General features: G+C 41.2%; 48 protein-coding genes and 5 tRNA genes (1 of these 53 running past the window's edge). 35 read left to right on the top strand and 18 right to left on the bottom strand.

Annotated features, from left to right (window positions below; all coding sequences use genetic code 11):
• On the top strand, nt 1–107 hold the final stretch of the coding sequence (locus tag H5203_RS09160; protein WP_259401929.1) for a catalase family peroxidase. It extends 970 nt beyond the left edge of the window; 107 of the gene's 1,077 nt are visible here — the last part of the coding sequence; its start codon lies off the left edge, out of view; its stop codon occupies nt 105–107.
• A complete protein-coding gene (locus tag H5203_RS09155) occupies nt 107–643 on the top strand; it encodes a cytochrome b (RefSeq protein ID WP_145240782.1) in 537 nt (178 codons plus the stop codon). Before H5203_RS09160 ends, H5203_RS09155 begins: the two co-directional genes overlap by 1 nt.
• A gap of 71 nt (nt 644–714) precedes the next feature.
• On the opposite strand, the gene H5203_RS09150 is transcribed toward H5203_RS09155, so the two are convergent.
• The 5 genes from H5203_RS09150 to H5203_RS09130 form a co-directional block, all read right to left on the bottom strand.
• Nucleotides 715–1,494 (bottom strand): DUF2189 domain-containing protein, encoded by a 780-nt coding sequence (locus tag H5203_RS09150; protein WP_145240784.1) that lies wholly within the window; start codon nt 1,492–1,494, stop codon nt 715–717.
• A gap of 117 nt (nt 1,495–1,611) precedes the next feature.
• Entirely contained in the window at nt 1,612–3,765 is a 2,154-nt protein-coding gene (locus H5203_RS09145; protein WP_182819625.1) for an exonuclease domain-containing protein, read from the bottom strand.
• A 53-nt stretch (nt 3,766–3,818) separates the two neighbouring features.
• Nucleotides 3,819–4,187: a TM2 domain-containing protein gene (locus H5203_RS09140; RefSeq protein ID WP_145240800.1), complete on the bottom strand. Its 369-nt coding sequence runs from the start codon at nt 4,185–4,187 to the stop codon at nt 3,819–3,821.
• Between the two features lie 14 nt (nt 4,188–4,201).
• Nucleotides 4,202–4,414 (bottom strand): membrane protein insertion efficiency factor YidD, encoded by a 213-nt coding sequence (yidD, locus tag H5203_RS09135; protein WP_220491300.1) that lies wholly within the window; start codon nt 4,412–4,414, stop codon nt 4,202–4,204.
• Between the two features lie 4 nt (nt 4,415–4,418).
• Nucleotides 4,419–4,643 (bottom strand): DUF4177 domain-containing protein, encoded by a 225-nt coding sequence (locus H5203_RS09130; protein WP_145240804.1) that lies wholly within the window; start codon nt 4,641–4,643, stop codon nt 4,419–4,421.
• Nucleotides 4,644–4,941: 298 nt separating this feature from the next.
• Here H5203_RS09130 and betI point away from each other — a divergent pair, with 298 nt between their 5' ends.
• From betI to H5203_RS09105, 5 genes are all read left to right on the top strand, one after another.
• Nucleotides 4,942–5,532, top strand: a complete 591-nt coding sequence (gene betI / locus H5203_RS09125) for a transcriptional regulator BetI (protein ID WP_145240806.1) — start codon at nt 4,942–4,944, stop codon at nt 5,530–5,532.
• 1 nt (nt 5,533) lies between these two features.
• Nucleotides 5,534–6,997: a betaine-aldehyde dehydrogenase gene (betB, locus tag H5203_RS09120; protein ID WP_145240808.1), complete on the top strand. Its 1,464-nt coding sequence runs from the start codon at nt 5,534–5,536 to the stop codon at nt 6,995–6,997.
• Nucleotides 6,997–8,667 (top strand): choline dehydrogenase, encoded by a 1,671-nt coding sequence (gene betA / locus H5203_RS09115; RefSeq protein WP_145240810.1) that lies wholly within the window; start codon nt 6,997–6,999, stop codon nt 8,665–8,667. The genes betB and betA overlap by 1 nt, the downstream gene beginning before the upstream one ends.
• Before the next feature lie 135 nt (nt 8,668–8,802).
• Entirely contained in the window at nt 8,803–10,020 is a 1,218-nt protein-coding gene (locus H5203_RS09110) for a BCCT family transporter (protein ID WP_182819624.1), read from the top strand.
• 32 nt (nt 10,021–10,052) lie between these two features.
• Nucleotides 10,053–10,760: a TorF family putative porin gene (locus tag H5203_RS09105; RefSeq protein WP_145240814.1), complete on the top strand. Its 708-nt coding sequence runs from the start codon at nt 10,053–10,055 to the stop codon at nt 10,758–10,760.
• Between the two features lie 57 nt (nt 10,761–10,817).
• Here H5203_RS09105 and H5203_RS09100 read toward each other — a convergent pair whose 3' ends face one another.
• The 6 genes from H5203_RS09100 to H5203_RS09075 all read right to left on the bottom strand — a co-directional run bounded on the left by H5203_RS09100 (nt 10,818) and on the right by H5203_RS09075 (nt 15,114).
• Nucleotides 10,818–11,033, bottom strand: coding sequence for a helix-turn-helix transcriptional regulator (locus tag H5203_RS09100; RefSeq protein WP_145240816.1), 216 nt, complete (start codon nt 11,031–11,033; stop codon nt 10,818–10,820).
• Complete coding sequence (locus H5203_RS09095) at nt 11,033–11,587, bottom strand: DUF2975 domain-containing protein (RefSeq protein WP_145240818.1); 555 nt, start codon at nt 11,585–11,587, stop codon at nt 11,033–11,035. Before H5203_RS09095 ends, H5203_RS09100 begins: the two co-directional genes overlap by 1 nt.
• Nucleotides 11,588–11,589: 2 nt before the next feature.
• Nucleotides 11,590–12,444, bottom strand: coding sequence for an alpha/beta hydrolase (locus H5203_RS09090; RefSeq protein ID WP_145240820.1), 855 nt, complete (start codon nt 12,442–12,444; stop codon nt 11,590–11,592).
• 215 nt (nt 12,445–12,659) lie between these two features.
• Complete coding sequence (locus H5203_RS09085; RefSeq protein WP_145240822.1) at nt 12,660–13,904, bottom strand: hypothetical protein; 1,245 nt, start codon at nt 13,902–13,904, stop codon at nt 12,660–12,662.
• Complete coding sequence (locus H5203_RS09080; RefSeq protein WP_145240824.1) at nt 13,901–14,737, bottom strand: ABC transporter ATP-binding protein; 837 nt, start codon at nt 14,735–14,737, stop codon at nt 13,901–13,903. Before H5203_RS09080 ends, H5203_RS09085 begins: the two co-directional genes overlap by 4 nt.
• Nucleotides 14,738–14,739: 2 nt before the next feature.
• Nucleotides 14,740–15,114, bottom strand: coding sequence for a GntR family transcriptional regulator (locus H5203_RS09075; RefSeq protein WP_145240826.1), 375 nt, complete (start codon nt 15,112–15,114; stop codon nt 14,740–14,742).
• Nucleotides 15,115–15,207: 93 nt separating this feature from the next.
• Here H5203_RS09075 and H5203_RS09070 point away from each other — a divergent pair, with 93 nt between their 5' ends.
• From H5203_RS09070 to H5203_RS09060, 3 genes are read left to right on the top strand one after another with little or no spacing between them, the layout of a single operon-like run.
• Complete coding sequence (locus H5203_RS09070; protein ID WP_182731149.1) at nt 15,208–16,728, top strand: alpha/beta hydrolase; 1,521 nt, start codon at nt 15,208–15,210, stop codon at nt 16,726–16,728.
• A 3-nt stretch (nt 16,729–16,731) separates the two neighbouring features.
• Nucleotides 16,732–17,466, top strand: a complete 735-nt coding sequence (locus tag H5203_RS09065; protein WP_145240830.1) for an ATP-binding cassette domain-containing protein — start codon at nt 16,732–16,734, stop codon at nt 17,464–17,466.
• Nucleotides 17,463–18,602: an ABC transporter permease gene (locus H5203_RS09060; protein WP_182757967.1), complete on the top strand. Its 1,140-nt coding sequence runs from the start codon at nt 17,463–17,465 to the stop codon at nt 18,600–18,602. The genes H5203_RS09065 and H5203_RS09060 overlap by 4 nt, the downstream gene beginning before the upstream one ends.
• 279 nt (nt 18,603–18,881) lie before the next feature.
• Here H5203_RS09060 and fldB read toward each other — a convergent pair whose 3' ends face one another.
• Nucleotides 18,882–19,403 carry a flavodoxin FldB gene (fldB, locus tag H5203_RS09055; RefSeq protein WP_145240943.1) on the bottom strand — a complete coding sequence of 174 codons (522 nt, stop codon included), beginning with the start codon at nt 19,401–19,403 and terminating at the stop codon, nt 18,882–18,884.
• 80 nt (nt 19,404–19,483) lie between these two features.
• Between fldB and xerD the strand changes: the two genes are divergently transcribed.
• The 12 genes from xerD (at nt 19,484) to H5203_RS08995 (ending at nt 29,086) form a co-directional block, all read left to right on the top strand.
• On the top strand, nt 19,484–20,437 hold the full coding sequence (gene xerD / locus H5203_RS09050; protein ID WP_220491296.1) for a site-specific tyrosine recombinase XerD: 954 nt from the start codon (nt 19,484–19,486) through the stop codon (nt 20,435–20,437).
• Nucleotides 20,438–20,501: 64 nt separating this feature from the next.
• Complete coding sequence (gene dsbC / locus H5203_RS09045) at nt 20,502–21,230, top strand: bifunctional protein-disulfide isomerase/oxidoreductase DsbC (RefSeq protein ID WP_145240834.1); 729 nt, start codon at nt 20,502–20,504, stop codon at nt 21,228–21,230.
• 74 nt (nt 21,231–21,304) lie between these two features.
• Nucleotides 21,305–23,026 (top strand): single-stranded-DNA-specific exonuclease RecJ, encoded by a 1,722-nt coding sequence (gene recJ / locus H5203_RS09040; RefSeq protein WP_182784557.1) that lies wholly within the window; start codon nt 21,305–21,307, stop codon nt 23,024–23,026.
• 154 nt (nt 23,027–23,180) lie between these two features.
• Nucleotides 23,181–24,279 (top strand): peptide chain release factor 2 gene (gene prfB, locus H5203_RS09035; RefSeq protein ID WP_145240838.1). Its coding sequence is split into 2 segments (ribosomal slippage): nt 23,181–23,255 and nt 23,257–24,279, totalling 1,098 coding nucleotides; the frame shifts between segments, so codons are not numbered across the junction.
• A 26-nt stretch (nt 24,280–24,305) separates the two neighbouring features.
• Entirely contained in the window at nt 24,306–25,841 is a 1,536-nt protein-coding gene (lysS, locus tag H5203_RS09030) for a lysine--tRNA ligase (protein WP_182718004.1), read from the top strand.
• A gap of 274 nt (nt 25,842–26,115) precedes the next feature.
• Nucleotides 26,116–26,298 (top strand): hypothetical protein, encoded by a 183-nt coding sequence (locus H5203_RS09025; protein ID WP_145240843.1) that lies wholly within the window; start codon nt 26,116–26,118, stop codon nt 26,296–26,298.
• A 129-nt stretch (nt 26,299–26,427) separates the two neighbouring features.
• Nucleotides 26,428–26,520: transfer RNA gene (locus tag H5203_RS09020), tRNA-Ser, on the top strand.
• 37 nt (nt 26,521–26,557) lie between these two features.
• Nucleotides 26,558–26,634: transfer RNA gene (locus tag H5203_RS09015), tRNA-Arg, on the top strand.
• A 152-nt stretch (nt 26,635–26,786) separates the two neighbouring features.
• A tRNA-Arg gene (locus tag H5203_RS09010) sits at nt 26,787–26,863 on the top strand.
• An 80-nt stretch (nt 26,864–26,943) separates the two neighbouring features.
• Nucleotides 26,944–27,020 (top strand) — tRNA-Arg (locus tag H5203_RS09005).
• Nucleotides 27,021–27,154: 134 nt separating this feature from the next.
• Nucleotides 27,155–27,231, top strand: a tRNA-Arg gene (locus tag H5203_RS09000).
• 487 nt (nt 27,232–27,718) lie between these two features.
• Nucleotides 27,719–29,086, top strand: coding sequence for an alkaline phosphatase PhoX (locus H5203_RS08995; RefSeq protein ID WP_149981742.1), 1,368 nt, complete (start codon nt 27,719–27,721; stop codon nt 29,084–29,086).
• Nucleotides 29,087–29,244: 158 nt separating this feature from the next.
• Here H5203_RS08995 and H5203_RS08990 read toward each other — a convergent pair whose 3' ends face one another.
• Entirely contained in the window at nt 29,245–31,260 is a 2,016-nt protein-coding gene (locus H5203_RS08990) for a TonB-dependent receptor (RefSeq protein WP_182819623.1), read from the bottom strand.
• A gap of 148 nt (nt 31,261–31,408) precedes the next feature.
• Between H5203_RS08990 and H5203_RS08985 the strand changes: the two genes are divergently transcribed.
• The 9 genes from H5203_RS08985 to H5203_RS08945 all read left to right on the top strand — a co-directional run bounded on the left by H5203_RS08985 (nt 31,409) and on the right by H5203_RS08945 (nt 41,432).
• Entirely contained in the window at nt 31,409–32,746 is a 1,338-nt protein-coding gene (locus H5203_RS08985; RefSeq protein WP_182819622.1) for a hypothetical protein, read from the top strand.
• 53 nt (nt 32,747–32,799) lie between these two features.
• A complete protein-coding gene (locus tag H5203_RS08980; protein WP_182757970.1) occupies nt 32,800–34,182 on the top strand; it encodes an NlpC/P60 family protein in 1,383 nt (460 codons plus the stop codon).
• A gap of 9 nt (nt 34,183–34,191) precedes the next feature.
• Nucleotides 34,192–35,304 carry a dipeptide epimerase gene (locus tag H5203_RS08975; protein WP_149981738.1) on the top strand — a complete coding sequence of 371 codons (1,113 nt, stop codon included), beginning with the start codon at nt 34,192–34,194 and terminating at the stop codon, nt 35,302–35,304.
• Nucleotides 35,301–36,065: a L,D-transpeptidase gene (locus tag H5203_RS08970; protein ID WP_182735265.1), complete on the top strand. Its 765-nt coding sequence runs from the start codon at nt 35,301–35,303 to the stop codon at nt 36,063–36,065. Before H5203_RS08975 ends, H5203_RS08970 begins: the two co-directional genes overlap by 4 nt.
• 116 nt (nt 36,066–36,181) lie before the next feature.
• Nucleotides 36,182–37,768, top strand: coding sequence for a sodium:solute symporter (locus tag H5203_RS08965; RefSeq protein WP_145240857.1), 1,587 nt, complete (start codon nt 36,182–36,184; stop codon nt 37,766–37,768).
• Nucleotides 37,769–37,770: 2 nt separating this feature from the next.
• A complete protein-coding gene (locus H5203_RS08960) occupies nt 37,771–38,676 on the top strand; it encodes a BadF/BadG/BcrA/BcrD ATPase family protein (protein WP_182819621.1) in 906 nt (301 codons plus the stop codon).
• Nucleotides 38,673–39,608, top strand: a complete 936-nt coding sequence (gene murQ / locus H5203_RS08955; RefSeq protein WP_145240861.1) for an N-acetylmuramic acid 6-phosphate etherase — start codon at nt 38,673–38,675, stop codon at nt 39,606–39,608. The genes H5203_RS08960 and murQ overlap by 4 nt, the downstream gene beginning before the upstream one ends.
• Nucleotides 39,609–40,799 (top strand): exo-beta-N-acetylmuramidase NamZ domain-containing protein, encoded by a 1,191-nt coding sequence (locus tag H5203_RS08950; RefSeq protein WP_182819620.1) that lies wholly within the window; start codon nt 39,609–39,611, stop codon nt 40,797–40,799.
• Between the two features lie 108 nt (nt 40,800–40,907).
• On the top strand, nt 40,908–41,432 hold the full coding sequence (locus H5203_RS08945; protein ID WP_182819619.1) for a hypothetical protein: 525 nt from the start codon (nt 40,908–40,910) through the stop codon (nt 41,430–41,432).
• A 94-nt stretch (nt 41,433–41,526) separates the two neighbouring features.
• On the opposite strand, the gene H5203_RS08940 is transcribed toward H5203_RS08945, so the two are convergent.
• Together H5203_RS08940 and H5203_RS08935 are read right to left on the bottom strand one after the other, a co-directional pair.
• A complete protein-coding gene (locus H5203_RS08940) occupies nt 41,527–44,550 on the bottom strand; it encodes a carboxypeptidase regulatory-like domain-containing protein (RefSeq protein WP_182819618.1) in 3,024 nt (1,007 codons plus the stop codon).
• A 511-nt stretch (nt 44,551–45,061) separates the two neighbouring features.
• A complete protein-coding gene (locus H5203_RS08935; RefSeq protein WP_145240869.1) occupies nt 45,062–45,907 on the bottom strand; it encodes a MurR/RpiR family transcriptional regulator in 846 nt (281 codons plus the stop codon).
• Nucleotides 45,908–46,393: 486 nt separating this feature from the next.
• Here H5203_RS08935 and pbp4b point away from each other — a divergent pair, with 486 nt between their 5' ends.
• Together pbp4b and H5203_RS08925 are read left to right on the top strand one after the other, a co-directional pair.
• Complete coding sequence (gene pbp4b, locus H5203_RS08930; protein ID WP_182819617.1) at nt 46,394–48,841, top strand: penicillin binding protein PBP4B; 2,448 nt, start codon at nt 46,394–46,396, stop codon at nt 48,839–48,841.
• A gap of 150 nt (nt 48,842–48,991) precedes the next feature.
• A complete protein-coding gene (locus H5203_RS08925) occupies nt 48,992–50,368 on the top strand; it encodes a Na+/H+ antiporter NhaC family protein (protein ID WP_145240873.1) in 1,377 nt (458 codons plus the stop codon).
• Between the two features lie 82 nt (nt 50,369–50,450).
• On the opposite strand, the gene H5203_RS23125 is transcribed toward H5203_RS08925, so the two are convergent.
• Together H5203_RS23125 and H5203_RS08915 are read right to left on the bottom strand one after the other, a co-directional pair.
• A complete protein-coding gene (locus H5203_RS23125) occupies nt 50,451–50,618 on the bottom strand; it encodes a helix-turn-helix domain-containing protein (RefSeq protein WP_310736550.1) in 168 nt (55 codons plus the stop codon).
• A 509-nt stretch (nt 50,619–51,127) separates the two neighbouring features.
• Complete coding sequence (locus H5203_RS08915; RefSeq protein ID WP_182819616.1) at nt 51,128–51,577, bottom strand: carboxymuconolactone decarboxylase family protein; 450 nt, start codon at nt 51,575–51,577, stop codon at nt 51,128–51,130.
• A gap of 404 nt (nt 51,578–51,981) precedes the next feature.
• On the opposite strand from H5203_RS08915, the gene H5203_RS08910 reads away from it, so the two are divergent.
• On the top strand, nt 51,982–53,571 hold the full coding sequence (locus H5203_RS08910) for an RICIN domain-containing protein (protein WP_259401928.1): 1,590 nt from the start codon (nt 51,982–51,984) through the stop codon (nt 53,569–53,571).
• Nucleotides 53,572–53,642: 71 nt separating this feature from the next.
• Here H5203_RS08910 and H5203_RS08905 read toward each other — a convergent pair whose 3' ends face one another.
• On the bottom strand, nt 53,643–54,788 hold the full coding sequence (locus H5203_RS08905; RefSeq protein WP_182819614.1) for a PQQ-dependent sugar dehydrogenase: 1,146 nt from the start codon (nt 54,786–54,788) through the stop codon (nt 53,643–53,645).
• Nucleotides 54,789–55,010: 222 nt separating this feature from the next.
• On the opposite strand from H5203_RS08905, the gene H5203_RS08900 reads away from it, so the two are divergent.
• Nucleotides 55,011–56,093, top strand: a complete 1,083-nt coding sequence (locus H5203_RS08900) for a hypothetical protein (protein ID WP_182819613.1) — start codon at nt 55,011–55,013, stop codon at nt 56,091–56,093.
• The last annotated feature ends 1,578 nt before the right edge of the window (nt 56,094–57,671 follow it).

Here is a 57,671-nt window from a genome sequence, read left to right as displayed (position 1 = left end):
ATCCGATTTTACGTGCGCGTGGTGCCGCGTATGCGCAGTCCTATCGTCGTCGTGCAAAAGAAACATTGTTAGGTGCTAAAGTTAGCGCAACAAACGGAGGTGAATAATGTCAGCAAATAAGGGCTACTCAGCAGGCAGTCGGTTATTACATTGGGTGATGGCGCTGATGTTAATATCGATGCTATTTTTAGGGTTATCAATGGTACAAAGCTTGGCCGTTTGGCAGGTTGAGGCTGTCACCTTACATAAATCTACCGGTATTTTAGCGCTCATTTTAGTTGTGCTGAGATTAATAAATAAAGTGTACAGCTGCACGCCTACTTTACCCACTGAGTTACCTAGGTTGCAGCGGTTTGCAGCTCATATCACTCACTTTGGGCTTTATTGCGCGATGATACTGATGCCGCTATCTGGCTGGTTAATGCAAAATGCGGACGGGCGCGTAGTGCAGTTTTTTGGGTTATTTCAGTTACCTAATTTGCTTGACGCTGATATTAAATACTTTGCATTTTTCCGAGAAATGCATGGCATTGTAGCTTGGTTGTTTTTAGCAATGATTTTTATGCACATCAGTGCCGCGCTTTATCATGGTTTAATCAAACGTGATGGCGTTATGAGCGCAATGCTGACAGGCAAAAAGTAGCTGTAATAAAGCTCACTTAGGTATTCATTCCAAGAAAAAGGCCAGTTTTACTGGCCTTTATGCATTTTTGTTTATTCATAGCTGCGGGCTTTTTTGGTTTTAATTACGGCAATATAGCCGTGCCAGCTGGCATAGCTAAGTAGTGGCATAATAACTATAAAACCAGTAGCACCAGTGACAAAACCAAGGGCTACGAGTATAAAAATACATGCAGACCAAACAATCATCGCTGAAAAGTTGGTTTTAACGGCATTCATTGATGACATAACCGCGGTCATTATATCGACCCGTCTTTCCATCATAATTTGTGGAGTAAATGCTGAAATAGCAAATACAGTAACCAGCAAAATTCCGCCGATAATGGTACCTAAAGTTAAAAAAGCGGAGAGTTCTTCAAATGTAGGATTAGCATGACTGGGGTAAAGTGCATGAACTATCGCTGCCAGACGCATCCATATAATCATTATTACCATCAGTAAAATTGCAAATCCCCATTCACCGACCGGGTTTCTGAACATTGATTTTAGAGAATGGCTAAGTGTTGGTGTGTGGCCTTTTTCTAGCTCCCAAGCAACATCATAGAGACCGACCGCAAATACCGGGCCGATCAGAGCAAATGCGACACTGGCTGGTAAAACAACTAAGTAGCTGTCAGTGAACACCGCGAAATAGACAATTGCCAGCGGGATCAGAGTGAAAACAATCCCATAAATCAAGCTTAAAATAGGGGCTCTGGCCATATCTTTAAAGGCCAGTGCCAGCCAATGAAATGCTGCAAAAGTGCTGACCTTATTGCACTCTAAACAGCGCGCAAATTCGGAGTGTTTATCTATTGTGTTTGTTGACGGCATAAGGAGCTTCCTCTAAAGGCTACTCTTAAGGTTTAGAACATTTGGCCGCTATTTACAAATTTTCAATTAAGCTTTTTATGCCTCATAAGTGGGGGGAGTATCCTATTTAATGGGATATCAATTTTGACTTTGTTGAATGAGTAAAAGTAATTCTGCGGTTGCGCTGGCATCAGCGAGTGCTCGGTGATGGCTTATTAGGTTTAAGTCAAAATGCGCACTGAGGTTACCTAAAGAGTATGATTTTAAACCAGGAAACGCTTTGCGAGATTCAACCACAGTACATAACTTGGGCATTTTAAAGTGGATACCTGCCATTTCACATTCTTTACGAATAAAGCCGTAATCAAAGTTTACATTGTGAGCCACAAAAATAGTGCCTTTTAGTTTATTAAGTAAAGTCTCAGCTATTTCAGTAAAGCGTGGTGCAGTTGCTACCATTGCGTCATTAGTACCGGTTAAAGACACTATAAACTTAGGGATGCGCATTTGCGGGTTGATAAGTGTTGACCAAGTATCAATTACTTTGCCGTGTTGCATTTTGACTATGCCAATTTCGGTGATCCGATTGCCGCCTTTTAAACTACCAGTGGTTTCAATGTCGACCACGCTGTAAATACGATTGGGATCATTAACCCATTTTACGGCCGCAATGTGTACATTGAATCCATTATTTTTGAGGCAATCAATCGTTGTTAGCTGATTACGTCTTAATTTATCACCTGGGGCTTTTACTTCTTCAAAATGGAGTTTATTACCATTTAGCACCATCAAATCAGGGTAACCATCTTTAAGCTGCATAAAGCGCATGGTCATATTCTTTAAGTGACTTTTTAGCGCTGCTAATGAGCTATTTAAAATCAGCACTTCTAATGGTCGTAATAGCTCGCTATGCCAGCGAAACAGCCCATTAGCTTGCTCAAAATAACGGGCGGCACTTTTACAAACGTGTTTTAGTAAATCATCCGGTGTTTGCCAGTTTGCTAGTAGTGCTTCAATTTGTTGGTGTTGGGTATGATAAAAGCAGTCGGTTCTCAATGATTGTGGAAACATATCAAACTCATTGCAAGGTGGGGTGGGAGTATCTATATAAAGCTCGCGCCAAAAAACTAAACCAAAAAGGCTCTGCCAAAGCGTATTTTCGGTATAAAAAACGGTTAACCCTTGTTGAGTGTACTGTTCTGTAACACCTTGCTCTACATCGTTTCGATAAACTTCGTCAATTTCAATAACACATTGCGTATCGGCGAGCATTGCACTTAAGCGAGAGCGAGTTTGCTTGTTAAATTTACGCATTAAAAAGTCATCAGCAAAATACAGTAAATCATCAGTGAGCGGATCTTCGATGATGGTTTCAAGCTGGATTTTTACCCACTCTTTATTACCTTGGCGGTATTGCTCGCGTATTTGTAATTCAGTTGCTTCAGCGCTATTTTCACAGGCATTTAAAAGTGTAAAACACAGCTCAATATTATATTTTTTTAGTTGTTGGTGAAGTCGTAAAAGGAGCTTGTTTTTAAGGTTGACTGCTAATGTACCTTCGGCCGGTTGATTAATAAGCTCAATAGCTAAAGCTTGATATTCGTCATCACTTTGCGCGCTTTTAAATGCCATGCGATAACGATTTAGCGCGTAGTTAGATTGCGCCTCTTCACGTGTATCAAAGCGAGCTAAACTTACTGTATGGTTTTCTCGTGTGGTTCTTAGGCCCAAATCACGCAGTACAAAGCTATTTTGATGGTTAATATCACCAGTGCTTAAGCGGCCTATGTATAGAAATTCAAAGTATTCATACACAGCAAAGCGGTTATTAATAACAAACTGGTTATAAAGGCAGGTTAAATGTTCCGGCTTAGTAGCAAAAAAATCGCAAGTCTGTGCTACCAGTTGTGCTTTAGTGACGCTTTTTTTAATACTAGGTTGGATATCGAAAGGCGCGAGTAGTGCTAGCAATACGGGTTTAGTTAGATGTGCGAGTACGTGTTGATAGTCGGTGTAATTTGGATGACTAATGAGCTGTGCTGTTTTTAGCTCTTCGAGTGCCAGTGCCGGGCTGTCTATTTCATTATAATTAAGCGTGGTGATTGCTACGAGTAAAGGTTTACGAGAATAAATGCGTGCCAGCATGCACTGGCCTTGCTCAGTAAGTCGGTTTACTTTATTAATGAAATCGACGTGTTTTTGCTCTAATAAGTGTCTGCATTGAGTGTCGATAAATGTTATTAGCTCTTTAAAGTGGGCTAAATAATATTTTTCGGGTAATTCTTTTTTCATAACACACACCGTAACTGTATAAAAAAACAGTATCTAGCATTTGCTTTAAGTAATCAAGAGTCGGTTAGTTGTTTTAGAATATCAGCCATAACTTGATTGTTATATTGATGGACGATGCGTTGACTCTTAAAAAGCTGTGGTAATTCAATTAACAAAACGACGATGATTAAAAATACGCCAAAGCTATAAATAGTGAGTATGCCAATTAGCATAAGCGTTAAATTCACCGCACCACGTTGAAATTTACCTAAGTAAAAGTGGTGTAAACCTGCGGCAAAAAACCAATTCAGTACCGCATAAGTATCAGGGTCTTTAACGAGACGCTTTTCTTGCTGGTAAAATAGTTTACGCTGTTCAGGGGACAATGCATTTACTTCTGAACGAAGCTGCTCTTCTTGAGCATTTAGTTGTTCTGATGTCATGGCATTAATAAGCCTCAAGGAAGTGGATCGGATTTTACGGTTACACAGTCGGGGTTATTGCAACGCCGTATTCTTTTTACGCCAATAAACAGACCTTTCACTAGCCCATATTTAGTAATTGCTTGATGAGTAAACTCTGAGCAGGAAGGACTGAAATTACAACTAATATTAAAATGTGCCTTAGCGCCGCCATTTTTTTGATAGCGGCGAATTGCACTAAGCGTCATTGCTTTAAGCACGGTTTCTGCCTAACGTTAAGATCACAGCTTCGCGTGACCAAAATAGCAAAAAACGTTTGCTTTCGATAACCTGAAATACCAGTTGCCAGCCATTTTGTGCTTCATCATTAAGTGTTGCTTCTAGCCTTTTAAGTGGTAACCCGCTCGAACCTAGCAGCAATGTGCCACAGCCACCCTCAACAACATGCAATACTTTATATTCATTAAAATTAGACATCGAGTTTCCTGTAGTTTGTTTTTTTGATAGATAATTCTGTGATTTTAAAAGTGATACCTGAGACTAACCAGATATGATTTTCAACCTAATATAGCTGATTTTTTTCGCATTTACTTAAAAAGCAGCTGTTTTTCGATTTTTTTCGCAACTTTTTTCTAAGCCGATTTATCAACGCTAGGACAGTTACTTAGGGTCACTTAGCTCTCTTCATTTTAGCCTATTCACAGTTTGTCAACCTTGAATTATCAGTTCCATTACTTTAACCTTTATTTTTATTGAACGTTCAATTAATAAAAATATGCCTAAAGTTGGAATGGAACCTGTCCGTCGTCAGCAGTTAATTGACGCTACTATTAGTTCGGTTGCTGAATTTGGCTTACAAGCAACAACCATTAATAGTATCAGTAAAAAAGCAGGATTATCGTCGGGCATTATTAGTCATTATTTTGGTGGTAAGCAGGGCTTGATAGAAGCCACTGTGCGTTATTTATTAACCAATCTAAAACACGAGCTGATCAAACAAGTAACGCCAACAACGACCCCTGAGCAAAGGTTAATGCTGATAATAGAAGCTAACTTTGCCAGATTACAACAGCGCAGCGATACCACTAAAACTTGGTTAAGCTTTTGGGCGCAATCGATGCACGATGTTCAGTTGCATCGCTTACAGAACGTAAATAGCCGACGACTTCTTAGTAATTTAGTCAGCTCATTTAAACAATTGATGGGTGATGATGAAGCCAAACTTGCAGCGCAATTATGTGCGGCAATGATCGATGGCTTATGGTTAAGAGCGGTACTAAGTAAGTCTGATCAAGATCAATTTGCACATTGTGAACAGCTAGCAAAAAACTTTGTATGTTCACTTATCAAACAGTATGGAGCTTAATGTGACAACACCTGTTTATCAAAACTTTATCAATGGTCACTTTTTAAAAAATCAAAGTGGCGAAACATTTGCAGTTAAAAACCCAGCAACAGATGACGTAATTTATTATGTAGAAGTGGCAGATGCGTTTATTCAAAATGCGGCTATTCAAAGTGCTAAACAAGGATTTGCTGCATGGTCAACTATGAGTCCGATTGAACGTAGTCGTATCTTACTAAAAGCGGTTGCATTATTGCGCGAGCGTAATGATTTACTTGCAAAAATAGAAGTGCTAGATACCGGTAAACCATGGCAAGAAGCCGAGTGTGTTGATGTGCAAACTGGCGCTGATGTAATCGAGTATTTTGCAGGGCTAGCACCTGCCCAAGTTGGCCAGCAGCAAATGGTTGGCGAAGATTTTTATTATACCCGTAAAGAGCCATTAGGGATTTGTGCCGGAATCGGTGCGTGGAACTACCCGCTGCAAATCGCTTGTTGGAAATCCGGCCCAGCTTTGGCTGCCGGAAATGCATTTATTTTTAAACCTTCTGAAGAAACGCCACTTGGCGCAATTAAGCTTGCCGAAATATTCATCGAAGCGGGTGTACCAGCGGGTGTGTTTAACGTGGTGCAAGGTGCAGCAGAAGTCGGCCAGTGGTTAACACAATCAGCTGATATTGAGAAAGTATCGTTTACCGGCGAAGTAGGCACAGGTAAAAAAGTAGTTGCTAGTGCTGCGGGTTCATTAAAAGATGTCACCATGGAACTTGGTGGTAAATCACCACTGCTAGTATTTGATGATGCCGATATTTCACAGGCAGTAAGTGCTGCAATGTTAGGTAATTTTTATACGCAAGGTGAAATTTGCACTAACTGCACCCGTATTTATGTACACAAAAATGTTTATCAGCAATTTATTGATGAGCTTAAAACACGCACTGAAGAAAATATTATAGCGGGCGATCCACTCGATCCTAACGTTAACTTTGGCGCATTAATTTCCAAAAAGCATCAACAATTAGTGATGAGCTATATCGATAAAGGCATCAGCGAAGGTGCAACGTTATTAACAGGTGGTAAAACGCTTAGCCCAGCCTCTGCACCAAACGGTTACTTTGTTGCACCAACGGTATTTATTGATTGCACTGATGATATGACGATCGTCAAAGAAGAAATCTTTGGTCCCGTAATGAGCGTATTAACGTTTGATGACGAAGATGATGTAATTCACCGTGCTAACGATACTCACTTAGGCCTTGCTGCAGGCGTGTTTACCAAAGATATTAAGCGCGCACACCGTGTTATTCATCAGCTGCAAGCAGGCATTTGTTGGATCAACAGCTACGGCAATTCGCCAGCAGAAATGCCTGTGGGCGGTTATAAGCAGTCAGGTATCGGTCGTGAAAATGGTATTGAAACACTTGATCATTACACCCAAACTAAATCGATTTATGTCGGTATGACTAATATAGAGAGCCCATTTTAATGACTGCACTAACGTATGATTACATCATAGTGGGTGCAGGGTCGGCGGGCTGTGTACTGGCTAATCGTTTATCCGAAGATAGCAGCAACCGCGTTTTATTATTAGAGACTGGCGGCAGCGATAAAAGCATTTTTATTAAAATGCCTACCGCGCTATCAATTCCGATGAATTCAGATAAATACGCGTGGCAGTTTCATAGTGAAGCTGAACCGTATCTAGATGATCGTCAAATGCACTGCCCGCGTGGCAAAGTGTTAGGTGGCTCATCATCTATCAATGGCATGGTGTATGTACGTGGCCATGCTAAAGACTTTGATGAATGGCAACAACATGGTGCACAAGGGTGGGATTATCAATCCTGTTTACCGTATTTTCAAAAAGCAGAATCATTCTATTTAGGTAAAAACGACTATCGTGGTGATAGCGGCCCTTTGGGTGTGAACAACGGTAATGAAATGGCGAACCCGCTTTATAAAGCCTTTATCAAAGCGGGCCAGCAAGCCGGATATGCAGCTACTGACGATTATAACGCAGCGCAGCAAGAGGGTTTTGGTCCAATGCACATGACCGTTAAAGACGGTGTGCGCAGCTCTGCAAGTCGTGAATATTTAGACCCAGTGAAGTCACGTAGAAACTTAGTTATTGTTACTGGTGCGTTGGCTGAAAAGGTGTTGCTTGAAGGCAAAAAAGCCGTTGGTGTGCAGTACAAAGTTAATGGCGATATTGTTAAAGCAAAGGCCAGTAAAGACGTTATTTTAAGTGCCGGTCCGATTGGTTCACCGCATTTATTGCAACTTTCTGGTATTGGCGACAGCGAAATACTTAAAGCAGCGGGTATCGAGGTTAAGCACCATTTACCCGGGGTTGGGCAAAATCTGCAAGATCACTTGGAGTTTTATTTCCAGTATAAGTGTAAGCAGCCAATTACCTTAAACGGCAAGCTTGGCCTTATTTCAAAGGGCCTTATTGGCGCGCGTTGGTTATTAAACCGCAGCGGTCTTGGGGCGACTAATCATTTTGAATCTTGTGCATTTATTCGCTCAAAACCGGGGGTTGAGTGGCCTGATATTCAATATCACTTTTTACCTGCGGCAATTCGTTATGACGGTAAAAGTGCTTTTGATGGCCATGGTTTTCAGGTCCATGTAGGGCATAACAAGCCTAAAAGCCGCGGTGCAGTAACAATTAAATCGGCTGATCCAACGGTTGCACCTAAGATCCAATTTAACTATTTACAGCATCAAGATGATATTGAAGGGTTTAGAGCCTGTGTGCGTTTAACGCGTGAAATCATTGAGCAAAGTGCGTTTGATGATTACCGCGATGGCGAAATCCAACCAGGTAAAGAGATTCAAACCGATGAACAAATAGATGCTTTTGTACGTCAGGCAGTTGAGAGTGCTTACCATCCTTCATGTTCATGCAAAATGGGTGAAGATGAACTGGCAGTAGTAAACTCAAACACTCAAGTACATGGCATTGAGGGACTGCATGTGGTGGATTCATCAATCTTCCCAACGGTTCCTAACGGAAATTTAAATGCGCCAACCATTATGGTGGCAGAAAAAGCGGCTGATCTAATTTTAGGTAGGCCACCACTTAGTAAATCGCAAGCAAAGGTTGCTGTTGAATCTCAATGGCAAACTGTGCAGCGTAGTTCGGAGATCTAATAAAGTCACCTGCAGCATACTTTGTGCTGTGGGGCTTGCAGTGGCGCGCATCATAAGTTGTTTGTGGTGCGTTAATGCGAGACTAAAAACACGGAGACATAATGATGTATTTTCATTTATTTTGGGGAGGGAATTATGACCTTATGGCTTAGTGCAGGCATTATTTTCACCCTACTAGCAATTGTTGCAATTTTAGTAAAATGGGGCAATGTAAAGTGTGTTGGCGTCACACCGGTAAGAACATTTACCTTTATCGCCATCTTATTTACATCAGGCTTAGATGTTGGCTTGATCATGTTTCCACTCACTGAGTTTGCAGGTTATGCAGACATAAAAGCAAGCCCAGAGTACGCGTTTGCCAATCCACTAGCTATCGAGTTTGGTTATTGGGGCTTTCTGATCTGGGGATTCTATTTCCTTACGTGCTTTTATTTCTGTGTAATAGAACCTAAAGTGAAATTTTTCGAAGTTCCTTGGGTTAAATTAATCAATAACGTAGTTATTATTGGTACTTGTGCCTTCACCGCTTTCTTATTGCTCTCTAACCTACCTTGGTATTTACCTAGTCTTGGTGATGGTGAGTCGATTATTCCGTCATTTTATTTAATTGTATTCGCAGCTATTTGCTTTGCGGTGTATTCAAGCACCGATATTAAATATGTACGTTTTCTAAGTATTTCAACTACCTGGTTATTTATAGCGCTAATTGGTTTTATGTGGTTTGGCGCATTTATGGGCGAAAATGGCCAAGTGTCAGATTTTACAAATAATTTAACGTTAATTGGTAGTTACTTTGGCAATATTAATCAGTTTGTACTGCCACTCAATGATTACCATGAGTTTTATTTATTTTGGTGGTTTGCGTGGAGTATTATGATCGGTCAATTCACATCGCGTTTTGTCGGTGGATTAAAAACCTATCAAGTATTGGGGGCAATGTTAATTTTCCCTTCAATCCCAATCGCAATTTGGTTTGGCGTGCTTTATCAGTATCACGAAGCAGGCATTGATACACAAGGGATCAAAAATATAGCAATGGTATTTGTTGGCGTAGTGTTTGTGATCAACTCGCTTGATTCACTGATCCGTTTATACACCGACAATATGGGTATGACGGTTAAACGTTTAGGTAAATTTAAATATATTGCGCTAAATGTTGTCGCTCTTTCATTATTAACCCTATTATTTAAGCAGAACTTTCTACAAATCCAGTGGGTCGGAGTGTTAGTGATTGGTTTGTTCTTTGCGTGTGCAGCCTATATTGCCTATAGCAAAGTTAAAACTGTGAGTAACATTGATAGTTCGCCGAAAGACAACAAAATTGACTACACAAAAATTGAATCAGCTAGCTAGATATTAGCTTATACAGTAGCGAAGGAATTAACATGACAACACAAAAAACATTATTAGCAGTCGCATTACCGTTTGCACTTTTTTCAACCTCAGTATTGGCTGATTGGTCAGCAACCGTAACCGGCGCATCAGATTATACCTTTAATGGTGTGAGCCAAACGCAAAACGACCCAGCGCTACAAGGTAGCCTTGATTATTCATTTGGCGAGTCAGGCATGTATGCTGGCACGTGGGCGTCAAACGTTGACTTTGGTGACGACACAAATATTGAATGGGATGCTTACTTCGGTCGCTATGCGCAGTTAAATGAAGCGCTCAGTATTGATTACGGCCTTGCGTATTACAGTTACCATGGGCAAAGCAACTCAAGCGATGGTAACTACTTTGAAGCTTACACTAAATTTGGTTACGCAAGTGAGTTAGGGCAAACAGAGCTTAACTTCTGGTATAGCTGGGATTATTTTGGTACCGGCGCAGGTCATGTGATTTCTATGGTTGCACACACCATTGAACTTGCACCTAATCACGCACTGCGTGCCAGCTTTGATATTTCAAATTCACTCGATGGCGATAAGTTCGCATGGGATACCGATGGTAAATCGTATAACCACTATCGTCTTGCTTATCAAACAAGTTTAGCGGGTTTTGATATTGAGGTAGCGGGCGAGAACACCAGCCTAGATATTGATACTGCAGATGAGCGTATTGTATTGTCGATAGGCCGTACATTCTCATTATAAGTGTTTTAAATTATTTTATTTAAACAGCAAAACGGCCATTAAAAAAATGGCCGTTTTTTATTCGTTATCCTCTTCAATATACCTAAGTATATCGCCTGGTTGACACTCTAGATGCTTACATATGGCATCAAGGGTACTAAAGCGCACAGCCTTCGCTCTGCCAGCTTTTAATACTGATAAATTCTGTGGTGTAATACCAATGGCTTCAGCCAGCTCGCTTGATTTCATTTTACGTGTTGCTAGCATGACATCTAAATCTATTATTATCGGCATTAAATCACAAGCTCTTGTTCTTGTTGTAATTGGTGTGCTTGTTTCATTACCCATGCTATTACGTAAATTATAAGCCCAGCGAGTAACCCTATAATGTCGGTATCGCTGATGAATATAATACGGGTAAGCTCGTCGCTCGTTATAGTATTGATTAAGGTCACAAGCAAAGCAGGATAAATGGCAGTAATCACAAATTGTAGAAGTAACACACCACCGAGCCATGTGAAGCAACGAATGTTTTTAGCGCTAAAAAACAGTCCCTTGCGATAAAGCGAAAACAAACGAAGTAAAATAATATTTATTATGATAAATGGCAGGACTTGGATTAAACCGAGCCAAACTAAAGCATTATAGTGATTTTCTGTTAATTGTTTAGCTGCGTTGCTCCATGAGCCATTGACTTCAAGACCTATCCACATATGAGCGCTACCTTCGACGCCTAAATTTAGCTCTGAGCTAGTGAATAACACCATACTTAGGGTGATCAATATAGTGAATAAGCTGAGTAATAGTAAGGTTAAAATGATATTGCTCATCCAAATTATTTTCTTCATTGTTATAAGCTGCTTGACGTTAATTGAGTTAATAATACCTCATAATGAGGCTTTAATTCAGTTCCATTTAGCGTATCGCCATGGTGTTTTCCAGATGCGATATATAATTGCTTTTGACTGGATGCAGCATGTTTGAATAAAGACTTTGCCAATGATATTGGTGTTTGTGTATCATTTTCACCCGTTATAATTAGCAGCGGTGATTTATATTGTTTTACAATTTTAAGGTTATCAAACTCAAGTAAGCCATCAGAGTAGTTAATAGTGATAAAAGGTTTTGCGTACCAAGGAACTCTAGTGTCGGTCATTTCTTGAATATTAGTAATACTGCCTTCGAGTACTAAGCCATCAATGTTTCTTTTCGTTGTGACATAGCCTGCTATTACGCTTCCTAAAGAGTGTCCATGCAAAATAATTGGTTTGTTGTTAATGCGAGGATTCTGTTTTACGTAATCAAATATACTAAGTGCATCTTGCTTTAGGTTACTAACGGTAGGTGAGCCATCACTTTTTCCATAGCCACGATGATCAAACATCACTATATTTGTTTGTAGTGGCAATAGTGCCTCTAAGGGTTGTTTTGCAGCAATATCAACTCTGAACTGATTTCCCCCAAAGTAGACTATAGTGGCTTTAGCGTTTGCGACGGTTATAAGAGTTCCGCGAAGTTTAATGCCATCAAACGCTGTAATCTCAATAGGGTTTAAATTTGCTGTATTATTAATATTCTGGAGTGTGGTTAGATCAATCCCCTGATCTGGTTTAATAAAGTGTGACTCCTTAACTTCTATTGTTGTACATGCCGTTAGGATCAACAGGGTCATCGATAGCACGAGGTTTAAACAGAGAGCTTTCATTTTAGTTCCTTTAAGTTAAAAAACTAAGATGCCATTAAAATGAACTTTAAACAATAAAAAATTATCGTTTTTCGATAATTCAAAGTGCTGTTTATGAGTTTATTCTTCAACTGCTAGAGCTACCATGGGCAAATACTTTTAAATGGGCTGGGCGCCAATCACATGCGCTAAACTTTATTAACGACGAAGTTCAATTCAATGATTGGCCTTAATTATTATAAGTACCTAGCGGTTAAGTGATTTGCTCCCGCCATAGCTGTCGCATAGAGACTCATTAATACAAGCAGAGTTAAGCTATCACCGTGGTCAAACATATAGTTTGCTAGGCCCATATTTAATCCAAACGTTAAGCATAAAATTACACTTAGTAAGTTTATGTTTTTGCAAATATTACCGATCGCAAAGCTAAGTAGTAAACCAGCAGCACAGGCTAACGAGTAACTTAAAGCATTAATTAGTAACAACTCTTGGTTAGCAAGAGTAAGCGCAGCTGCTGTGCTAAAACACAGTAAAGCTACGAGTGCTGCTAATTTTAAAACACTGTAACTAAGTGCGACTTTTGCGCTGTAGCTAGTGTTGTAAATTGGTAGGGTAAATAACAGCTCCCATGAGTTTTGCTTTTGTACTTTGCTCCATAAACTTAATGTAACAATCGCGAATAAATTCAGCGTTAAAACAAAAATGGCCTGCTCAGTGATATTATAAAATAGATTCGCCACTACACCGAAAAAACATAAAAGTGTAATTAAAATAAGGTATTGAGAGAGTCCAGAGCCAACAAAGTAGCTAAGAGGGAATAACCCTTTATTAATTGAGCTGCCGTAATTTGATAAAAAACCACTGGGAACTGGCGACCAACCAGATTGCAGACCATTACGATAATTTAGTAATGAATCGGGGCGCCATTTGTACGCAGATGTAAAGCTTTTATGAAATAACACGATAGCAATAAAAGCAACGACGTTAACGGGTATTAGCCAAACTGGCAGTTGCTCAATAAGCACACACACTAACGTAGCTATAAAGAAGCTGAAATAGCAAACAGAGGTAAATAAATGGCTGAATGAGCGATTTAAAAACCAGATAATAATGCCAACAAGATTGGCCATCGTGAGCGTTGCTAATAGATTGATATTGCCCGCAATTATGATACTCAAGATAGAAATTAAGTTACTCAATATAATGAATACTTTACCTTGAAACATCACATGTTTACGGTAACCAACAACTAAACTCTGCCATTCAGTGGCTTGCAAGCGAATACTTTGCCAAGCTATCGCGCTGTACATACAAATAATTGAAAACATGATCATTAGTCCGATCAGATCTTCAATACCTGTAGCTATAAGGCATAGTAATGTCGTTATAATTGCAGCGATGAAATAACTGGCACAGCCGACGTCTTTTAACCAAAAACTGACAGCACCTTGATACCATGGACATTTACTGGCTTGCATCATCCATGTAACTCCACAAACAGCTGTTCAAGAGACAGTGTATTGATTGCTAGAGCACCAACAACAGTTTCACCTGTATAGCCATAAATAATGGCACAATTTTGCTGTCTGTTAAGTACCTTGTATGCACTGAGATCAATCGTCGACTCTTTAAAGCTGACTTTTCTAACGGTGTCGCGAATGACATCTAATTCGTCGAGTAAAAGTAACTCGCCTTGTTTTATAAGTGCAATGTGGCTGGCGACGCGCTCTATGTCAGAGGTGATATGTGATGAAAATAAAATTCCGGAGCCCGAATCTATTGCTAAATCGAAAAGATCACTCATAAATTCGCGTCTAGCAATTGGGTCTAAGCTCGCCACCGGCTCGTCTAAAATAAGTAGCTGGGGTCTGTAGGCCATGGCCATAATAAGGGCCAAAGTTTGACGCTGGCCGATTGAGAGATCATTAATCGCATCCTTGCTATTCAATTCAAAGCGCGCGAGCCATTTTGCTTCTAATTGCATATCCCAATTTGGGTAAAAACTGCGATGTAATGCCAAAGCGTCAGCAATTTTAAAACCTTCATAACCAAACGTTTGCTGGGCGACATAACCAATTTTTTGTTTACTGCTGGCACTTAATTGATGACTTAATTCACCTAATGCTTGTACTTCACCCTCATCAGGCTTTACTAAACCCAGCGCGCTACGTAATAAAGTTGTTTTACCTGCACCATTTTTACCTAATAAACCAATCACCATGCCAGGCTCAACATTAAGGGTGATGTTGTTTAATATCAGACGTTGGTTGTAATGTTTAGAGACATTTTTATAGCTAAGAAGTGGTTGTGTCATTGTTATAATTCCCACCGTTTTTTTATTAGTTCGGTTAAAGTCGGTTGTGGCACATCGAGTTGTTTGGCTTGCTGAATAAGTTGATCGATAGCTTTAAAAAGTAAGCTCTCTTGTTGATCGGTTTGTTGTGCTGTTTTTTGTGCGACACGGGTTGCTTGGCCACGGCGTCGTTCTAACCAACCTTGATCCACTAATTGACCAATCGCTCTGGAAACTGTCATAGGATTAACAGCAAAGTGATCCGCTATTTTTCTCACGGACGGAAGCTCTTCACCTGCAGCTATTTGCTCACCTACAATTAAACGCACAATTTGTTCATGTAATTGCTTATAAATGGGATCGCCACTATTGGGGTTGACATTAATAAATTCTAGCATTACTCTTTCTCTACTGTATTAATACATTAATACACCGATACACTAAGTAATAAGTTATCACATTAAGTGTAAAATGCAAACAAGGGAAAAGTGATGAAAAGCATATCAAATTGTTTTAATAGACTGATAATTAAAGTGATGATGCCAATTTTAATGGTTGCATCAACTGCGTCATACGCAGAAAATAATCAAAATAACCAACCAAAACTGACGCCATGCTATATGGAAGGGCTGTCTGATCGATTGATGTGTGGCAGTATTGCTCAACCATTGTCAGATGATCCAAGCGAAGGGGAGATTGATATCCACTTTGCAGTTATACCTGCAATCAAGCCCAGTCATCCTGATGAAGCGGTACTTGGTTTTGCCGGTGGCCCGGGACAAGGGGCTATAGATTTAGCGAGAATATTTGACCATAACTTACGTTTTGCTCGCGAAACTCGTGACATAGTCTTGGTTGACCAGCGTGGCACGGGTTATTCACATCAATTGCAATGTGAAAGTGATGACCTAAAAACCCAGTTTGCTTTTAATGATGTGATTGCCGATCTTCAAGCCATGGGAGCAGAAGATACGCAAAAATGTAAAGCAAAGCTCAATATTGATTTGAGCAATTTTACTACGCCTGTTGCGGCAAAGGATTTTGAAGCTGTGCGTGTTGCTCTTGGTTATAAAGGCTTTCATTTATATGGGGTGTCATACGGCACACGTATAGCGCAAGAATACATGCGCCAATTTCCTAATGCTGTTTTAACGAGTACCTTAGATGGCGTTGTGCCAATGCAGCAAAGTCTGGCTGCCATAGGCGGAGCGGTTGATGGTTCACTGGCTGCATTATTCAAGCGCTGCGAAACTGATGCTTTATGCGCAGCCCAATACCCTAACTTAGCAAATAACTTTAATTCATTGCTTACGAGGCTTGAACAACAGCCTGTACAAACACAGGTTAGACACCCACGCACCAATGACCTTATTGATTTTACAATCACTAAAATGAAGCTTTACAGTGCGATACGATTTGCGCTTTACGGCCATGCACAACGTGCGATTGTACCAATGGTTATTGAAAAAGCACTAAGGGGTGACTATTCACCATTGGCTGGCATGATGGCGAATGTTGATTTAACACAATCTTTAGCAATGGGTATGCATAACGCCATCGTTTGTGGTGAAGATTGGCCACGCTTAACAACGCAAACCCGCGCTCAGTACAGTAAAACTTATATGGGCAAAGCAATGATTGCGGGGTTGGATATAGCGTGCCCAATTCTGAATGTAAAAGCCGTTGACGAAACATTTTATCAGCCGCTAAAAACCAGTACGCCAACGTTACTTCTTTCTGGTGGACGCGATCCTGCTACACCTGCAAGTTGGGCCGAGCTTGCGATGGTTGAGATGACAAATGCCACCCACTTAGTTGCACCGACTGCCACCCATGGCATTGGCTCACAAACCTGTGCGCCGAAAATCATTGCCAAGTTTATCGACCAGCAAAGTATGCAAGACATTGACAAAACCTGTATTAATGATGCAAATGACAAACCGTTTTTTATGAATATTAACGGCGTAGCCGTTGCCAATAGCCACCCAGCTGATGCAGCTAACAAGGAGTAAGTGATGATTAAAGTAACCAACCTAAATAAGAAGATTGGCGATGTTAATGCGCTAAATGGTTTAAGTTTTACTGCACAGGACGGCAAGATAACTGGCCTCCTAGGGCCAAATGGCGCAGGTAAAACCACTTGTTTACGCACCGTATTTGGATTGTTAAAGGCTGATAGCGGAAATGCTGAAATTGACGGCATTGATGTTGCCAAAGAGCCGATGGTAGCAAAGCAAAAACTAGGATTATTTCCTGATCCGTGCGGCTTGTATGAGCGATTAACACCAAGGGAATACATTACTTTTTTTGCCCAGCTCAGTGGTCTCAATGCCAGTGATGCAAAACAAGCGACAATAGATGTGATAAATAAATTAGCTATGAATGATATTGCCGATCGCCGTTGCCAAGGCTTTTCGCAAGGCCAACGGATGAAAACCGCCTTAGCACAAGCCGTGGTTCATAACCCATCAAACATTATTTTAGATGAACCAACCCGTGGGCTTGATGTAATGAGTACCCGCATATTAAGAGAGCTGTTGCTGTTATTAAAGGCGCAAGGGCACTGCGTGTTATTTTCATCGCATGTTATGCAAGAAGTTGCAGCGTTATGTGATCACGTGGTGATCATGGCCAATGGTCAAGTGATTGCACAAGGTTCAGTGGCTGAGCTGTGTGAACATGCAGGTAAAGAGACATTAGAAGAAGCATTTGTCGCCTTAATTGGTAGTGATGAGGGGATTGCAGCATGATTAATTTATTAACAGTGTTATTTAAAAAAGAAGTGATGGATGCCAGCCGTGATAAACGCTCGATAATGGCGGGGCTGTATTATGCGATAGGTGCACCAATTGGTGTGTGCTTATTAATGAGTGTTTTGCTACAGCAATTAGCATCGCCTGAAGCACTAAAAATTAATATTGAAAATAGCGATAGTGCACCAGGACTTATTGCTCACCTTAATAGTCGTGATATTTTTGCCAGTACTGATGCTAATGAGCGTAAAGATATTACTTTATCAATCAGTGATGACTATCAACAAAAAATGAGCGAAGGGCGCCCAGCTACGGTAACGCTAATTGCAGATAAATCTGATGATAAGTTGCGTAAACATATCAACCAAGTTGAAAAAGCAATAGCATTGTACAGCTCTGAAATAGCGAGCCTGAGATTAGTCTCTCGTGGTGTGGATCCGAGTTTGATGCGTGCAATCGCGATTGAAGTACATGATCAAGCTACACCTGATTCAAAAGGTGGCATGATTTTGGGTATTGTCGTATTAACACTTATTTTAGCTTTATTTTACGCGGCGATGAATTTGGCAATTGATACCAGTGCGGGTGAGCGAGAGCGTAATTCTTTATCGTTATTGTTGAGTCATCCATTACATAGTTTACATATTGTGCTTGCTAAAATAGGCGCTATCACCACGTTTTCGATGTTAGGTTTAGTGGTAATTTTAGTTGTCTCTAAGTTTTCGTATGCAATGGTGCCGTGGCAGCAAATGGGCTTTAGCATCACTATTACCCCTGCGTTTATGTTATTTAGTATCGCAATATGCCTACCTATCGCGTTGATGTCGGCAAGCTTACAAGTGTTTGTGTCTTTTATGGCTAAGTCATTTAAAGAAGCGCAATCTTACGTCACTATGGTGTTATTTATCCCAATGGCGTTAAGCATGATAACTACTTATGATATTGCGACAGATAAGGTGCAGTGGTTGCCGATAGCAGCACAGCAGTTTGCATTAATGGAATTTATTAAAGGTAATCCCATTCCTATCCCGCAGTTACTGCTATCAACAGTGATCACACTGGTATTATGTGCAGCCTTTAGTTTTTTAAGCGCGCGTATGCTGAAAAGTGAAAAAGTGGTATTTGGCTTGTAAGCTATTGAGTTGGAAATGAATCAGCGACCTAAAAGGCCGCTGATTTATTTTTGAGGGATAACTGAGCTGTTTAGAAGCAGAGTAAGTTATTAATAGCATTTTAAACAAGCAGCTTGGATAAAGTTTATAGCGTACCGTTGGATATAAACTTAGTAATTAGTTGTTGTTTCTTAAATAGAATTGCCACTGTTGCAAAGCAACACCTTGATATTAAGCCCTTATGAAACCGTAAGCTCTGCATTTTGAGGCGGTTTGGGTATCAGTGTTACGCAGCGAGATTTATAATGTCTGGCTGTACTCAGTCATGATCTGTTCAACCCAGTTAGCGATACGCTCATCACTGTGTTCGTATTGGCTGTCTTCATCAAGGGCTAAACCAACGAAGTGTTTGCCATCTTCGGTGAGTGCCTTAGAGGCTTCAAACTCATACGTGCTGTCGTTCGGCCACAATCCTAATAAAGTATATTGTTGGCTACTTATTTCATCATGTAACATACCAAGTGCATCTTGAAACCATTGACCATAACCTTGTTGATCGCCCATACCAAATAAAGCGATGGTTTTGCCATTGAGATCAACATCTTTAATGTCGTCCCAAATCGACTCCCAATCTTCTTGTAACTCGCCAAAATCCCATGTGGAGATACCAAAGATGATAAAGTCGTAATTTTCTGCATTTTTTAATGGTTCATCTTTGATGTTATGCAGGCTGACAATGTCTTGACCGATAATATCGCGAATTTTTTCTGCTGCTATTTCTGTATAGCATGTGGTAGAACCATAAAATAAACCAATTTGCATCGTATTTATCACTGTGTATTTGCCTGATATGATAGGCTGAAGTTTACCGTAAGGTATTATTAATTGATACCTTGATAACTATGAGAATAACTGTGACCACGTTACCTGATCATGAGTCATTAGACTCAGCCATTACAGATCACGACGAACTACTCGGTAATAGTGATTATCTTGAATCTTTTTTAGATAACCTCTATTTAGAACAACACGTAAGCGATAACACTTTATCTGCGTATCGCAGCGACTTGGATAAATTTTGCCACTTTTTAAAAGGTCAAGATTTGCTCACCGTGAGTGGCCAAGATATTGAAAGCTATTTAGCGCATCGTGTTGATTTAGGTTTAAAGCCTCGCAGTACGGCGCGCAGTATTAGCGCGTTAAAGCGCTTTTACCAATACTTTGTGCGTGAAAAACACATTACTGATTCGCCAATGGTAAATATTGCTCAGCCTAAAGCGGGCCTATCATTGCCGAAAACGTTGTCAGAAAATGAAGTAGAAGCACTTTTGGCGGCGCCTAATGTTGAAGAGCCGATGGGCTTGCGCGACAAAGCTATGTTAGAGCTATTATATGCAACGGGTTTACGGGTTAGCGAGTTAGTTGGGTTGCGTATTGAACAAATTAATTTGCGCCAAGCGGTGGTGTTTGTTAAAGGTAAAGGTAATAAAGAGCGTTTGGTGCCGCTTGGCGAAGAGGCTATGTATTGGCTCGAGCAATTTTTAAAAGTGGGGCGCGCGCAAATGATCAAACATGCCACCGATTTTGTGTTTCCGTCAAAGCGTGGAGTCGGTATGACTCGACAAACTTTTTGGCATCGTATTAAACACTATGCTATTTTGGCAGCAGTTGAATCGCCTTTATCGCCCCATACGTTGCGCCATGCGTTCGCAACACACTTACTAAATCATGGTGCTGACCTAAGGGTTGTACAGATGATGTTAGGGCATAGTGATTTATCAACCACACAAATTTATACCCATGTAGCTAATGAACGGTTAAAATTGGTACATCAGCAACATCATCCGCGCGCTTAGTGAGAATTTTTTCGTACTTCGGCGGTCTGAGTAGTTAAGAATTATCAGGATATAAGAGAACATTATGAAAAAGTTAGTATTAGCCGGTGCGATATTAGGCACCAGTATAAGTGCGTTTGCCAATGGCGTTGCAGCCATTCCTGATGCCAACGATCCAATCGTGACTAAGTTTGCAGAGCTAGGTGTTACTGTTAAGCAAATTAGCCCAAGCCCAGTGGCCGGTTTAAAAGAGTTGATCACTGATAAAGGCGTGCTGTATGCAAGCGCAGATGGTCAATACTTAATGCAAGGCACCTTGATTGATTTAAATAACCGTAACAATCTAACCGAGCAAGCGCTTAATGGCGTTCGTAAAGAAGGCCTAGCGCAATACGAAGACTCAATGATTGTTTACAAAGCTAAAAATGAGAAACATAGCATAACTGTGTTTACTGATATTAGCTGTGGTTATTGCCGTAAGTTACACCGCGAGCTTGATGATTTACTTGAAGCGGGTATTACCGTTAAGTATTTAGCGTTTCCACGTGGTGGTTTACAAGGCTCAGGTTATGCAGATCTAATGAATGTTTGGTGTGCTAAAGATCAACAAGAAGCAATGACAGCAGCAAAATCGGGCGCTGATACAAAAGTAATGGCCGGTTGTCATGCCCCAGTTGCAGAACATTATCAGCTTGGCCAAAGTTTTGGCATTAGCGGTACACCAGCAATTATTTTAGAAGATGGTACGATGATCCCAGGTTATCAGCCTGCGGCCGCATTAGCTGCTGCGTTAGACGCTAATAAATCGTCATAGTATTATGCTTTTTATAAAAAGGCCGTTAGGCCTTTTTTTGTCTTTATTCCTTAATCTAAAAGTACCGCGCCTGCATGAAAAAATTAATTGTTGCTCGTGATCATCATGATGATTCACACCTGCCAAGCCATTTGCACCCTGTTATTAAACAAATTTATGCCAGCCGCCAAGTTAATCATGCCGATGAGCTAAATAATAGCGCAGCCACTTTACATGACTTCAAATTATTTAAAGACATAGATAAAGCCACCGCTTTACTTCAACATGCTCTGCGAGCGCAAAGTAAAGTGCTGATCGTGGGTGACTTTGATGCCGATGGCGCAACCAGCACCGCTACCTTAATGCAAGGCTTAGCGATGTTTGGTTTTGCTCATTTAGACTATTTAGTGCCAGACAGATTCAGCTTAGGCTATGGTTTAAGTCCCGCGTTGGCCGAGCAAATAGTCACTATGGCACCAGATCTAGTGATTACTGTTGATAATGGTATTTCCTGTATTGCTGGCATCGCAATTGTAAAAGCCGCGGGCATTAAAGTGCTGGTTACCGATCACCACTTGCAAGGCGAACAACTACCCAATGCTGACGCTATCGTTAACCCTAATCGCCATGATTGTGAGTTTCCATCAAAATCAATCGCAGGAGTCGGGGTTGCATTTTATTTATTGATTGCGCTTAGAAGTGCATTGCGTGATGTTGGTCATTTTGCGCAGCAACCACCGCCTAACTTAGCCGATCTGCTTGATATTGTAGCGCTAGGTACGGTTGCTGATGTGGTGGCACTGGATGCCAATAATCGCACCTTAGTTCACCAAGGTCTAGCGCGAATTCGTAGCGGCAAAACACGCCCAGGTATTACAGCGCTGATTGAGGTCGCTAATCGTAACGCAGCGCGTTTAAGCGCCAGTGATTTTGGTTTTTCGCTTGCACCACGCTTAAATGCCGCTGGGCGTTTAGATGATATGAGTTTAGGCATAGCTTGCTTACTTGCTACTGATATCAATCAAGCGCGACGCATAGCCGCTGAGCTGGATAGTTTAAACCATGAGCGTCGAGAGATAGAGCAGGGCATGCAACTTGAAGCACAAGCCGTGCTAGATAGGCTTGCTTTTAGCGATGAACAAACACCTGATGCTATCTGTTTATATCAAGAAGACTGGCATCAAGGTGTGATCGGTATTTTAGCGGGACGTTTAAAAGAGAAATACCACCGCCCAACAGTAATTTTTGCTGGTGGCGACAACGGTGAAATAAAGGGCTCTTGCCGCTCGATTGAAGGCTTGCACATGCGTGACTTGCTTGAGCGCTTAAATACCTTGCATCCACATTTGATCAGTAAATTTGGTGGTCATGCTATGGCGGCCGGTCTGAGTATTAATGAGCAGCACTTTAGTGAGTTTAAACGTGAGTTTGAGCAGGCGGTAAGTGGGCAGTTAAGTGAAGAGCATAAACGCTGTATTATCTTAACCGATGGCGAGCTTGCTGATGACTGCTTTAGCATGGAGTTTGCAAATGTACTCAAACAAGCAGGGCCATGGGGGCAGCAATTTCCAGAACCCGTGTTTGAACACACTTTTGAACTCGTACAGCAGCGCATTGTTGGTGAAAAGCACTTAAAGCTGGTATTAAAACACCGTTCAGGGCGTTTGGTTGATGCTATTGCCTTCGGTATTGATGTGCGCGAGTGGCCTGATACTGAAGCGCGCTTGGTGAAATTGGCCTATCAGCTCGATATCAATGAGTTTAGAGGTAAATTTTCATTACAGTTAATTGTCCGTGAGCTGCAAAAAGTAGCTTAAAAAATATCTATTATCGATGCATAAAGTACTAATAAAACGCACGGTTTTTTGTTAAAATCGGGCGTTTTATTATTTAAAGCGAAATTTAAATAATTATTAGCATAATTTTACCTGGCGATTAGCCGCGTAAACCAGCCATTTTGGAGTAATGTACATGTTTGAAGTGAATCCTGTGATTAATCAAATCAAGGAAATTCGCGAACGTACTGAACTGCTTCGGGGGTACCTTTGACTACGCTCTTAAACAAGAACGTTTAGAAGAAGTTAACGCCGAACTTGAAGATTCAGCCGTATGGAATGAGCCCGAGCGAGCACAAGCACTAGGTCGTGAAAAGTCAGCATTAGAAGCGGTTGTTGAAACTATCGATAATCTAGTAACTGGTACTGACGATGTTGAAGGGTTGCTTGAACTTGCAGTTGAAGCAGAAGATGAAGAGACCTTCAATGAAGCACAAAGCGAACTGACAGACCTAAACGAACAGCTTGAAGGTTTAGAATTTCGTCGCATGTTCTCTGGCGCACATGACGCAAATGATGCTTACCTTGATTTACAATCAGGCTCAGGCGGTACAGAAGCTCAAGACTGGTGTAACATGTTATTACGCATGTATTTACGCTGGGGTGAAGCCAAAGGCTTTAAAGTTGAACTGGTAGAGGCCACTGACGGTGATGTTGCCGGTATTAAAGGCGCAACCGTGCGCTTTGTTGGTGAATACGCGTATGGCTGGTTACGTACAGAAACTGGGGTTCATCGTTTAGTACGTAAAAGCCCATTTGATTCAAGTGGCCGTCGTCATACCTCGTTTGCTTCTGCGTTTGTTTATCCAGAAGTTGACGATAATATTGAGATTGATATTAATCCGGCTGATTTACGTATCGACGTATACCGTGCATCAGGCGCGGGTGGTCAGCATGTAAATACCACAGAATCTGCGGTACGTATTACCCACGTACCGACAAATACGGTAGTGCAGTGTCAGAACGAACGCTCTCAACATAAAAATAAAGCACAAGCGATGAAGCAGTTAAAAGCGAAGTTATTTGAGCTTGAGCTACAGCAGCAAAATGCTGAAAAGCAAACCCAAGAAGATGCCAAATCTGACATCGGCTGGGGCAGTCAAATACGTTCATACGTACTTGATGATGCGCGCATTAAAGATTTACGTACCGGCGTTGAAAACCGTAATACCCAATCGGTACTTGACGGCAATTTAGATAAATTTATTGAAGCCAGCTTAAAATCTGGCCTATAACCACCAAGCTAAAAAAGAGCTAAAAAATGACTGATCAAATCCAAGACGAAAATAAGTTAATCGCTGAGCGTCGTGGCAAATTAGACGCTATTCGCGCCAATTGCCCTGCTAACGGTCATCCAAATCAATTCCGTCGTGAGCATTACACGGCAGACTTACAGGCCGAGTTTGGTGATAAGAGTAAAGAAGAATTAGTAGAGCTTAACCACGTTGTGTCTATCGCGGGTCGTATCCTAGCTAAACGCGGACCATTCTTTGTAATTCAAGACATGAAAGGTCGTGTGCAAGCGTATGCATCAAAAGATGTCCAAAAAGATCTGAAAGAAAAATACGGTCAATTAGACACCGGCGATATCATTGGTGTTAAAGGCGCGCTTAATAAATCAGGTAAAGGCGATTTATACGTAGAAATGACAGAGTATCAATTACTGACTAAGTCACTACGTCCACTTCCTGAAAAATTCCATGGCTTATCTGATCAAGAAACTAAATATCGCCAACGTTATGTTGATTTGATCACTAATGAAGCAACCCGTGAAACGTTCCGTATTCGTTCACAAGTAGTTGAAGGTATTCGTCGCTTCTTAGCAGATCGTGACTTTATGGAAGTTGAAACGCCAATGCTACAGGTTATCCCTGGTGGTGCATCTGCGCGTCCATTCGTGACTCATCACAATGCCCTTGATATCGATATGTACTTACGTATTGCACCAGAGCTTTACTTAAAACGTTTAGTGGTAGGTGGTTTTGACCGCGTATTTGAAATTAACCGTAACTTCCGTAACGAAGGGTTATCAACGCGTCACAACCCAGAATTCACTATGATCGAATTCTACCAAGCCTACGCTGATTACATCGACCTGATGAACATCACCGAAGACATGTTGCGTACTGTTGCAACTAACGTATTGGGTAGCCCAATCGTTGTTAATACGACTAAAAACGAGAACGGCGAAGTGGTTGACTCAGTAGAGTATGACTTTGGCCAACCGTTTACCCGTTTAAGTATGGCGGATGCGATTTTAAAATATAATCCTGAGTTTGATGCTGCAGTATTCAATGATCCAGAAAATCACTTTGACGAATTAAAAGCGTACGCAAAGCAAGTGCACGTTAAAATTCCTGAAAATTGTGTTTGGGGCCCAGGTAAGTTCTTATGTGAAATCTTTGAAGAAACAGCAGAGCACATGCTTATTCAACCGACTTTCATCACCGGTTACCCGTGGGAAGTATCACCACTTGCTCGTCGTAACGATGAAAACCCATTTGTTACTGACCGTTTTGAATTCTTTGTTGGTGGCCGTGAGCTTGCAAATGGTTTCTCTGAGCTTAATGATGCACAAGATCAAGCTGAGCGCTTTACTCGCCAAGTGGAAGAAAAAGACGCCGGCGATGATGAAGCAATGCACTACGACGAAGATTACATTCGCGCGCTAGAGTATGGCCTTCCGCCTACGGCAGGTGAGGGGATTGGTATCGACCGTTTAGTGATGCTATTTACTGACTCATCAACAATTAAAGATGTTATCTTGTTCCCGCATATGCGCCCACAAGCTGACTAATGCTATGTTAGATTAAGTTGATATTATAAACGCCGCTTTAATAGCGGCGTTTTTGTGTCTGTAGCGGGTCCCGTCAATGGAAATTATACTGGCAATAATAAAATTTTAATTTTAACGTATTGAATTATGTGAAAATAAAAATTAATTATATAAAATCATCAAAATGAACAAGCATTATTTCTAAATTTAGCTAAACTATTGACTGAAAAAACAGCATAAAGCATGGTTTTTTAAACTCACGTCAATCTAAAGGACTTATATAAACGGATTTTATATGAAAGATAATAAACCTGATTCACCCTCTGAAGTACTCAGTATTGAATTACAACGAGAAACCTATTATCGAGCATGTATTGCTGAATTTCAGCAATTAGGCTACCAAGATCAATATCTCGAACAATTAACTGACGAATTAGTGCCTGTTCTCGGTGTATCCGCTGATATTAAAACCTCTTAATTTGATTAACGATTAAACAAAGTTGACTCTTTTTTGGCTGTTATGGGTGTTCTCTAACCATACAGTTACTTTAAACAAGAAAAGTGTTTGACATATTTTCTGAAATCTTTATTATACGCCCCACAAGACGGAGAGGTGGCCGAGTGGCCGAAGGCGCTCCCCTGCTAAGGGAGTATAGGGTTTGTAGCTCTATCGAGGGTTCGAATCCCTCCTTCTCCGCCATTTATTTTATAAATGGTTATCTTGTAAAGTAAAGAATGGGCGCATAGCTCAGCTGGATAGAGTACTCGGCTACGAACCGAGCGGTCGGAGGTTCGAATCCTCCTGCGCCCACCATCCTTTACACACTCTGCTTAGAGTTTAAATAAGCAAGTAAAAGTGATTGGTTTAGTAAACCAAGCGGTCGGAGGTTCACTCTTTGAAGATACGTCCTGCGCCCACCATCCTTTACTTATTAGTAATAAACTCGAATTAGAGTATAAAAAAGTGGGCGCATAGCTCAGCTGGATAGAGTACTCGGCTACGAACCGAGCGGTCGGAGGTTCGAATCCTCCTGCGCCCACCACTTTTTATTTACTACTGAGAGTTATATTAGTTATTGCATACTAATATGTCAGAGAAGACATTAAAATCAAAATAGAATGTGGGCGCATAGCTCAGCTGGATAGAGTACTCGGCTACGAACCGAGCGGTCGGAGGTTCGAATCCTCCTGCGCCCACCACTTTCTATTAGTGTTAATTTATAAAGAGCCCGACACATGGTCGGTTTTTTTATTTTTAAAATTCGTAATAAGCTTTGTTATTAATTAGCTTAATGCGTCAGTCAAAGTAAGACTTTAAAATCAAAATAGAATGTGGGCGCATAGCTCAGCTGGATAGAGTACTCGGCTACGAACCGAGCGGTCGGAGGTTCGAATCCTCCTGCGCCCACCACTTTCTATTTAAAGGTAACCGACGAGAGTCGGTTTTTTTATGCCTGAAATTTGCCTCATACTTAAAAGTATAAAACCACCAACCGATCGGTCAGAGGTTCACTCTTTGAAGATACGTCCTGCGCTCACCACTTTCTATTACTATTAAAGTTAATAGAAGATAACCGACGAGCGTCGGTTTTTTATGCCTGAAATTTGCTGTAGGCTCGGGTTTATCCCGCGCTTTTTAAAGTTGAAACCACCAACCGAGTGGTCGAAGGTTCACTCTTTGAAGATACGTCCTGCACTCACCACTTTCTATTACTATTAAAGTTAGTAGAAGATAACCGACGAGAGTCGGTTTTTTTATGCCTGAAATTTAATAGATCAAGTGTCAATGAGGTTTGCTTTGAGATATGACAATTGTATGAACTTTTTATGGAGGCCGTTTTTATAGGATAATTTCATTTATCATATGCCTGTTATTTTATCACACTATGAGTTTTACGATGATCTCAAGAAGACAATTTATTATTAGTGCCGGTACACTCGCTTTTATGGGGCTTTCTCGTAGTACTTTTGGCAAAGTACCATTTCTTGACGTGAGTGAGCATTTAAGTGCCTATGGTCCGTTAGTGACTGATCCTAACAAGTTACTCGATTTACCAGCAGGGTTTAGCTATCAAGTTATATCAAAACTGGGTGATAAAATGGATGATGGCTTTACAGTGCCAGATAAAGCCGATGGTATGGGCTGTATTGCCCTTGATGATGAGCGGGTTGCATTAGTCAGAAACCATGAATTAAAACCAACTGATTTAGCAAAAGCAGATGTTAGCTTACAAACGCATAAAACGTCATTTGCTTATGACACTACTGCGCAAGGTGTTGCTTTGCCAGGAGGCACAAGTCATATTATTTATAATTTAAAAACCGGTAAAAAAGAGCAAGAATATTTGTCACTCACTGGCACGATCCGCAATTGTGCAGGTGGTATTACCCCATGGGGTAGTTGGCTTACTTGCGAAGAGACTGTTCTGACTAAAGCGGATGGCTTTAATCAAGATCACGGTTATATTTTTGAGATACCAGCCAACGCTAAAGGACTAGTAAACCCTGAGCCTCTCAAGGCAATGGGGCGGTTTAACCACGAAGCAGCTGCTGTTGATCCAACAACCGGTATTGTTTATCTGACAGAAGATAAAGGCGATAGTTTATTTTATCGTTTTATTCCTAATGAATACGGTAAGTTGAGTAAAGGAGGTAAGCTTCAAGCTATGATGATTAAAGCACAGCCACAGTTTGATACTCGTAATTGGGTTACAGGGGTCATGCCTTTACAACACAATATGGCCGTTGAATGGGTTGATTTGGCGCAACCTGAAAGTCCAAAAGACGATTTAAGAATACGCGGCCACAAACAAGGCGCTGCACTTTTCGCTCGTGGTGAAGGGATACATTGGGGTGAAAAAGAACTTTATTTTTGTTGCACTAATGGTGGTCAAAAGCAGCTTGGTCAAGTGATGAAGTATCAACCATCAGCATTTGAAGGAACAGATAAAGAGCATCTAGCTCCAGGACACGTTCAACTATTTGTAGAAAGCACAGATAAGTCGTTATTTAACTTTGGTGATAATCTCACTGTTGCACCTAACGGGCACTTGATCGTTTGTGAAGATCAGTATACCGACGTGGTTGATAACCATTTACGTGGCGTAACACCTAGTGGTGATGTATATAATTTTGCCCGCTTAACAGCGCAAACCGAGTTGGCGGGAGCTTGTTTTTCTGCTGATGGCAACACCTTATTTGTTAATGTGTATTCACCAACAAAAACATTAGCGATCACAGGACCATGGCAGAGTTTTAAAGGCTAACTGGTGATTATTTAATGCTTATATACAAGTGCACTATGGCTATTTAGTAGTGCTAAGTGAGTTAATTTAGAATGCAGCCTTGCTGATCCGCTTCATACCTTAAAGTATAAACCGGATCAGCAAAGTGTTTAGCTCAATTATTAGTAACAATAACCAAACTAAAATAACAGGCTGAAGTTTAGGCGCAGGGTACGCGGCTCAATCGGGTGGAAGTGATGATCTTCAATGCCTTCAATAGGTTCGCCAGCTAAGCGTGACGTGTAAAAGTAGTCAATATCGTGATCCGTACTATCAAATATATTTAATAGCTCAAGGCCCACTTTCCAATGCGTTTGTTGATAACTTACTAAACCATTTACGACTGTAAGCGGCTCTGAGCGTTTATCGCCATCACTACTGAGTATCCGTTTGCCAATGTGGCGTACGCGCAGTGAAGACTGCCACTGCTGGGTAATATGCCAATTAATGCCAGTACTGGCAACCACAGGCACTGCGCCTTCAATTCGATCGTCATTTGAATCGATATCTAAGCGTGAATGTGTAAATGAGGCCTCGGCGTCTAAACTCAAGGCATCATTAAGCCAATAATACGCACTGAGCTCTAAACCGTAACGTTTTGATGCATCACTGGCTTCAGTGTTACCCGCATCACCCACAAATAATAATTCAGAATCTAAGCTTAGCCACCATAATGCCGCTGATAAATTAAACCGTTGTTGATCAAAGTAGCGTAAACCCAGCTCTGCGCCATTGCTTTGCACCAGTAAATCAACCTTATCAGCAGACTCAAGTGTCACAGGATCTTGTTTAATGGTCGCTCCACGCGCATCATTTGAATGATACGACTGCCCCCAGTTGGCATAACCGGCTAGGTTGTCATTAAACAGGTAATTTAAGCTGGCTTTAAAGCTAACCAAATCATCATCTGCACTGCCTGAATTAATACTGTTATTGCTATCAACATCTGCGTCAAAGTAATCATAACGCACACCAAATGTGGCTTCGAGTGCTTGGCTTAAATTTACTTGTGATTGCCAATAGGCTGAGTAGCTGGCTTCGTCTACAGCATCTTCACGCACAGTACTTAAGCGTTGGCGCTGCTTGGTATTGTATAAACCAACTTGATCAATATCATCGCGGCGATATTCCACACCAACTGTATGCTGGATTAGCATATCTGCAAGAGTATCAGCAAATTGATAACTCAGTGCGCCACCACTAATTGTCCGGCTATCGACTTGTTGGAACTGATCGCCATTAATAGGATCATTTAAAAAGTAAGAGAAGTTAGAAAACAAGTCCATGTCGTAGTTGATCACATAGGCATTGGCTTTAATGTGCTGGCCTTGCCAATTTGCCGATAAACTATAGCGACTAGAGCTGCCGCCTACGGTCGTATCGAGTGAACCTAGCGCACTGATAATACTTTGTTCAACTGCACGTTGTGGAATTTGATCTGCGGAATTCCAGCTGTTGTCATAAGCCATTGCCGTAACTGATAAATCGCCATCCCATGCTTTACCTACATAGCGTACTAGGGCATTTTTTTTATCTACATCTTCATTGATATCTTGCCAAGGGCCATCATAACCTTGCCACTCACCGGCAATAATAATTTTCCCGTTAGCAATCCCAATTGAGCCTAATGCCATCACTCGCTGGTAATTGTCTTCGCCAATTGTAAAGTCAAGTTGTTGATGTTTTGGGTTATCAGCTAGATTAAATTCAGCACTGCCAGCGGTTGAAAAGTCACCTTGAGCGGCGCCATACGCGCCTTTTTGATAATCTATAGTCGAAATTGTTTCAGGAATAATAAAGTTAAGGTCGGTGTAGCCTTGACCATGCCCATGGCTACGCATATTAATTGGCATACCATCAATGCTGGTGGCAAAGTCAGTACCATGGTCGAGATTAAAACCGCGGATAAAATATTGATTAGCTTTACCTGAGCCGCTGTGCTGTGTGACGGCCATACCTGGGATCAGTTCTAGCATTTCTGCGCTACGTAACATTGGACGGTTTTCTATTTCACCTTGGCCAATTACGCCACTTGATGCACTAATAGCCTCACCAATAAGTCCCGTGCGGTGTCCGTATATGGTAATTTCTTCAATGTTTGCAAGTACATTGGTAGAGCAAAACAAGCTACCAGATAGAATTAAAAAAGTGCGCATTATCATTTCCTTATAAATAGATCGAAGTGTTTATATTTAATACTAGTACGTTTTAAGATGTTAATCGGATGCAAATATTTGCTTGCTGTGGAAAATATGTTATTTTCAATAAAATATTCCAAAAATAAAAATCATAAGGAATTTAATTTTGATTGTAATGAAATTGAAAAAAGCGGGGCTGAATGTTTTCAGTGTGAGCTTAGTAACTGGGCTTTTTGGCTGTCAGAGTCAGCCACAGCAAGAGACTGTTGCATCGTTACAAGAGCAACATAAGACGTTCTATCAACAGGTGATGTTGGCTGCGCCTGTCTTACCGGCTGATTTAACAAATATTCCTATGCAGGCGCATTTAGTTGCTAATCGTGTTGCGCAATCGCACTATAAAACGGCGGCGCAGGTTAATTACAGTCAGTTAGGGTGGCAGCAACGCGTGGCAGCAGATTGGCACTATTTTGATATTCCGACATCGCAGGGTAAGTTGTTAGTAATTGATTACCAACAGCAAGGTAACCAACTAGCGTATCGTTATTTAGCAAATGGTACCCAGAATGATTTATATGAGCCATGGAGTTCATCTAAAATTCAAGCTTTTAGCGGTGCAATTGCAAAAGTACGGCAAATAAACCCAGAGCTTGGTGCAGATGCGCTAATAGGTGATAGCAATGTTGCTGATTTGATCACTAGTATTAATAGCTACGAGCATTTTGGCAGCGCTGATGGAAACTCTAATGCAATAGCGAGCTACTTTATTAATGTTGCTGGGCGTGATTATTTAAGTAATTTATTTGCAGATAATTGGCTAAAGCTTAATGATTCTCGCATTATGTTTAAAGGTGCTTATGCTACAGAGATTTTTACTCCTAGCACGATTCGTTGGCAAAGTACTGATAGTGATGTTATTGCTAGCAATATCGCTTATTTTACTGTTAATACCGATGATCCTGCTTATTTAGACTACCGGTGTGATGGCTGTGGTTTAACTGGTAATAAAGCCATGACAACTTTGGCTCAAGCTGAGTGGTTAAAACGTTTAGCAAGCCACACTCGAGAGCCCTTAACTCAGCAGCCTTTACTACAAGCACAAGACGTTGATGTACTATTTAATGGCACCGGCAATACGGATAAAACCGCTAAAGTGGGTGGTATGATGCAAGGGCTCAGTCAAATGATCACTGACTCTTTAGCGCAAGCGCTTGCACCAGACGATACTCGCCCAGCAAAACAAATTTTAGACGAGTTAACGCAGGGGCAATGGCGAGTTTGGCAAAAAATAGGTTGGGGTCCAAGCGAAACACGCTCAACCACAGAAACTGTCATGTTGGCTCATGTTTACTTACCGTTTATTCAAGGTGGACGCGAATTTACCTTAGCGGCACAAAATAGTGTGCCAGGTGCAAGTGAAAAAAATTTAGCCGTGGTTGGCTTAAAAATGCAGGCTAATTTTACGCATGCATTTAAACAGCTACTGATACCGCAAAAGCAATAATAAGTAGCACACAGCACGACTTACCAAGCAAATTGATAATAGGGAACCCACGAATGCGACATACATTTATCGCCCTGAGTATTTCATTAGCAAGTATTATTACCATGGCACCCGTCATTGCGGCGGATAACACGTGGCAATCAGATGTCATCGGCGTCACTCAATCTCAATTAACCCCGCAGCACTGGTTAAGCCAAGTGACAGATAAAACTCTGATGAGTGCAGCGCAAATCGCGGCATTTAATAAACAATTGATTGCTGACAATGAACATATTGTCGATCCACTCGATTTTGCCTCTCAGCTAACTCGTGAGCAGTTAAAGGCATATATACTCAGTATTAGTGCGATACCAAAAAGCCCGCGTTTTTACCCTAATGGCGTGGCATTAAGTAATAAGCATTTTGCAAAATATCTAGCCAATTTGAATTTAGACGCTGTGACAGATAATAATCAAGTTAGTTATGCCATGGTGGTAAAGCGCTCAGTCCTGCGTACTTTTCCAACGTCGGACCGAGTATTAAATAGTGGCTTAGATAATGACTTAGATCGTTTTCAAGAAAGCGGATTGTTCCCCGGTGATACAGTGGCTATTTTGCATGAAAGTGCCGATAAGAAATGGTTACTTGTGCGCGCTTATAACTATCTAGCATGGGCGCCCAAAGCTGATATTGCGATATCGAATAAAAGCACACTTCGTGAATTTAAAAATAACGATGACTTTTTATTGATAACTGGCGCAAAAGTAAATACCGCTTACGTGCCTAATGATACCACTACATCGCAAGTGCAATTGGACATGGGCGTTCGTCTGCCTTTAATGCCGGCAGATAAAACCCCTCATTTATTAAATGGCCAAAACACCTACGCTAATTATGTTGTGCAACTGCCAACCCGCGGGGAACAAGGTCAGTTAGTTATTAAGCCTGCCTTGATCAGTCGCAGCAGTGATGTGCATTTAGGGTATTTACCTTACACCCAACAGCATTTGATAAAACAAGGGTTTAAATTTTTAGGCGAACGCTACGGTTGGGGACACGACTATAATGGCCGTGACTGCACTGGTTTTGTTGGCGAAATATATAAATCATTTGGTCTATTAATGCCGCGTAATTCAGGTCAGCAGGGGAAGGGGGAGTATGGTACTAATCACCGTTTTGATAAAACCAGCAATGAAAGCGATAAATTAGCGGTAGTTAATAACATGCAAGTGGGCGATTTAATTTATATACCAGGCCATGTAATGATGTACTTAGGTGAACAAGACGGTCAACCGTATGTGATCCATGATGTTAAAGGGTTGGGTTATAACAAGGCTGATGGTAGTTTTTATTCAAGTTCACTTAATGGGGTATCGGTAACGCCTTTATTGCCACTGCGTTTATCGCAAACTCAGAGCTATTTAGACCGTACTTATAATATTAAGCGTATTCGCTAGGAGTTAAAAATGAAGATTACGGCGATACGTTTTGCCAAACTTAAAGTGCCACTAGTTACGCCGTTCAAAACAGCGCTGCGTGAAGTGAGCTATATTGAAGACTTAGTGGTGTTAATTGAAACCGATAAAGGCGAAATTGGCTATGGTGCTGCGGCGTCTACGCCAGTAATAACCGGCGATACTCACCAAAGTATCCTTAGCGTTATTAAACAATTTATAGCGCCAAAACTAATTGGTATGGAAATCGAAAACCTCAATCAAATTTGCCAAGTGATCCAATCAAGTGTGGTGGCAAATTACAGCGCTAAAGCCGCACTCGAGCTGGCTGTGTATGACTTGTGGGGTAAATTATATCAAGCGCCGCTGTATAAATTGCTCGGCGGTGGTAGTCAAACATTACGAACTGATATCACTATTAGCGTTGATAATATTGATAAAATGCTCAGTGATTGTGCTGTGGCTGTAGCGCAAGGTTTTGATATTTTAAAAGTAAAAATTGGCAATGATTTACAGCAAGATATCGAACGAGTGAAGGCGATTTATCAAGGTTTTGGCCAGCAAACGCAAATTCGTTTGGATGTAAATCAGGGCTGGAATGCTAAACAAACGGTGTTTGCTTTACGGCAATTAGAAAGCCACAATGTTGAATTAGAACTTGTTGAACAGCCAGTGAAAAGTGATGATTTTAAAGGTTTAAAGTATATTACTGAGCGGGTAAATACGCCGATCATGGCTGACGAAAGTGCCTTTTCGCCCAAGCAAGTAATTCAATTATTAGAGCAAAATGCTGTTGATATTATCAATATCAAAGTCATGAAAACGGGTGGCTTAAGTCGTGCTATTGAAATTGCCAATATTACTGCACAGTATCAAGCTGATTGTATGATCGGTTGCATGTTAGAAGGCAGTATTGCCGTTGCAGGTGCGGCGCATTTAGCGTCTGCAAAAGCCCAGCAGATCAGTAAAATAGACTTAGACGGTCCAGCGCTTGGCCAATATGATCCGGTGCAAGGCGGTGTGGAATTTAATGGCCCAGCGATCACGTTAAGTGATGGTCCTGGCTTGGGGATTAAAAGTATCGACACATTACAACCGATAAACGATGGAATTTGGCCGTTATGAAAAAAATAATAATAACATTAATCACCACAGCAGCCCTCAGCGGCTGTGCAAATAGTGCAAGTACATCAGCAGCTGCAAGTGCTGCAGTTATCCCACAGCAAAGCCAACAGTTAGTGGTGGTGGTTGCAGATGATTGGCAAGCCATTGCCGCACAATTGTATCGATTTGAGCGTGTTGCAGGACAATGGCAACAACAAGGCCAAGGTCACAGTGTGGTACTTGGGCGCACCGGTCTTGCGTGGGGTATTGGTTTACACCCAGCTCAAGCGGGCGAACAAAAACAAGAAGGCGATGGTAAAGCTCCCGCTGGTATTTTTGAACTCGGCACCGCGTTTGGTTATTTAGATTCATTAAAAACCAATATGACCTACCAAGGCATGACTGCTGACGACTATTGTGTTGATGTCAAAGGTTCGCCATTTTATAACCAGCTAGTTAATAAGTCAGTGGTAGGAGAGGCTGCTGTCAAAGACTCGTCAGAGTGGATGCGCCGTGATATTTACAGCCAAGATAACCTTTACAAAAAAGGTTTAGTGGTTAAGCACAATAGTCAAAATGTTGATGGTGCAGGCAGTTGTATCTTTATGCATTTATGGCGCGCAGAAAATAAACCAACTGCCGGTTGTACTGCAATGACTGAGCAGAATATGGATACCTTGTTAGCTTGGTTAGATGAACAGAAAAAACCATTGTTAGTGAGCTTACCTAGCGAACAATATCAACAAAAAAAATTGCTTTGGAAGTTACCAGCGATTAAATAATACGTGTAAAGCCACGCGATCGCGTGGCTTTACAAAGTAAATAATAAAATTGTTTTCTTTTTATTAATTTAATGGAATAATATATTCCATTGATTGGTTTGAAATTGGGATAATAAATGAGTGCACAATACACCTTGCTAGATTGGCTCGTATTCGCAAGCTACGGAGCAATTTTATTACTCAGTGGTTGGTGGTTTAACCGTAAGCGCGCCAACTCAAGTAAAGACTTCTTTTTAGGCGGTAATAGTATGCCGACCTGGATGGTGGCTATTTCGGTATTAGCTACTTCACAGTCTGCTGCCACTTTTATTGGTGGACCTGATCAGGGTTATCAAGGTGATTTATCGTATTTAGCGACGAACATTGGCGCATTCATAGCTGCATTTATTGTTTCTATTTTTCTGATCCCTAAGTTTTATCAACAAAAAGTGTACACCGTTTATGAACTGCTTGAAAAGCGCATAGGGCCAAAAGCTAAACGCCGCAGCGGCTTAATGTATTTATTTGGCCGAGTGTTTGCCAGTGGCGCACGTCTATATATGGCCGCGATTGCAGTAGCGATGATTTTATACGGTAATATAGCCGCAGAAAGTGTGATTATAGCGACTTTGCTATTAGCACTTGTGGGTTTGTTGTATACCGTATTTGGTGGTATTCGCAGTGTAATTTATTCTGATGTGCTGCAAAGTGTCGTATATGTCAGTGCTGCGATTGCCGTTATCTGGTGTTTGTTGGTACTGATCCCCGCTGATTTTTCAACTATTTTAGCAACCTTAAATGAGCCAACCCCCGGTGCTGATTCAAAGCTGGCAATTTTCAAATTTGATTTAGATTTTGGCCCAAGTGGAGTGTTCAATATGGCGTCGGTATTAACCGGCTTTGTGTTACTTAACATTGCCGCCTTTGGTCTTGATCAAGATATGACACAGCGTCTACTGACGTGTAAGAGTGACAAAGAAGGCAGTAAAGCATTACTACTTTCTATCGTGATGGTTATTCCCGTGATGTTGGTATTTATCTTTATTGGTTTATTACTTTATATCGTTTATCAGCAGCCAGCATTAATGAACAGTGACGGTGCGCAAGTCGTACAAGAATTTAATGGTGAAAAAATCACTATTTTTATGTACTACGTACTTAATGAGGCCCCTGCTGGTGTTAAAGGTTTAGTTAGCGTCGGTATCATTGCCGCGGCCATTTCAACATTAAACTCCGGTTTAAGCTCGATGTCGTCGGTCATTGTACAAGATTTATATCGACCTTATTTAGCAGCTAAAAATAAGCAAGTTGCCGATAACCATTTTGTTAAAGCTGGGCGTATTGGCATGGCGGTTGTGAGCCTATCATTAGCATTAATGGCCATAGTTTGTTATTTCTGGCAGCAATACAGTGATATGCCGCTTCTTAAGTTTGCGCTGAGTGTCATGGTGTTTTCGTACAGTGGTTTACTGGGCGTGTATTTTACAACACTATTTACTAAACGTGGCAGTGAAGGCTCAGTATTGGCGGCGTTAATTGTCGGCTTTATGATCACTTTATTCATGCAACCATACATCATTGATTGGTTATTGCCGGCAGCAGATCGCTTCTATTTAGGCTTTACTTGGCAGTTATGTATTGGTACTGCGTTGTCGACTTTAGTGTGTTGTTTAGGTAAACCTCAACTTGCCCAGCGCGGCCAGTCAGCTGTAGGAGCCCAATAGGCATGAACATTGACTATATACTGGCTATTGATGGCGGGGGCACCAAAACGCTGGCGAAATTAGTGAATTTACATAGCGCTGAAGAATTTACTGCGAAGGCTGGTGCAGCCTCAGTTTATAACGATTTTAATACGGCGCTTACTAGTTTACAGCAAGTGATCACTAGCGTATGTGCACAAAGTGGCGCTAAGCATAGCCAAATTTTGGCGGTAATGGGACTTGCGGGCGGCTCGTCTAAAGTGTTGGCTGAGCGAGTAACTGCAAGCTTACAGCTAGACTGTGATATTAAATTTGCGCAATTGAGTATTGTAAGTGATGCAATCACCTCATTATATGGTGCAAATCTAGGTCAGCCAGTTGCAATGTTAGCGTTAGGAACGGGCGCTGTAGCAGCAAGATTATCCGCTGATGGAGAAACAAAATTAATTGGCGGCTGGGGTTTTTCGGTTGATGATTTTGGCGGTGGTGCGCGCTTAGGGTTAAGTGCTGTGCAATGCTTGTTAGATGAAATAGACCGCTTTGAGCAACCTAAAAGCCTGCTAACGCAACAGCTGAGTGAACAAGTTGGCCGTGAGCGAGAACAAATATCAAGTTGGTTAATGAAGGCCAAAGCGTTAGATTATGCGCGTTTTAGTCCTTTAATCTTTAGTTTAAAAACACAGTGTATAATAGCCGATACGGTGCTTAGTGAGCATGTTCGACAAGTCGAGAGATTGATTGAAAAATGTCGTGGTCAGAGCCAGTTACCAGTCATAATTATTGGCGGTTTAGCGGACGTAACCATTGCATTATTAAATGAAAATACACAACTGAATTTATCTCCCCGTCAAGGGGATTCGTTAGCCGGTGCGGTGATTTTAGCCAGCGACCGCATTAAACAAATTGAATACACAAGGATTACACAATGAGCCCTGAGTCTAATTTTAATCAGCAGCGTGCACTTTTAGAAGAGCTGAACGGGATTGTGTCAGAAGGACAAAACTTAGATACGTTGGATATAGATTTACTCGATAGTCGCGAAATTTTAACCAAAATAAATTTGGAAGATCAAAAAGTTGCCGCTGCTGTAAAGTTAGTGATCCCAGAGATAGCCAAAGCGGTCGATCATATTGTAACGGCATTTAAGCAAGGCGGTCGTTTAATTTATATTGGTGCCGGCACCAGTGGTCGCTTAGGTATTTTAGATGCTGTGGAATGCGCGCCAACTTACAGTGTCAGCGATCAACAAGTAATGGGAATAATTGCTGGTGGCGAAACGGCTTTTAAAAAAGCAGTTGAAGGTGCCGAAGATAGCTTAAAATTAGGCGTAGAAGATCTTAAAGCCGTTAATCTACAAGCTAAAGATGTCGTGGTAGGGATTGCCGCTAGTGGCCGTACACCTTATGTGCGAGCAGCCATTGAGTATGCAAAATCAATAGGATGTATCACCGTTGGAGTAACCTGTAATCCTAACTCCGCGGTAATGAAACTACCTGATATTGGTATTTGCCCGGTAGTTGGCGCTGAAGCGGTAACTGGTTCAACACGTATGAAATCGGGTACTGCACAAAAGTTAGTATTAAATATGCTCAGCACAGCCAGTATGATCCGCACCGGTAAAGTCTATAAAAACTTGATGGTTGATGTGAATGCCAGCAATGAAAAGCTGCATGCTCGTGCGATCCGCATCGTAATGCAAGCAACCGATTGCACTCATCAGCAAGGAGTCGATGCGCTTGCCCAAGCAAAACAAAGTGCTAAATTGGCTATTTTAATCATCTTAACAGGCAAAGATGCCGCCCAAGCTGAGCAAATGTTAACCCAAGCGGATGGTTTTTTACGAAAAGCGGTGGAACTATAAATGTTAATTAGATTATTGGTTATATTACAATGCCTAATTTTGAGCGCATGCGCCCACAACAGCACCGACGATGCAATCTTAACTGATACACCGCAAGTAAATTTAAGTGTTGGCACTTTACAATATCAACAGTACCTACCACAACTTGAGGGCAAACGAGTTGGCTTAGTCGTTAATCAAACTTCACAAGTTAATGACACCCATATAGTCGACTTACTGCGTGATAAAGGCGTGAATGTTACTAAAATATTTGCCCCTGAACATGGTTTTCGTGGCGACCACGATGCCGGCGCGCATGTAAAAAGTACGGTGGATACAAAGACCGGTATTGATGTGGTGTCTATTTACGGCAGTAATAAAAAGCCAGATACCACTGTATTAAGCGAATTAGACGTGATTATTTTTGATATTCAAGATGTTGGTGTGCGTTTTTACACTTATATCAGCTCAATGCATTACATGATGGAAGCTGCTGCTGAGAATAACATTGATTTTATTGTACTTGATAGGCCAAACCCGAATATTGCTTATGTTGATGGGCCAGTTTTAGATTTAAAATTTCAGTCTTTCGTTGGCATGCATGAAATTCCTGTATTACATGGTATGACAGTGGGTGAGCTGGCAAAAATGATCAAAGGTGAAGGGTGGATAAATAAAGCTTCGTCACTAAACTTGACGGTTGTTCCTGTGGCGCATTATCGCCGCGATATGACGTATAGTTTACCTGTTCAGCCAAGCCCTAATTTACCAAATGATCAGTCAATTGCGTTGTATCCATCATTATGCTTTTTTGAAGCAACACCAATTACAATTGGCCGTGGTACAGACTTTCCATTTCAAGTGATAGGTTATTCACCGATTGCGTTAGGGGAGTTTAGTTTTACTCCGCGCGCTATTGAGGGAGCATCAATGAACCCTAAATTTAAAGGGATAGAGGTGCAAGGTCTTGATTTACGCGACAGTACAATCAAAGGACTAGATTTAAGTTTATTTATTACAGCCTACAAAACTTTTACGCAAAACGAGCAAACGTTCTTTGAACGTGCAGGCTTTATGGATAAACTTGCAGGCACTGATAAGCTGCGTTTAGCTATCGAAGCCGGCCAAACAGAGCTGCAAATCAAACAAAGCTGGCAACAAGATCTAGCTCGCTTTAAACAGCAACGCGCAGCATACTTGTTATATCAATAAGACTATTTTTATTTATAAAACCTTAAAACGCAGCTCTGGCTGCGTTTTTTTATTGCGCTTAGAAAAGTTCAACTGTATGTTCTATAAATAAAATTTAAAGGAATAATAATGAAAAAAGACATTTGGTATAAAAAGCCGGAAATGATAGTTGCTTTTTCAGCGTTATTGATAAGCGTTGTTACAACAATAATAGGTATTTACTCAACGATGATTGATCGCTCTTATGCAAGGGCTTCGGTTTGGCCGAGAGTTGAGTTGTATAGGAGTTTTTCACCTAAGGATGAGCTATTTAGTTACGGTATAATGAATAACGGCACAGGTCCGGCAATTATTAAGTATGTCAAAGTAATCTATAATGAGAAGCCCATTAAGAAATGGTCTGATTTTATAGCTGCAACGAACTTAGTTCAATCACATATCGGTACACGTATTCTACCAAGTCAAGCGAATTTTAGTGCGGTTTCCATAAAAGATAAGGCTTATTTAACAGAAATTCTTAAAATGGATGAACAGGTTGCAATCGAGCTGTGCTATTGCTCTATTTATGACGAATGTTGGCTGGTTGATAGAAGTAATCAACCAATAGAAATAGCACAATGTGAAATTAGCGACGAACAGCGATTTATGCAGTAATACGCGTATTTTTGGAATAAAAAAGGCCACAATTGTGGCCTTGCCATGGATGGGGAAATAAGCGCCCATTGAGCGCTTACTTTAATCCATAAGATTAAAACTTAAAGTTAAACGATAGCTGTAATCTTCGAGAGTCATAGTAATTACGAGCTTCACCAAATGTTTCAGAAGTTACATATGGGTTATTATTGTAACCTGTTTGGCGGTTAAATACGTTGAATAAATCCGCGCGGAACTGCATGTCAAAGTCACCAGCAACTTTAAAGTCTTGCGTATAGTTTAAGTCTAGTTGCCAATGACTAGCACTTCGGCGGCTACCTGCAGGCTCGCTATAACGGCTAGTACCACTTGAATAACCATAGATAGACCCATCCCAAGCTTCCCATGGTTTACCTGATTGAAATACGAAATAGGCACCAACATTTGCTTGCCAAGGAACCGTATAGTAACCGTATACTTTTAACAGGTGAGGTTTATCACCTGAGAGTGTGCCATAACGATAATCCCACGGATAACGACCGCGACCATCACCATAGTTTGATGACCCGACAAAGGTATTCGCATCATTGGTTGCTGTAGTGTTATCTTGGTCAAAGTTACCATAGTAGTGACTCCACACATATGAAGCGTTTACATAGCTATTCTCACCCAAGTATTCGGCTTCAATACTCGCTTCCCAGTATTTTGTTTCGCCGCCATCAACCTCTGCAATTACATAAGATGAACCACCAATTTCGTCACGAATATCAGCTAAGTTAGCTACATATAAGCCTTTATCTGCAATGTGTTGTGGTACACCTTCAGCATCAACGCCAGAGTAATCAGTCAGGCGTGCATCATTGGGCATATCTTCCCAAAAATGATTACCTTTACGGTGGCGAACATGAGCACGTAGCACTAAATCACTGCCAACATACTTAGTAGTACCTAAAGTAAATTCTGTGATTCGACGAGGCGTTAAATTATCATCAAATACTTTACCCGATGAGCCTTGACGTGGTTCTGCGTAAAATGCGTTACCAGCTTCGTCAAATTCCACTTCAATTTCTGCACGGGTATTACGATCCCACGATGCCGCACGTGCCAGTGAGCTAGCTTCAGGGTTATAGATTGAAAAGTTTGCAAATACAGAATCTTCTTCAGCATAGTTCCACGTAGCCCCTAAACGAGGTTGGATCATATCTGACCAATCCGTTTGGTGCATTTCGTATTTATTTCCCGGCGCTAATTCATATCCAGAGATAGTGCCTGATTTTTCACGTAAACCTTGACCATATAGGGTATCTTGGCTTATTAATACACCTACGTTATAGGTCCAATTGCCATATTCAATGCTATCGTTGATTTCGAAGTTAATGGTTTTAGTTTCAGATATAATGGCTGATACAGCCTCTGAACTATCGCCAACTAAACTCATTTGCTGCACGTAGGCGCGATAGTAAACTGGTGCAGTACTGCCTTCAGCCAAGCTTTCATCTAGACCGCCAACATATGAAATGCTTCCCCAACCATTCGAAAAGCGTGAAAGTTCTTCTTTCCCTTTTTTCCACTCAGCACCAATATGTAATGTGTGATAACTATCACCCCAATCAAACTCGTGATCTAAGTTGATCTCCAATGAATCACGGAAGAAATCTTGGTTATCATATTGATTAAATGCACCAATACCACCACCACCTTTGATTTGGCCATCTTCAGTATAACCATATTGGTTTATAAGCGAATTTGCGCCAGCGTTGTACGCAGCAATTTGCGCTGGCGTGTAGTTTGCATCGTCCTCTAACATGCTAGGTACTGAGAAGTAACCCATTTGATCTAAATTACTAAGATCTAACTGGCCGGACAATGAAGGTATAACGCTTAGCTCTGTATCAGGTTTTGAACCACTTTCATTTTCAAATTTACTATATTGGAATGACAGTGTGGTTGCTGAGCCTAAAATCCATGAACCATCTAATGTGAAAATATCATAATTTGTTTGTGCGCCAACAGATACGCTATCTGTTTCATAAGCGCCGATTGAGCCACCTTCGAGAGTTTCTTCTGATGAGCGCTGTGAAATATTTAGTAGAATATCATCGGTCGGAGCCCAGGTTAATTTACCAAAAAATTCGTCACGGATACTTTCATAATCTTTTGCAGGACCATAGGCAGTATCTTTATTTTCTCGCGTTACTTCGGGGCGATAATATGAAGTATAAAAATACAATGTATCTTCAATCAGTGGGCCACTTAAACTTGCAGTTAACCAACTCTTATCAAGTTCATAGTTTTCAGATCCGGTTGGTGTAGCGACAAAGGTTTTTGGTTGTACTTTGTACTCAACATTACCGTGGAAATCTTCAGTACCAGATTTTGATACGGTATTAATTGAAAATCCACCAGAACGATTAAAGCCAACCGCTTTTGCACCACCTCTGTCCATGGTAACAAATTCAACGTCATGAGTTGATGGTGCTGAAGCTAAGTTACCAAACATAGGTAAAGAAACATCTACACCATCAAAACCATATGAGTTATCAACACCTGATCCACCGGCTGATGGACCTAGTGTTGAGTTTTGTGAAAGCTCAATACCAGGAACGAGTTTAAGTAAGTCGCGGTAATCTTGGCCAACAGGTACACCTTCAATTGCTTTTTTACCTAATGAGTTACTCAGTGATGAGTTACCTTGGCGAAATAGTTTACTGCCTGTCACAGTAATTACTTCAACATTATCTTTTTTACCGCCAAGTACAACATTTGCATTTGAAGTTTGTTCTAGCAGTACATCTACAAGCATCGTTTGTGTAACGCCGTTACTGTCTTCAAAAGTCAGCTCGTAAGTGCCAGGCTTTAACTGCGGTAAATCATATGAGCCGTCTTCTTTAGTTGTTACGGTACGTGCTTTTGGCATGACGTTACTACGAGCTGTGACAGTGATACCCGCTAGCGATTGGTTTGTTTGATCTGTAATCACTTTACCTTTGATACTACCGTTTAAATTCGCGAATGCAGGAGCGCTTGCTAGCGAGGCAGCTATTATAGCGGTGGTTATTGCAGTTTTTGGCACTCGCAGAGCGCGATGTGTGGCCTGCGCTAACGAGCTTATAGTGAAGGTTGGTACCTGTTTTTTCATTGTTTTTCCCGTCCTTATTATAATTAACTTATAGCTCTGAACTTTGTTGATTCCCCAAACAGAGTTATAAACTTTGATCAATTGTTGCTATTCCATTAAACATGCGTTGCCATTAATGGTCAAGAATAAACTCTTCCTTATTTGTGTTGCATCTATAAATAAAATATATAAAAACTGGTTTCGTTATATTTTTTGTCAATATAAGCGTAAGGCTGGGGGAGTGTTTTCGCGATTTTTAGCGCAGTTAATCATATTTAATATATTGAAATGACATGTTTTTGTGTTTTTCATTCTAAAGAAGGAGGATTTTTTATTGAGTTGGAACAATACTGTTGGAGTTACAATAATAATTATTGTTTATGAACTAAAAAATTTTGGTTGGCATGGAATAAAGAAATAATTTATAAATTAGCAAACGAGAGATAGGTTATTATTGCACGGCTGTTGTTAAAGTGGTTTTTATAATAAGAAAGGCCACAATAGTGGCCTTAATTCTTTAGGATGTCGTTGGTTAGTGATTTCTAAATTCACCAACAACGTCATTTGAATGCTCTAGTAATTTACGACCTTGACGACTCGATTGCGTTAAAGCGATAAATAGAATATCAATAACAAAGTCTTGCGCAGTACGGGCAAGTATCGATGATAAACGGACTGACTCTTCTTCTGCCACAGAGTAAAGCCTAACATTGGCTTGATCAGCAACAGGGTTACTACCAAATTTAGTGACAGAGATCACGTAACTGTCGTTTTTCTTAGCCTGCTTTACCACTTCAGCGATTTCTCTGGTAACACCCGATTCACTGATCGCAATAACTAAGTCGCCTTTTGCAAAGGTTGATACATAGGCGAGTTGCGCATGACCATCAGGTTCAGCTATTGCAGGCATGCCTAACTTTTGCAACTTATAGGAAAAGTCTTTAGCCACCAGAGCTGAGCCCCCTAAGCCACAAATTAAAATTCGTTTAGCTGATTTTAACAAGCTAACAGCTTGTTCAATGGCTAGCGCTTCATTGAGGTTTTTTGTTTCAGTAAGCACAGCAAGTTTACTACTGAGTAGCTTTTCTGCTATTTGCTCTAGTGAATCACTTAAGGTGATTTTACCATGCAGTTTTGGTTCTGATGTTTCATCATTGAGTGCATCAATGACAGCCAGCTTAAATGCTGGAAAGCCTTTGTAGCCCAGTTTTTGCGAAAATTTTACAACGCTTGACTGGCTCACGCCGACAACTTTAGCCAGCTCTACAGACGAAAGATTACGAATAGCATTAGCTGAGTTCAATGTGAAGTCGGCTAGCTTAGCTTCGCTGCTCGATAGGGACTGACGTAAGGCTTTAATTTTTACAAATGTAGACATACTACCCGCTTATTTTTATATTTGGCGTATTTATAGCATTAATCGAAATAAATTTGTACTTATTCTAGGTTCAAATGTAACCATCTTTGTTTTTACTCTTGTTCCTAGGCGTACAAAAAATAAATTATTCCCAATAGCCGCAATTAAGTTTTGGAATATTGTTTAAGAATAATTGGAATAATATAGTTTTAATTATCTAATTTTACAACACCAATAGCACGAACTAACAGATTTATTTGCTAGTCGCTTGGGCACTGTTTTTATGGTGGGATAAAATATCTTTATTTAATTTACTTGTTGAAATAAATTATTTACAAATCATTTTACTGTGATAGGGTTTGGTTTATACAACTCAAATCGAGTTGTCCAAACTATAATAACAATATGAGAACTGGGTTTATTTAATGTATTGTTTACTAAAAGCACATACCGCTAATCGTGGTTTTGGGATTGCGCTTATTTACTTTGATCAGCAATGAGAAGGCTATGACGTTTTTATCTTGGTTTAAAAAACTTTGTTTAGTTACAACTGCCGCACTTTTGACTAGTTGCGCTTCAACACCTTACGAGTTTACACAATCTGCCAATTACAGTCATCGTGTTAAGTTTTTAGTCATGCATTACACCGCTATTGATTTTGAAAAATCGATGCGTGCTTTAGTCGATGAAGGTGGTTTAAGTGCTCATTATTTATTACCAGAGTTAAATGATCCTAGCTACCCTGAGGATGAATTAAAAGTAATTCAACTAGTTGATGAACATGATAGGGCGTGGCATGCCGGGACAAGCTTTTGGCAAGGCCGTGAAGATTTAAATGATCAATCAATTGGTATCGAAATTGTTAACGTACCAAGCTGTCACTATCCTGAAGTTAAACCTGATGAGCAAATGGAAAATGACGCCTCAAAACTGTGTATTTTCCCCGATTTTGACCCTAAACAAATAGCGTTATTGATTGAGCTCAGTAAAGGTATTTTAGCCCGTAACCCTGATATTGGCCCAACTCAAGTTGTAGGCCACTCTGATATAGCGCCTACACGAAAAAACGATCCAGGTCCGCGCTTTCCATGGTATCAATTGTACCAAGCTGGTATTGGTGCATGGTATGACAGTGACACGGTTGATAAATATTGGCAGCAATTTAGTTTAGTTAAACCATCCATTAGTTTAATGCAAAAAGCGTTACGTGGTTATGGTTATGATGTACACGTGACTAATCAACTTGATCCACAAACCCTTGATACATTAAGTGCCTTTCAAATGCACTTTTTACCTTGGCATGTAAGCGGTAATGCAGATGCGCGCAGCGCTGCGGTATTGTTTGCTTTGATGCAGAAGTACTTTCCGAAAAAAGCAGCTAAGTTAATGTTGCAATATCAACAACAGCAACTTGCCCCAGAACCGATTATTAAGCCTTTAGCAAATGCGCAGGTTGTGCTGCAGGTACCAAATCCTAATCCAAGTTCTCGGGCACTGGTTAATGACCGTGGTACATTTAAAGCTTATAAAGGCCGAGGCGAAATTATCATTGAAACTAACACCGCAACGAGCGCGGATATTTTTATCAATGGTGAAAAAATAAATATTGCTCAGCCACTTATGGCAAATAATAGCTACAAATACAGCTTATCTAAACGGACTCACAACGGCACAAATACGTTCAAGGTTGAAAATGTGCAGCCTGAAGGGGCAAGTTTAACATTACGTTTTTCTTACCCAACTTTAGTAACTAAGCCCGTAAAGTCAGTGCAGTTTAATAACGTGGATAAATTGATCAACGAAGAAGTCGCGGCAGGATTTCCCGGTGCCGTACTGGCAGTGATCAAAGATGGTAAGTTAATTAAATTAAGCCACTATGGCGATGCTAAAAAATACCTTGCTGATGGCTCATTATTAGAGCAGCCACAGCAGATGAAAAGCGATACATTATTTGATATTGCCTCTAATTCAAAAATGTTTGCCACAAATTTAGCGTTAATGAAATTAGCCAGTGAAGGTAAAGTTGATGTAGAAAAACCGCTATTTTATTACTTACCTGAGTTTCGTGGGGCGGGCCGTGAGCAGCGGTTAGTCAAAGATTTACTGACCCACAGTGCAGGTTATCCAGCGGTAGTTGATTTTCATCGTAAAGATAATAAGTTTGGTGAGCGATTCTTTTCACAAAATAGCTTACGTACTAAAAACTTATTACTGACAGGCGTGCCATTTGTTGCGGGTCGTAGCGTTAAACATTTATATTCAGATATTGATTACATGTTACTCGGTGTATTAGTGGAGCGACTTTCCGGGCAGTCGCTGGATAATTATGTTGAAGGGCAAATTTATCAACCGCTTGGTTTAACCCACACCGTTTATAATCCATTGCAAAAGGGCTTTATAAAAAACCAAATAGCTGCCACTGAGTTAATGGGAAACACTCGTGACGGACGGATCAGCTTTGATAATGTTCGTACCGACGTTTTACAAGGACAAGTACATGACGAAAAAGCATTTTATTCCTTAGGTGGGGTCGCAGGTCACGCAGGACTTTTTAGTACAGGTCAAGACTTAGCTGTGCTTGCGCAGTTATTGCTGAATCGCGGTGGCTATGGTGATAAGCAAATATTTACCCCGCAAGTATTAGAGCAATTCATTGCCCCGCAAGCCAGCGATGAAAGTTATGGTTTAGGTTGGCGTCGTGCCGGTAACGGTGCTTTACAATGGCATTTTGGCCCGTACGCGAGCCCACAAGCGTATGGTCACACTGGCTGGACGGGCACGGTTACTGTGATTGATCCCGCTTATGACTTGGCGATAATTTTGCTTACCAATGCTCGCCATACCCCGATTGAAGGGAATGAAACAGATTATGAATTTATGGGGAGAAAGTTTGAAACCGGTAAATATGGCTCAATTGTTTCGCTAATTTATGAAGCAATATTAAATAAGCATTGATCTAAATGGCAGTGTTCAGCTTATCGCTAATCGATTTAAGTTGTGTTTATTGACGAACAGATTAAGCTAATGAGTTTGTTCCAGCCTTTATAACAAAGGCCTGATAATAATTAGAGTGAGTCATAGACTCACCACAAAAAAGGTTACAGTATGTCTTGGTATTCAATTTTACCGCCACTAATTGCGATTTTGATCGTATTTTGGCGCAAAGAAGTCATTATGGCGCTACTTGTCGCTGTTGCTTCTTCAGAGTTTTTGCTGGCCTTGCAAGGTAACGGTAATACACTTTTTAATACATTTATAAATACCATAGAGCGCGTGGTGAGCGTAGCAAGTTCGCCAGGTAATAGTCGTATCCTAATTTTTAGTATCTTAATCGGTGCATTACTTGCTTACATACGCGAATCGGGCGGTGTGGCTGCAACAGTAAATGTGTTGATGAACAAAGGTGTGGCAAAGAGCAAACGCCAAGTGGGTTATTTAACCATGTTTTCAGGTGTTGCGGTGTTTATAGAATCTAACTTAAGTGTACTGACTGCGGGTATTTTATCGCGGGGTTTATTCGATAAATTTAAAATGAGCCGTGCTCGCTTAGCGTACATTATTGATAGTACCAGTGCACCTGTGTGTATTTTGATTTTACTTAATGGCTGGGGGGCATACATACTTGGCTTGCTTGGTAATTATGAACTGTCAGAGTCGGCAGTCTCGGTGTTATGGGGCAGCATAGGCTATAACTTTTACGCCATCATCACCTTACTCATTGTGTTTTACACTATCTCGTTTGATAAAGTACACGGCCCGCTTAAAAAGGCTGAAGAGCAATTAGAGCACCAAAAAACAGAGCTGCAAGAAGAAGTAACAGGCACTAAAGCACGTTATATGCTGGTTCCTTTACTTACTTTAATAGGTAGCATGGTCGGCTTTATGTATTGGTCAGGTAATGGTGATATTGCCAGCGGCAGTGGCTCTAAGTCGGTATTGTATGCAACTATTTTAGCTTGCGTTGTCGCCTACTTATTAATGGTAAGCTCTCGTCAATTTACTCACCATAAACTGGTTGATATTGGCTTTAAAGGCATGGGGGAGTTATTACCGTTAGTCGCGATTGTATTACTATCATTGACTCTCGGCGCCAGTTTAAAAGATTTAGGTACTGGCACTTTTGTTGCGGGTTTAGTGGGTGATTACTTACCTATTTACTTAGTCGTACCAGTGTTGTTTGTAACCGGTGCGGTGATCTCTTTCACAACAGGCACCTCATGGGGTACATTTGCAATACTTATCCCGATTGGTGTGCCATTAATTCAAGCGCTTGGTTTACCGCCGTCATTAGTGATTGCGGCAATTTTAGGGGGCGGCGTATTTGGCGATCATTGCTCGCCAATATCAGATACCAGTGCGGTGTCGGCAATTGCCTCAGGCTGTGACTTACTTACTCACGTTAAAACGCAAATGCCGTATGCATTATTCGCGGGTGGCTTAACGTTTGTTGCTTACCTAGTTACGAGCATTATTGTGTTGTAAAGAGTTAGCGAGAGTAAAGCTAGCGAGAGTAAAGTTAGCGAGAGTAAAGTTAACGAGAAAGCCTGCAATTTTGCAGGCTTTTTTATTGCTGAATTAACTTTTTATATTTGGCAGGGGGTATTTGTAAAATAGCGTTGAACTCATTGTTTAGGTGAGATTGATCGGAAAACCCGCACTCAAGGGCGAGTTGTGCCAAGCTTAGCTGTGGGTTTGCTTTTATAAGTTGTCTGGCTTGCCTGACTCTGTAAATACGTGCTAGGTGTTTGGCAGTGATGCCACAGGTGTTTTTAACGTAGCACTCTAATTGCTGCTTACCTTTAGGAGTGTGCTCGTAAGCAGTACTTAGTGGGGTAAGATTGATTATTTTATGGATCAGTTTTTGTGTGTGCTCAATAGCCTAATGGTGTATTTTTGGTGCATTGAGGTGCGCCGACAACAAATCAATAAACGAATCTAAGTCAGCATATTGGTCAAGCGAATGATTTACCTTTTGTAAATGGGCAAGTCCAGCGGGTTTAAACCGGATCCCACAAAAAACGGAGTCAGCAGTAAACGTTATTTTTGCTGACTGTGTTGATATGGTTTGCATGAAATAGGGGAATTTAATGGTTTTCCAGCTAAATTAAGACGCCCAGATAGCAAAAATATAACGCCTTTTGCGCCATCGCAGGGGAGCCAACTCTCCCCTGAACATTGGGCGCTTGCAAACCAAACTGCTTGTACATAATCAGCGATATCGCCCGTTGGGCTGTAAATAGTTTATCGTTCATTAAACTCGACTGTCGGTTTAAACATTTTCACCATACGATTCCAGCTATTTATAGCATTAATTGCTACGGTGAGGGTCACTAAACTGGGTTGATCAAATAACTCGGCAAGCACAAGATAAAAGTCATCATCAATGTTCTGTGACAAAGTCAACTTCTCGCAAAGCGCTAATGCAGCACGTTCTTTATCGTTATAAAGTGGCGTGTCTTGCCACGCATTGAGGGCAATAATGCGGTTAATGCTCTCGCCATACTCCAGTGCTTGTTTGCTATGCATGGCTAAACAATATGCACATTGGTTTAACTGTGATGCTCTTAGTTTTAGCAGCTCCCAAATTGTCACTCCAAAGGTAGCCTCGACTTTCTGTTTGATCAGTGTTTCTTGATCAATCAAGTAGGTCATTAACTCGGGTTCGATATTAAAGTAATTCGCTCTTTTCATAATAGTTCCAAATCGATAAATAACTACTAGCTAGTTTATTGACGGATAAATAAAAAGAATTGTAAAAAAACGACTTTTTGATTTGTTTCTAGTGTAGTCGTACCTCGCTAAAGACTTGTCATACTATTACACAATAACAAAAAGGTATAAGTCGCTGATATATTAATTTACACCCTAAAATTAGCGAATTTCAATACTAATTTAGCTCTTAAGCTTTAAAAATCTCACGTCGATAATGACCTTGGTTTACTTTAATTTAACAATTAACTTTATTTGTAATACAAGTGATCCTAATATAAGTGCGCAAACGATAATTATTAACTGTTTGTACCTAAGTGCAGGATTCGCATTTTACAAAACACCATTCAAGGAATGGCATAAATTGGAGCAAAAGAATGAGCGTTATGACAACACTGATACAACGGCAAAAGACTTTGTTTTTACTTCTGTTATCTACTTGTAGCTTTGCTACATTGGCAGAAAATTGTACAACTATTCCCACCTCAGGTGGGATTTACTCTGTAATTAACCGTGGCTCTAGCTTGGCATTAGATGTAAATACGTCTGATACTAGTGGCGCACCGGATGTAATTAGCTATCAATATTGGGGTGGTGCAAACCAGAAGTTTGCTTTCACTAAAGGCAGTGATGGTTACTGGACTATTCGTTCGCAACATAATAACCAAGTACTTGATGTACTCAATTCGTCACAGTCTAATGGCGCTAATATTGTGGTGTATGACGATTGGCAAGGTGATAATCAGCGCTGGCAGCTGAAGGTGTCTTCATCGGGTGGCTTTAATATTGTTAATAAACTTACGCAAAAGTCATTAACTGTGGCGGGTTCGCAAAACGGTGCCAATGTGTATCAAAATGATGATGCGGGTGGCAGTTCACAGCGCTGGTATATCAACCCTGTTTCAGGTAGTTGTGGTAGCAGTAGTGGTGGCGGTCAAACAACAGCTGGTTTAATTGGTTTTGCAGCACAACCAGGCAGCGATGGTCTGGCGACCACCACAGGTGGCGGTAATGTATCACCGACGATTGTTACTAGCTGCAGTGCTTTAACAGCCGCATTAAACTCAACATCAACTGCGGTTATTCAAGTTCCTGACAATAAAACGATTAACTGCCATACGGCAAACCGAACTGTTGCAGCATGTCCACTCGATTGTGGCACATGGGGCGATTACGGTAAAACCTGGTATCGCTTACCGGTTGGTAACCAAAGTTGTAGTGAATTAGGTAGCAGCTCCAACAACACGGTTAACGTTACACGTAATGACTCTCGTCTTCGTGTTCGCTCAAATAAAACCCTTGAAGGATTAGGGAAAAACTCAAAAATCATCGGCGCAAGCTTAGTGATCAGTAATGATCGTAATATCATCATACGTAATATTTTACTTGAAGATATTAACCCTGCATTAGTTGAAGCCGGTGATGCTATTTCTGTTGATGACAGTAGCCACATCTGGATTGATCATATGGCGTTTAATAAAATTAGTGACGGTTATATTGATATTGGCAATAGCCAAAATGTCACTTTAAGCTGGAACCGCTTTTATGGTTATAATACGCAAGTGTGTGCTAACCAGCATTGGTATACGCATTTATTCAAAAACTCCCAAATAACGGCACATCATAACTTTTGGGATACAGCGGCAGGGCGCAACCCTAAAGTAGACGGTTATAATTCACGTGTACACATGTTTAATAACTATTGGAAAAATATTACTTATTTTGCAATTAGCGCAGGTAATGGCGCTGAAGTATTAGTAGAAAACAATTACTTTGAAAACAGTGCAAAACCACATTGGAACCAAGGCTCAGGCTACTTTAGCGCGTCAGGAAATGTGTATACTGGTGTGTCAGCAACCGATCAATATCGCGACAATGGGGCTAACATCTTTAACGATATTCAGTTATACCCATACAGTTTAGACAATGCCAATAGCTTAGGCAGTCAAGTTGATGGCGGTACAGGGCCGCAGTAATACACCCAAACCATCTAAAAATGCAAAAAGCCCTCAATTAGAGGGCTTCATCACATTGCGTGTATTAATCGTTAGATTTTACTATTAGGCACGATACGGTAAATTCCCATACCATCAATACCCAGATATAAATCGCCATTAGGGTGGGTTGCAATACTGCGCACGCGGCCAGCACCTTCAAATAGCTTGCTGTTACCCGTTACTTTATTACCATCAAGTTCAACCAATACTAAGTGTGCAAACTTCATAGCGCCAACAAGCACATGACCTTGCCACTGCGGGTATTTGCTACTTGTAACAAACTCCATCCCAGAAGGCGCGATAGAGGGCACCCACACCCAATCGGGTTGTTGCATACCTTCGCGGCTTGTTTGATCAGTAATTTTACTGCCATTATAATTAATGCCGTGAGTTACTTCTGGCCAACCGTAGTTAGCGCCTGCTTTAATAATATTGATTTCATCACCACCACGAGGGCCGTGTTCATGACTCCAAATTGCCCCCGTTTCTGGATGCATAGCCATGCCTTGTGGGTTTCTGTGGCCATAAGAGTAAATACTCTTACGTGCGTTTGGCTGATTAACAAACGGGTTTGACTTAGGGATTGTGCCATCAGCATTAATGCGGTGAATTTTTCCTGCATCATACTCTAAGCTTTGTGGGTTAACATCACGCGCGCCGCGATCACCAATCGAAAAGTACAAGTAACCGTCTTTATCAAATTCAATACGCGAGCCGTAATGTTTGCTGGTTGTGGTGTTTGGCGTGCCGTCGAACAGCAGCTGCGAGTCGACTAGTGCCATATCTTTTAAGCGCGCACGCATAATGGATGTATTGTAGCCTTCTTCATCGCCTTCATAACCTGAGTAAGAAAAGTAGATCCAGCCATTGTCTTTAAAGTTAGGATCAAGCTCGATATCTAATAAGCCGCCTTGACCTTCCGCATGCATGTTAGGCAGCCCTGCAATTTTTTGTTCTAGCAGTTTGCCATTACGAATTAGCCTAAGCTCACCAGCGCGGTCTGTTACCAATAAATCTTGCTCGTTAAGCCACGCCATTCCCCAAGGAATATTTACCCCTTGAGCAACTAATTCAAGCTGATACTTATCAGCGCTTTTAGCGACAGGGATTTCTTGTTCCGCTTGCTGCGCACACGCCTGCAAGGTAGATAAACTGACCATAGCAATAGCTAAACTGGTGTAAAAAGACGTCTTCATGATGACTCCAATTTTTTAAACACGAAGTAAATAGAGTAGCGTGTTAATAGTTTAATTGTTATTAACATTTACTAAAGTGCGATTAGTAACAGAAAAAATGAGATAGGAGGGAGTATAGAGGGGGGCAGTAAGTTGCTACTTATGATTTGCGTTGTACTGGAGATGTATTGAAGTTAGAAATAGAATATATTAACAATTTTTACAATCGTATAGGGATTTACCGTGTCAGCTCAGAGCAACTTTCAAAACAATGTAATCGAAAAAATAACAAAACAAAATGCATTGGCAGCCGCATTAGGCACAGTCTTTTGGTGTATACCCATTTTAGTGCTGTGGGTATTTATTTATGAATTAAAGCCAGCAGCAGGCGCTGTTATGCTATGGCTCAGCGGCGCGTTAATAGGTTTAGCTGTTAGGTTTCATGGTCGTGGCTATGAACGATTATTCTCTGTAATAGGTTTTGTGTCTCATGCGTGTATTGTTTTACTCGCATGGGATTTTCAAATAGTGGTCGGCGGCAATGTGCTGTCCGTTATTTTGATTGGCGTTTATGTACTCGGCGCCTGGAGCGCTGCCTATCTATCACGTATCAACATCTCAATGCATGACTATAAAGCATTTGATGCTTATTTTGCGTGCCCTGATTATCTACAACAAAAAAAGTTAAAAAACAGGTGGTTTGTTGTTCTACCTTTGTTGCTAGTGCTGACTTTTGTGGTTGGTTATATTGTTGCCATTGCGGTGCTCATTTTTCAAGATGTACAGTACATGGAAAATGAAAAAAATCAGCAAGCAGCGCGCGCAGCCGAGTTTCGCGATAAGCACATTGATACCAGCGATGAAGCGCTCGCTGCAATAAGCCAGCATAAAGCACTTACTTATGCTTTTGCTTACTATTCAGGTAGGCAGTTTGATGTCCAAGGGCGCTACTTAGGTAATTACCCGCAAGATAGCTATCAAGCGCAATTAATACTGCGTTATTTAGCAGAGCAAAAAAGCAACCCGCGCGCTCAATTTATACTAGGAAAAATACTCGATAGTAAAACAGGTGACGCACTTATCACGCAAGCAGAAGTGGGCGGCGATACCTTTGCAAGGCTTTACAGTATTTATGAATTTGGTTGTTATATGGACGCTAAAAAAGGCAGGCAGTTACTCACCAGCTTTGCTAAAAATATTGAAGAACAATCAGTAAAAATTGATATCTATGGCATGCTCAGCGATGATTTTAACGACCACTGCCAAGTGTTAGACGACACTGAATTTGATTATCGTTATATAAAAGATTACCAGTTTAAACAGTAGGTCGTCCTTTAGGGCGAAAAAGTGAATATCACCACCGAGAGCACAGAGGCGCTTCGCTACACAGAAGTTAAATATTGGAAGTAGGAGCTGGCTTTAGCCACCAAGGGTTTAACACCAGTGATAAGTTCACCACCGTAGGCGCTAAGCTTGCTGGCGCGCGTGGTTTGGTTGGCTAAAGTGCAACGATAAAATCAATGGGGCGTTTAAATTGTAGGTCGCCCTTTAGGGCGAGAAAGTGAATATCACCACCGAGAGCACAGAGGCGCTTCGCTACACAGAAGTTAAATATTGGAAGTAGGAGCTGGCTTTAGCCACGAAGGGTTTAACACCAGTGATAAGTTCACCACCGTAGGCGCTAAGCTTGCTGGCGCGTGTGGCTATGGCTTCGTGCGGCGGGCGACGAACTACGGAACAATCCTAGTACCTAGTCACTTCCTAGAGCCTAGCCACTTTATATTTTAGGTCGCCCTTTAGGGAGAAAAAGTGAATATCACCACCGAGAGCACAGAGGGGCTTCGCTGCACAGAAGTTAAATATTGGAAGTAGGAGCTGGCTTTAGCCACGAAGGGTTTAACACCAGTGATAAGCTCACCAGCGTAGGCGCTAAGCTTGCTGGCGCGCGTGGTTTGGTTGGCTAAAGTGCAACGATAAAACCAATGGGGGCGTTTAAATTGTCGTCCTTTAGGGCGAAAAAAGTGAATTTCACCACCGACAGCACAGAGGCGCTTCGCCACACTGAGGTTAGTTATTGTTGTAGGAGCTGGCTTCAGCCGCGAAGGGTTTAACTCCAATGTAAGGGTTAACCACCGTAGGCGCTGAGCTTGCTGGCGCGTGTGGCTATGGCTTCGTGCGGCGGGCGACGAACTACGGAACAATCCTAGTACCTAGTCACTTCCTAGAGCCTAGCCACTTTATATTTTAGGTCGCCCTTTAGGGCGAAAAAAGTGAATTTTCACCACTGAGAACACAGAGGCGCTGCGCTACACAGAGGTTAAATATTGGAAGTAGGAGCTGGCTTTAGCCGCGAATGATTTAACACCAATGTTAGGGTTAACCACCGTAGGCGCTGAGCTTGCTAACTCTTGTCGGGATAAATCCTCGACCTACATTAAAAACCTTATTCAAGGTTTTTGCCAGATTGCTGGCGGCAACCAAGGGGCGGCTGCCGCCGGTCGCCCCTTGGAACCCCACGGCGCCCCGAGCATCACGCTTAACCCTTCAATGCGTAATTGATGTGAACGTAAACGGCGAAGATAGGCCATCCATGGCCTAGTTTCGCCTTATCGCGCCTCCATGCGCGATATTACTCATCAATTACTTATTTTCAGGGCGTGATGACGGGGGAAGGGTGTTAAACGTGAGATTGGAGTTTGGTCTTGGCTGGGTGCAAGACCTTGATCCTGTAAATGTGGCGCTGCACATGAACCCGCGAATTCTTATAATGTTTTATTCATAACCGGAGTTTTTCAAGTTAGTTGTCGCATCAAGTTAAATTTTATGCCGCCCGCACTTCTTCTTTTTTCTCTGGATTCAAATTTACTTCATTGATCATTGTCCAATTTCGAGACTTTCCTGACC

Origin of the sequence: Pseudoalteromonas sp. SG41-1 (assembly GCF_014164575.1) — a bacterium.
Lineage (GTDB): Bacteria > Pseudomonadota > Gammaproteobacteria > Enterobacterales > Alteromonadaceae > Pseudoalteromonas > Pseudoalteromonas rhizosphaerae.
This window is presented reverse-complemented; position numbering and strand designations above follow the sequence as displayed.

Bases quoted from the DNA above. Each gene is read 5' to 3' on its own strand.
- H5203_RS09155 (WP_145240782.1), top strand. From the start codon at position 107: ATGTCAGCAAATAAGGGCTACTCAGCAGGCAGTCGGTTATTACATTGG.
- H5203_RS09150 (WP_145240784.1), bottom strand. From the start codon at position 1,494: ATGCCGTCAACAAACACAATAGATAAACACTCCGAATTTGCGCGCTGT.
- H5203_RS09145 (WP_182819625.1), bottom strand. From the start codon at position 3,765: ATGAAAAAAGAATTACCCGAAAAATATTATTTAGCCCACTTTAAAGAG.
- H5203_RS09140 (WP_145240800.1), bottom strand. From the start codon at position 4,187: ATGACATCAGAACAACTAAATGCTCAAGAAGAGCAGCTTCGTTCAGAA.
- yidD (WP_220491300.1), bottom strand. From the start codon at position 4,414: ATGACGCTTAGTGCAATTCGCCGCTATCAAAAAAATGGCGGCGCTAAG.
- H5203_RS09130 (WP_145240804.1), bottom strand. From the start codon at position 4,643: ATGTCTAATTTTAATGAATATAAAGTATTGCATGTTGTTGAGGGTGGC.
- betI (WP_145240806.1), top strand. From the start codon at position 4,942: ATGCCTAAAGTTGGAATGGAACCTGTCCGTCGTCAGCAGTTAATTGAC.
- betA (WP_145240810.1), top strand. From the start codon at position 6,997: ATGACTGCACTAACGTATGATTACATCATAGTGGGTGCAGGGTCGGCG.
- H5203_RS09110 (WP_182819624.1), top strand. From the start codon at position 8,803: ATGACCTTATGGCTTAGTGCAGGCATTATTTTCACCCTACTAGCAATT.
- H5203_RS09105 (WP_145240814.1), top strand. From the start codon at position 10,053: ATGACAACACAAAAAACATTATTAGCAGTCGCATTACCGTTTGCACTT.
- H5203_RS09100 (WP_145240816.1), bottom strand. From the start codon at position 11,033: ATGCCGATAATAATAGATTTAGATGTCATGCTAGCAACACGTAAAATG.
- H5203_RS09095 (WP_145240818.1), bottom strand. From the start codon at position 11,587: ATGAAGAAAATAATTTGGATGAGCAATATCATTTTAACCTTACTATTA.
- H5203_RS09090 (WP_145240820.1), bottom strand. From the start codon at position 12,444: ATGAAAGCTCTCTGTTTAAACCTCGTGCTATCGATGACCCTGTTGATC.
- H5203_RS09085 (WP_145240822.1), bottom strand. From the start codon at position 13,904: ATGATGCAAGCCAGTAAATGTCCATGGTATCAAGGTGCTGTCAGTTTT.
- H5203_RS09080 (WP_145240824.1), bottom strand. From the start codon at position 14,737: ATGACACAACCACTTCTTAGCTATAAAAATGTCTCTAAACATTACAAC.
- H5203_RS09075 (WP_145240826.1), bottom strand. From the start codon at position 15,114: ATGCTAGAATTTATTAATGTCAACCCCAATAGTGGCGATCCCATTTAT.
- H5203_RS09070 (WP_182731149.1), top strand. From the start codon at position 15,208: ATGAAAAGCATATCAAATTGTTTTAATAGACTGATAATTAAAGTGATG.
- H5203_RS09065 (WP_145240830.1), top strand. From the start codon at position 16,732: ATGATTAAAGTAACCAACCTAAATAAGAAGATTGGCGATGTTAATGCG.
- H5203_RS09060 (WP_182757967.1), top strand. From the start codon at position 17,463: ATGATTAATTTATTAACAGTGTTATTTAAAAAAGAAGTGATGGATGCC.
- fldB (WP_145240943.1), bottom strand. From the start codon at position 19,403: ATGCAAATTGGTTTATTTTATGGTTCTACCACATGCTATACAGAAATA.
- xerD (WP_220491296.1), top strand. From the start codon at position 19,484: ATGAGAATAACTGTGACCACGTTACCTGATCATGAGTCATTAGACTCA.
- dsbC (WP_145240834.1), top strand. From the start codon at position 20,502: ATGAAAAAGTTAGTATTAGCCGGTGCGATATTAGGCACCAGTATAAGT.
- recJ (WP_182784557.1), top strand. From the start codon at position 21,305: ATGAAAAAATTAATTGTTGCTCGTGATCATCATGATGATTCACACCTG.
- lysS (WP_182718004.1), top strand. From the start codon at position 24,306: ATGACTGATCAAATCCAAGACGAAAATAAGTTAATCGCTGAGCGTCGT.
- H5203_RS09025 (WP_145240843.1), top strand. From the start codon at position 26,116: ATGAAAGATAATAAACCTGATTCACCCTCTGAAGTACTCAGTATTGAA.
- H5203_RS08995 (WP_149981742.1), top strand. From the start codon at position 27,719: ATGATCTCAAGAAGACAATTTATTATTAGTGCCGGTACACTCGCTTTT.
- H5203_RS08990 (WP_182819623.1), bottom strand. From the start codon at position 31,260: ATGCGCACTTTTTTAATTCTATCTGGTAGCTTGTTTTGCTCTACCAAT.
- H5203_RS08980 (WP_182757970.1), top strand. From the start codon at position 32,800: ATGCGACATACATTTATCGCCCTGAGTATTTCATTAGCAAGTATTATT.
- H5203_RS08975 (WP_149981738.1), top strand. From the start codon at position 34,192: ATGAAGATTACGGCGATACGTTTTGCCAAACTTAAAGTGCCACTAGTT.
- H5203_RS08970 (WP_182735265.1), top strand. From the start codon at position 35,301: ATGAAAAAAATAATAATAACATTAATCACCACAGCAGCCCTCAGCGGC.
- H5203_RS08965 (WP_145240857.1), top strand. From the start codon at position 36,182: ATGAGTGCACAATACACCTTGCTAGATTGGCTCGTATTCGCAAGCTAC.
- H5203_RS08960 (WP_182819621.1), top strand. From the start codon at position 37,771: ATGAACATTGACTATATACTGGCTATTGATGGCGGGGGCACCAAAACG.
- murQ (WP_145240861.1), top strand. From the start codon at position 38,673: ATGAGCCCTGAGTCTAATTTTAATCAGCAGCGTGCACTTTTAGAAGAG.
- H5203_RS08950 (WP_182819620.1), top strand. From the start codon at position 39,609: ATGTTAATTAGATTATTGGTTATATTACAATGCCTAATTTTGAGCGCA.
- H5203_RS08945 (WP_182819619.1), top strand. From the start codon at position 40,908: ATGAAAAAAGACATTTGGTATAAAAAGCCGGAAATGATAGTTGCTTTT.
- H5203_RS08940 (WP_182819618.1), bottom strand. From the start codon at position 44,550: ATGAAAAAACAGGTACCAACCTTCACTATAAGCTCGTTAGCGCAGGCC.
- H5203_RS08935 (WP_145240869.1), bottom strand. From the start codon at position 45,907: ATGTCTACATTTGTAAAAATTAAAGCCTTACGTCAGTCCCTATCGAGC.
- pbp4b (WP_182819617.1), top strand. From the start codon at position 46,394: ATGACGTTTTTATCTTGGTTTAAAAAACTTTGTTTAGTTACAACTGCC.
- H5203_RS08925 (WP_145240873.1), top strand. From the start codon at position 48,992: ATGTCTTGGTATTCAATTTTACCGCCACTAATTGCGATTTTGATCGTA.
- H5203_RS08915 (WP_182819616.1), bottom strand. From the start codon at position 51,577: ATGAAAAGAGCGAATTACTTTAATATCGAACCCGAGTTAATGACCTAC.
- H5203_RS08910 (WP_259401928.1), top strand. From the start codon at position 51,982: ATGACAACACTGATACAACGGCAAAAGACTTTGTTTTTACTTCTGTTA.
- H5203_RS08905 (WP_182819614.1), bottom strand. From the start codon at position 54,788: ATGAAGACGTCTTTTTACACCAGTTTAGCTATTGCTATGGTCAGTTTA.